The sequence below is a fragment of the Cryobacterium sp. MDB1-18-1 genome, assembly GCF_004402735.1.
Lineage (GTDB): Bacteria > Actinomycetota > Actinomycetes > Actinomycetales > Microbacteriaceae > Cryobacterium > Cryobacterium glucosi.
In genome coordinates this window covers 1-57,671 of record NZ_SOFR01000065.1, presented here as the reverse complement: position 1 = coordinate 57,671, position 57,671 = coordinate 1, and the positions used below count along the sequence as shown (strand labels likewise).

Sequence of the window (57,671 nt, the reverse complement as noted above, 5' to 3'; positions counted from 1 at the left end):
AGGTCCGCCGGGTCGGCAACCCGGCGCATCCACGCGGTCACGGCGAAGGGCGCCGACACGACGGCACGGTCCCTCGACGTGCCGACGATGACGGTCTTCTCCACCCGGACCGGGCGTCCAGGCTCGAGGTGCAGCTCGAACTCGTGCGCGACGGAGCCGGGTTCGCTCAGGAATCGTCGGGCCAACGTGATCTCCCGGGGTGGGCCTGGCCGATCCGCGCCCGCAGGGTCGGCCTCGAAGACCCGGGTGCGCGCGGCCATCGCTATGTGCACGCCCGAGACGGTGGTTTCCATTTCGAGCAGCACGGTGCGGTCATCGACCTCGGTGCGGGCACGTGGCATCAGGTGCCTGTTCGTGAGCGCGGCATCGGCCGCCACATTGCGGTTCGCGACGCGGCCGTCGACGGCCGAGCGCACCGTCACAGGGCCGGACCAGCCCTCAGCCTCAAAGGTCGTCTCGAGCACGGCGACGTGCGGGTCGGACTGGGACACGAAACGCCGCGAGGTGACCGTTGTCGTGTGCCGGTCGGCGTCCCAAAAGCGGATGACCCTGGTCAGCAGGCCGCGCCTGAGGTCGAGTTCCTGCCGGTAGTCCAGGACTCCGGGATCCTCTGGCCGGAACCAGTCCGCGGTGCCGATGCGGAACGACAGGGCGAGCCAATTGGGGGCGTTGACCATGTGCTCATCGTCGCGGGAATGGCTGCCGAGCTCGGTGTGAACCGGGTTGTAGACGCCGGCGAGGTAGGTGCCCGGGTAGTGCACGGCATCCGCCGAAGCCTCTGGGGCAGCGCCCCGGGTGCCCCAGTAGCCGTTGCCGAGGGCGCAGAGTGCTTCGCGGACGCCCTCGGTGGCCGGGTCGAAGCCCTCGAAGCGCAGCACCCAGGCGTCGGCAGCCGCGTCGCCGCCCGCGACGGCATCCGCGACGGTGCTCGGCGGGCGCCTCGGAATGGTGCTCGCATCGGCGGTGTTGCTCGGCCGGACGGTCGGGACCATGGCGCACCCTTCTGCGGTCATCCGTCCGGCGAAAGCCCTCGTGCATGCCCGTCGCCGGCCGGTGCTTGGATAGGGGGATGACCTTTGCACCGGATTCGCACCCAGAGTACATCGACGACCTCGCCGGCTTCATCGCAGCGTCGCCGTCCTCGTACCACGCCGCCGCGGAACTCGAACGAAGGCTCGAGGCCGGTGGATTCACCCGGCTCGACGAGCGCGATGAGTGGCCGGGCAGCGCGGGCAGCACGGTCGGCGCGAACGCGGCCGTGGCCAGGCGGCACTTCATCGTGCGCGACGGCGCGGTCGTCGCCTGGGTGCAGCCGGCAGGGGTCGGCCCGGTGTCGCCGTTCCGCATCCTCGGTGCGCACACCGATTCGCCCGGCTTCAAGCTCAAGCCGAAGCCGACCATCGGCAACCGGGGCTGGCTGCAGGCCGGCGTCGAGGTCTACGGCGGCCCGCTGCTCAATTCCTGGCTCGACCGCGAGCTCGAACTCGCCGGGCGCCTCGTCACCCGAGACGGCACGGAGCACCTCGTGCGCACCGGCCCGTTCCTGCGCATCCCGCAGCTCGCCATCCACCTCGACCGTGACGCCAACAACGGCCTCACCCTCGACCGCCAGCGCCACCTGAACCCGGTCTACGGGGTCGGCGACCTCGATGCCGCGGACCTGCTCGCCCACCTCGCCGGCCTGGCGGGGCTCGAGGCGGCGGATGTGGCCGGTTACGACCTCCTGACCGCCGACTCCGCGGCCCCCGCGCGCTTCGGCCTCGGCAACGTGCTTTTCGCCGCCGGACGCCTCGACAACCTGTCGTCCGTGCACGCGGGACTCGTCGCGCTCCTCGCGGTCACGGACGACGACACGGCCGGTCTCGACGCCGCCGCGGGCGTGGTCCAGAGCACGAGTGTCCTCGCCGCCTTCGACCACGAGGAACTCGGTTCCCAGACCCGTTCCGGCGCGAGCGGACCGCTCCTCGACGATGTCCTGACCCGGATCGGGGCCGGACTCGGCGCATCCGCCTCGGACAAGCTGCGTGCGTACGCCGCCTCGTGGTGCCTCTCGGCCGACGCCGGACACCTCGTGCACCCGAACTACCCAGAGAAGCACGACCCGGTGAACCTGCCGGTCCCCGGCGCGGGCCCGCTGCTCAAGATCAACGCGACGCAGCGCTACGCCACGGATGCCGCCGGTGCCGCCCTCTGGGCCCGCACCTGCGCGCAGGCGGGCGTTGCCTACCAGGAGTTCGTCTCGAACAACACGGTCCCGTGCGGCTCGACGATCGGCCCGCTGACCGCGACCCGGCTCGGCATCCACACGGTGGACGTCGGCATCGGGCTCCTGTCGATGCACTCGGCCCGCGAACTCTGCCACGTGGCCGACCCGGTCGCACTGAGCGCGGCGATCGGCGCCTTCTTCGCTCCCGGGGAGTGACGGCGGCCCGACGAGGGGGTAGCGGATACTTCCACTATCGGATATTCTCACTATCAGATAGTTCATGTATCTGATCGGATGGTCGTGTGCCGTCCCGAAGGAGAATCCCATGGCCACCCAGCTTGTCGTCGGCGCCGGTTATCTCGGCAGTGCCCTTGCCCGTGCCCTCGTCGAGCGCGGAGACACCGTCGCTGTCGCCACCCGTTCCGGCACCGCCGTTGCCGGCGCCACCGCCCGCATCCTGGACGCCGCGGACGCCGAGGCCTTCGCCGCGGCGGCCGAGGGCGCGGCCACGATCTTCCTCACGACCGGACCGCGTCAGTACAACCGTTGGCCGGAGCTCTGGCCGCCGATGTTCCGGGCCGCCATCTTTGCCGCGCGCCGATCCGGGGCCCGGCTCGTGCTGATGGGCAACCTCTACGGCTACGGAGAGGGCAGCCCGATGCCGATGACCGAGGCGACGCCGCAGCATCCGACCGAGCCGAAGGGCCGGGTGCGCACCGAGGGCTGGGAACTCGCCCTCGCCGCCGCGAAGCACGGGGAGATCCAGGTCGTGGAGGTGCGCGCGAGCGACTACTTCGGCCCGGGCGCTGGCACGACGTCCCAGCTCGGGAGCGCCTTCTTCGGTCCGCTGATCGCCGGAAAGACCGCGCGCGTCTTCGGAAGCCCCGACGCGCCGCACAGCTGGTGTTATCTGGCCGATATCGTCGCAACCCTCCTCGCGGCGGCGGACTACCAGGGGTCGTGGGGTCGCGCCTGGCACGTGCCTGCCGCCGAACCGCTCTCTCGCACAGAGCTCGCCGCCCGCGTCAACGCACTCACAGGCAACCGCGGGAGCCTGGCCAGGCTCAGCCCAGCGCTGCTGCGCGTTCTGGGGATGTTCGTGCCGTTCATCCGCGCCGCCAACGACTCCGACTACCAGTTCACCGCCCCCTTCGTCGTCGACGCCGCAGAGACCGAACGACTGCTCGGTGTGGCTGCGACACCCTGGGAGGAGTCCCTTCCCGAGGTCATCGCGAGCTACCGTGCCCTCGAGGCCGCCGGACTGCAGGCCCAGGACGAGCGATGAGAATGGCAGAGCTGAGCACCCGGAGCGGGACCGCCGTCGCGACGATCAAGTATTACCAGCGTGAGAACCTCCTCGCCGGCGGGGAGCGTTCCGGACCGAACCAGGCGCTGTACGCGGAGTCGCACCTCGAGCGCATCCGCCTCATTCGCGGCCTCACCGAGGTCGGCGGGCTGAGCGTCGCGGCCGTCCGGCGGGTGCTCGAGGCCATCGACTCCGAGCTGTCGCTGCCGGAGACCTTCGAGATCGCCCAGCACTCGGTGTCGGCGACGATCGATGAGTCCGCGGTGAGCGCGAAAGCCCTGGCTCGGGTGGACGCCCTCACCGCCGGCTGGCATGTCTCGGCGGCGAACCCCGGCCGACTGGCCGCGGCCCGGGTCGTCGACACCTTCGCCGAGGTCGGCCAGACCGACGCTCGCGGCTGGTTCGACCGGTACGCCGCCGCCGCCCTGCTGGCCGCCGAGGCCGACATCGACGAACTGGATGCGCGGGTCGACCGGGCCGCGAAGGGCGAGACCGTCGTGGTCGGCACCGTTCTCGGCGACAAGCTCTTCTCCGGCCTGCGCCGCGCCGCGCAGGAACACATCGCCGCCCTTCGCTACGGCATGCCTCCCGAAGCGGCGCCCGAGCCCGCGCCGGGGTCCCCACCCGAGGCGGCACCCGACCACACCCCCTGAACATCGCACGAGAGCACGAGAGCACGAGAGCACGAGCTACCGCACCGCCACGCCCGACCGACAAAACAGGGAGCGCCCCATGAACACCCCCGAGTTTCCAGAGACCCCGGCGCCAGGCACCACGGCACCGCCGGCATCCGCCGACAACCGGCGAGCGGTCACCGCGTGGCCCGCGCTGCGCACCCTGGCCTGGCATCGACCGCTGCTCGCGGCGACCGCGGCCATGGCGGTGCTCGTGGTGGTCTGCCTGGTCGGCCTCCTGGTCGATCTGCGCAGCCTCACCGGCGCGCCGGTCTGGGCCAAGCCGCTCAAGTTCTCGATCAGCGTGCTCGTCTACGCGGCGAGCCTCGCCTGGCTGCTCGGGATCCTTTCGGCGCGTCGTCGCCGACTGGCCTGGTGGATCGGCACGGTGTCGACGATCGCACTTGTCATCGAAATGGTGATCATCGTCGGCGACGCCGCCCTCGGCATCACGAGCCACTTCAATGTGTCCACCCCGGTGTCCGGGACGCTCTGGTCGGTGATGGCATTCTCGATCGTGCTCGTCTGGATGGCCGCCCTCGTCACGGCGCTGCTGCTGTTCCGTACGGACCTCGGCGATCCGGCCCGGGCGCTCGCGATCCGGGCCGGCACCGTGATCGCCGTGCTCGGGATGGGCCTCGCCTTCCTGATGACCGGGCCGACCGCCGCGCAACTCGACCACTTCCAGGGCATCGCCGGCGCCCACACCGTCGGCGTCCCTGACGGTGGCCCGGGGCTGCCGCTCCTCGGCTGGAGCACCGTCGCGGGTGACCTGCGGATTCCGCACTTCGTCGGCATGCACGCCCTCCAGGTGATCCCCCTCACGGCACTGCTCCTCGAGGTGCTCGCCCGACGGGTGGCGCTCGTGCGCCCGCCGACCGTGCGGTTCCGGCTGCTCTCTGTCGTCATCGCGCTCTACGTCGGGGTTCTCGCGATCCTCACCGGCCAGGCGCTCGCGGGCCAGTCGATCGTGCGCCCCGATGCGCTCGTGACGACCCTCACCATCGCGCTCGTCGCTGCCGTCGCCGTGGCGGCGACGCTCGTGCTGTCCGCAGCCTCCCGCGCCGCGATTCCGCCCACGGATGCCGCCGCGCCGTGAGGTGTCGCAGATCGAGGTTAACTGGGCCCGGGAACGTCGATCTGCGACACCTCAGCGTCGGGCTCTGGCGCGACGCGAGCACGGGCGATGCGGTCGATGCGGGTCCGGGCCGCGTCCTCCGACGTCGACGACGCGCCGAGCAGCATCCGCACGATCCCGAGAACCGCCCCGGTCGCCCACACGACGGGGAACACCGAGCGGCGCAGCCCGAGCAGCCGCCGGTACTCGCGGGGGAGCGATGCGACCGCACCGGCGAACATCACCCGGTAGAACGGCAGCATCCCGCGCCGCAGCGGCGGATTGCGGATGAAACGCACCGCCTCGGCGACGCGCTCGTCGCTCTTCAGTACCCCGGCATCCGTGAAGGCGGCCAACTGGGCGGCGAGCTCCGCCGCCGACCGCGGCGGGTGCTGCACTCCCACCAGCTCGCCGGCCTTCGCCCACTCGCGCACGTACCCGTCAGCGCCACCCGGGATGCTGCCTCCCCACAGCTTGTGGGACTCGAGGAAGGCATCCGTGAAGACGATGTGCACCCAGGAGAGCAGCTCGGCGTCCCCGGCGGCGTAGGGCCGCGAAACTCCCGCCGCATCGAGGTAGGTGCCCGTCACCCGGTCGTGGAAACGCCCGACCCGCGTCGACTCGTCGGTCGCGACGGTCGTGTCGGCGAAGGTGACCGTCACAAGCCACTGGATCGTCCCGGAGAGGCGCCCGAGCGGGTCCTCCCGGTACCGCGACCAGTCGTGCACCCCGGCCATCGCGCCCGGGTGCAGGGTCTGCATCAGCAGCGCGCGGATCCCGGCGACCATCGTCGCCATCCCGCCGTGCACCGCCCACGCGGCCGACCCCGGTCCGAAGAAACCGGCGTCCTCGCCGAGTTCCATCTTCTCCACCCACGAGGGCCGTCCCTCGGAGTTTCCGGACAGCGTCGAGAGGAGATGCGACCGCCAGCTGTCCGTGAACCTGCCCATACCCGAGGTTAACCGGCGCCGGCTGGGCATCCGCCCCGAACGGCACGACCGGCGGAATCTGATGCGCTTGCCCGGCTCTAGAATCACGACCATGCCGGTGACCCGATTCCTGTTCGCCGACCAGCTCGGACCGCATTTCGATGACGGCGGACCGATCGTCCTGGTCGAGGCCGTCGGGGTCCTTGGCCGCCGGCCGTACCACCGGGCGAAGGCGCACCTGATCCTCAGCGCACTGCGGCACCGGGCGCGGGAACTCGGCGATCGGGTGGAATTCCTGCGCGCGGAGCACTATCGCGACGTGCTCTCCGGACGCCCGCTCGAGGTGATCGATCCCACCAGCTGGGGGGCGCGGGCGCTCGTGGCCGAACTCGGGGCCGACGTGCTGCCCAGCAGGGGTTTCGTCACGAGCGAGGCCGACTTCGCGGACTGGGCGGCGGGCCGACCGGCCTCCCGGCTGGTGCTCGAGCAGTTCTACCGCTCGGTGCGCGCCCGGACCGGCGTCCTGATGCGCGGCCCAGACCCCGAAGGCGGCCGGTTCAACTTCGACCACGACAACCGCCGCCCGCCGCCCCGTGGGGCCGTCGGCCTCGGCCTGCCCGACCCGTGGACCCCGGTCGAAGACGAGATCGACGCCGAGGTGCGCCGCGACCTCGACCGGCTCCAGGCGGATGGCCGGATCACCCTGATCGGCCGGGACGGACCGCGACGCTTCGCCGCGACCCGGGCCGAAGCCCTGGCCGCCCTCGACGACTTCATCGAGACCCGGCTGAACGACTTCGGTCCCTTCGAGGACGCGTCGCTGCGCGGAGACGATGCGATGGCGCACTCCCGGTTGAGCGTTCCGCTGAACCTGGGGCTGTTGCACCCGCGGGAGGTGATCGATGCGGTCGTCTCGGCCCATGCGAGCGGCGCGGCGCCGCTGCAGAGCGTCGAGGCGGTCGTCCGCCAGCTGATGGGCTGGCGGGACTGGGTATGGCACCTCTACTGGCACCTCGGACCCGACTACGTCGGCGACAGCAATTTCCTGGGCGCCCACGAGCCGTTGCCCCGGTCGTTCCGTGAGCTCGACGGCTCCGGCGTGCGCGCGGCGTGCGTCAGCCACGTGCTGAACGCCGTTGCCGACACCGGCTGGGCCCATCACATCCAGCGCCTGATGATCCTGGGCAACCAGGCCATGCAGCGCGGCTATCACCCGGGCGAGCTGAACGACTGGTTCATTGCGGCGTTCGTGGACGGCACACCGTGGGTGATGCCGGCCAACGTCGTCGGGATGTCCCAGCATGCCGACGGCGGCATAGTCGCGACCAAGCCATACGCGTCGGGCGGCGCATACATCTCGACGATGAGCGATTTCTGCGGCGGCTGCCCGTTCAACCCGAAGAAACGACTCGGCGAGGATGCCTGCCCATTCACGGCCGGCTACTGGGCCTTCCTCGACAGGGTCGAGCCGCGCATCCGCGGCAACCACCGGATGAGCCAGCCGCTGGCCGGACTGCGACGTCTCGCCGACCGTGAGGCCGTCGTCGCGCAGGAGCGCTCTCGCACGGTGTGGTGAGCTCCCGGGTTCTTTCGAAGCGTTAGATTCAGGGGGAGGGCGCTCGTGGCCGGGGCGCGAGACGGAGGAAACTGGGATGAAGATCGAGAACATCGAACTGCGTCGGGTGCGCCTCCCGCTCGTCAGCCCGTTCCGTACCTCCTTCGGCTCGGTGTCCGAGCGCGAGGCCCTCCTCGTGCACGTGACAACGGCGGATTCCGAGGGCTGGGCCGAATGCGCCGCGGAGGCCGAGCCCCTCTACAGTTCGGAGTTCCTCGACGGCTGCGAACTCGTGATCCGCGACCACCTCGCCCCGCGGCTGAACGCGGCCGGCGAACGCCTCACCGCCGAGCGGGTCGCACCGGCGCTCGCCGCGGTCAAAGGGCACCGGATGTCGAAGGCCGCCCTCGAGACCGCGATCCTCGACGCCCAGCTCCGCACCTCGGGAGTCTCGTTCGGGGGCTACCTCGGAGCGGTGAGCGACCTCGTCCCCGCCGGGGTCTCCGTCGGGATCATGGACTCGATCGACCGGCTCCTCGCCGCCGTCGAGGGCTACCTCGACGAGGGGTACCTCCGGATCAAGCTCAAGATCGAGCCGGGCTGGGATCTCGCCCCCGTGCGTGCCGTGCGCGAGCGCTTCGGGCCCGACGTGCTGCTCCAGGTCGACGCGAACACCGCATACACACTCGCTGACGCCCGCCACCTCGCCAGGCTCGACCCCTTCGACCTGCTCCTGATCGAACAGCCGCTCGCAGAAGACGACATGCTCGGGCACGCCGCCCTCGCGACCCTCATCCAGACCCCGGTCTGCCTCGATGAATCGATCGAGTCGGCCAGGGACGCCGCCGCAGCGATCACCCTCGGCGCGTGCAGCATCATCAACGTCAAGCCCTCCCGGGTCGGCGGCTACCTCGAGGCCAGGCGGATCCACGACGTCGCGGCCGCCCACGGCGTTCCGGTCTGGTGCGGCGGCATGCTCGAGACCGGCATCGGCCGGGCGGCGAACGTGGCGCTCGCCGGGCTGCCCAACTTCGTTCTTCCGGGGGACACCTCCGCCTCGAGCCGCTACTACGCCCAGGACCTGACGAAGCCGTTCGTGCTCGAGGACGGCCACCTCCGGGTTCCGACCGGGCCGGGCATCGGCGTGGAGGTGCTGCCCGACGTGCTCCACGACCTCACCGTGTCGAGTTCGGACATCCGTTTCTGATCCAGCGGCACGAGAAGTCCTCGACCTGCGCGGTCAGGCGGAGTAGCGTGAAATCGGTGGCGGGTCCACTGCCCCAGAAGCCGGAGTCGCCATGTCCTCGCTCTCGAACTACGGGCAGGTGATCGCGGCCACGACTGTGGCGCTCCAGTCGATGCTCGCCGGGTCGCCCTTCGGACTGAACGTGACGGCGCGCAGCCTCGACGTCGCACGCACCGGGGTCACCGGGTCGTCGATCAACCTGTTCCTCTACAGCGACAGCCTGATCAGCTATCGCGAGGCGAGCGCACAGCATGGGCCCAGCCGGGTCATCGCGGAGTTGCGCTATCTCGTGAGCGCCTTCGCGGCCGACATCGAGGACACCGACGCGGCAAGCCACCGCGACTTCGGCACCGCACAGGCCGCGATCGAACGGCATCCGGTACTCACGGTTCCCGTGACGTCGAGCGAGAAACTCCAGGTCTGGCTCACCCCCTCTCCGCTCACGACCGAGGTGCTCACCTCGCTCTGGCAGGCATCCGCCGCCCCCCTGCGCGTTTCGTTCGCGGTGATGGCGTCATTCACACTCGACACGACGGAACGGGTCACGAAGCTCGGGACGATCCGGGACGTCGTGAAGCTCGCGGGCGCCGGGGCGATCGCCGTGTTCAGCGGCACGGATGCCGGTGCGAAGGCCGCGGCGGCGGCATCCGCTGCGAGCGAGCTCGGCAAGGCCCTCGTCACCGTCGGGCTCGACAGTGTCGTCGCGTCGTCCCCCGAGGAGACCGATGCGACGCTCGATCGGCTGTTCGAACGGGTGAAAGAAGAGGGCGCCGTACTCCTGGTCGACGACGCCGACGCCGTCTTCGGCGTGCGCCCCGAGGAACTCGACCCCGACGACCCGTACGCCGCGATCGACGTGGGAGCGGTGCTCGACCGGCTCGGGAACGCCCCGAGCGTCGTGATCATCGCGCTCACGGATCTCTCCGGCGACGAGCTCGCCGATCGCGCCCGGGTCGAGGTGCGGTTCCCCGCTCGCTGAAGCCCCGCTTACGCTGAGGGAATGCCCTCGTTCCGGATCACCATGACCATCGGCAGCCTGCAACCCGGGGTCGCCCCCGACTCCGTCCTGCCGGCTGCTGCGGCCGCCGCGGCCGAGCTCACGACCGTCGAGGCGTCCGACCTGGCCGTCGTGGCCGGTTCGGCGCGCGCGACCGTGCGCTTCACCGCGGACGATGCGGCCTCAGCGGTCCGAATCGGCGCGCACACCCTCGCGGGCACCCGCGTCCGCGCGGGAGTGATCACGTGGCAGGTCACCGAGCGCGTCCACGGCCGCTGGCTGCCCGTCCACTGACCCCGCTAGATCAGGGTGCGGAGCGCGTCCTCAACCGTCAGCCCGAGGCGCGCTGCGTGTGCGGTGAGGCGGGCATGCTGCTCGGCGGTGAGCGTGAGGGAGACCTCATGTGCGGCGGCGGGGTCTGCGGCGTCGTCGAACGAGAACAACTCCGGATGCGCCGCGCGCGCGGGCGGAGCGGAAACGGCCCGGCGCACGGCCGGCTTCTGCTCTCGCGAGGCGGCACCGGCTGCAGGGCCGACCGCAGGAACCGCAGGGGCCGTCTGGGCCGCCGGTGCCGCTGGGGTGCCCGCCCGCACGAACCCGGGACCCTTCGGGATCGGCCCACCGCGCTGGTACGCCTCGGAGACGGCCCTGGCCCGGGCATCCGCTGCCTCGTTGAGCGGATGGTTCGCGTGTCCCTTGACCCATTCGAACCGGTAGCGACGGCCGGCGAGCGCCGCGTCGATCTCCTGGAGCAACTCGAGGTTCAGCACCGGCTTGCCGTCGGCCTTGCGCCAGCCCTTGGCCTTCCAGCCGCGCATCCACTTGGTCACCGAGTTGATCACGTACTGGCTGTCGCACAGCACGAGGAGGTCCTCGTCGAGGTGCGCGGTCGCGCGGAAGAGCTCGAGGACGGCCTTGAGCTCGCCCTGGTTGTTGGTGGCGTGCTTCCAGCCGCCGGCGTCCCAGCAGGAGTCGTCGACGTACCAGGCCCAGCCGGCCGGTCCCGGGTTGCCGAGGGCCGAACCGTCGGCGGCAGCGGTGATGGTCATGGTGGCCTCTCCTCGGGGAGCGGTCTCGCTCCCCGGTGTTCTTCCCTATTTTCGCATTGACCGGGTGGAGCTAGCCGACGACGCAGTGCCCGGGCTCGACGGAGTCTGTGAGCGATGCGGCCTCTGCGGCGACGGGGGTGACGGACTCCATCGCGAGGGCGTAGCCGATGTTGGCGGTGACCGTCGACTTCGCGAAGACGACGCCGACGACCTTGCCGTCCTGATTGAGCAGCGGCCCGCCGGACTCGCCGTGCTGGATGTCCGCCGCGAGCGTGTAGATCGACCGGGAGGTCGGATTGTCGCCGTAGATGTCACCGACGACAGCCGGTGCGACCGCGACGACCTCCGCGGGTCCGGTTTCGAACGGTCCGCCGTACGGATAGCCGTCGCTCACGGCCAGGCTTCCTGTCGCGAGGTCCGCACCGAGGCCGAGAGGTTCGGCATCGAGCCCAGCGACGGCGATGACGGCGAGGTCGGCCGCCGGGTCGAAGTACACGACGTTTCCCGCGCGGGCCGTGCCGTCAGCCGACTCGACGACGGGCTCTGAGACGCCCGCGACGACGTGCGCGTTGGTCAGCACCCGGCCCGGCGCGATGACGAAGCCGCTCCCGGACTGGTTCTGCCCGCAGGCATATGCCGTCCCGACGATCTTGAGCACGGAATCCTGCGCGGCGAGCAGTTCGGCGCTCGTGCCGGTGACGACGGGAACCGTGGGCACCGGCCCGTTGAAGGCCTCGATGACCCGAGGGATGCCCTCGGTGACGACCATCGCACGCAGCTGGGCGAGGAAGGCCTTGACCGGATCGGGCGTGAGCGAGTCGATCGACCGCACCACCGTCGACGAGGCGATCGCGGGCGACAGGACCGGCACCCCGAGCGACCCGATGCTGAAGGCGAGCATCGACACGATGCTCGCTGCGACGACGACGGCGATGCCGGCGCCGAACACCCGGTCGACGACGAGCAGCCGTCTTCGGGCCGCTCGGGGACGGAGCACCCTGCCGAGGGTTCCGCCGATCGACAGGCCGCCGAGCAGGAGGACGGCGGCGGTGGCGAGGGTCGCTGCGGTGCGCCACTCCGCTGCAGGCACCCAGGCTCCGACGAGCGGAACGAGGAAGTATGCGGCGATACCGCCGGCGACGAGGCCGGCGATGCCGCTCAGGCTGCCGATCAGGCCGCTGCGGTAGCCGGAGACGACATAGCCCAGCAGGAGCAGGACGAGGAGGACGTCCACGATGGTCGAAATGGGCATAGCTCCAAGACTACGTGGGGAGTTATGCACAGGTTGCGTTCCTTGCGCGAGTTATGCACCGATCCCCAGCGAGCGCACCCGGGGAGGGAACGCCCCGGGAGAGTGTCCGCATGACACCGACCATCGTGAAGACCAAGGAAGCCCACGACTTCCTCGCCCTCGTGCCACAGCTCGCCGGGTTCCAGCCCGAGCGCAGCGTGGTCCTCGTCGCCTTCCGCGGCAACCGCACCTGCGGAGCCCTGCGCTTCAACCTGCCGGAACCCGACCTCGCACGCACGGTCCTCCGCCGCGTCGCGACCACTCTCGTCGGCACGCTGTGCAAGATCGAGGGGGTGGACGCCGTCGTACCCGTCCTCTACACCGACGAACGGTTCGCGGACGTGCCGGGCATCCCCGGTGAGCGCTTCGCGGAAATCCTGGGCCGCCGGGCCGAACTGTCCGGCTTCCTCGTCCGGGATTCCCTGTGCGTCGCCGCAGACGGCTGGGGTTCCTATCTCGACCCCGCCTGCCCGGCGGGCGGGCGGCCGCTGTCCGAGATCGCGGAGTCCCCGGTGAACCGCGACCTGCCGCCGGAGGCCCGGCGTGAACTCGGGCACCTCGTGAGCCGGGCCGACCTGCCGAAGGTCGACCTCGCGCTCCGGGACCGCTGCGCCAGGAGGCTGACCCGGTACGAATGCCTCGGGTCCCAGGTTCCCGACGCGCCCGACCTGCCCGAACTCGTGGCCATGGTCGGGGACATCCTCGACCCGGTGTCGACAACGGAGGCCGCGCTCGAACTGGACCCCTCCGCTCTCGACGCCGAACAGGCAGCAACCCTGCTGTTCCTGCTGAAGAGCCCGGCCCGGCGCGACCAGGTCATGCTGCAGATCGCGTTCGGCGAGGAGATCGGGCGGGTGACGCACGAACTGAACGAACGGTATGCCGCGATCCAGCGCGAGACCGGCCGCAGCATGGACGACATCGTCGCAGAGGAGCAGGCCGGATCCGGCGCAATGGGGGACCTCGCGCAGACCGGCGACCTCATGCTCGGATCCGTCTCGCAACGTCCTGACCCTGAACGGATCGAACGCGGTATCGACCTCCTGAAGACACTGGTCGCGCTAGCTCCGAAACGAGTGCGCCCCGCGCCACTGTGCATGCTCGCCTGGCTGTCGTGGGCGCTCGGGCGCAGCTCGGTCGCCGGGATCTTCATCGACCAGGCCCTGGCGATCGACCCGGAATACGGCATGGCCAGGCTGCTGCTCACCGTCGTCTCCGCCGGGCACCTGCCCGAGTGGGCGTTCGCGGTGCCGGCGGATGACGCCGGTGACACCTGATCGACCACGCGAGCGGCACTGCGGGGTCGAACGCGGGTGCTCCGCCGTTCCGCCGGTGGTGCACCACAAGCGAAACGGCGGAACCCCAGCGCTCGGTGTCCTGCCCGCGACTCCTACAGGTACTTCGGGGCCTCCGCGAGCACACCGTAGAGGATGTCGCCGATCTCGCGGAACTCGGACGGACCGATGGTCAGCGGGGGAGCGAGCTGCACGACGGGGTCGCCGCGGTCGTCGGCGCGGCAGTACAGCCCGGCGGAGTAGAGCGCCTTGGACAGGTAGCCGCGAAGCAGGCGTTCGGATTCCTCGTCGCTGAACGTCTCCTTCGTGCCCTTGTCCTTGACGAGTTCGATCCCGAAGAAGTAGCCCTCGCCGCGCACGTCGCCGACGATCGGCAGCGCGAGCAGCTTCTCGAGCTCGGCGCGGAAGATCGGCGAGTTCGTGCGGACGTTCTCGTTGAGCCCTTCTTCCTCGAAGATGTCGAGGTTAGCGAGCGCGACCGCGGAGGAGACCGGGTGCCCGCCGAAGGTATAGCCGTGATAGAACGTCGTGTCGCCGTGCTTGAACGGCTCGTAGATGCGGTCGGAGACGATCGTCGCGCCGATCGGCGAGTAACCGCTCGTCATGCCCTTCGCGCAGGTGATCATGTCCGGTTCGATGCCGAAGGTCGTCGAGGCGAACATGTTCCCGATCCGGCCGAACGCGGTGATGACCTCGTCGGCGACGAGGAGCACGTCGTACTTGTCGCAGATCTCGCGCACGCGCTTGAAGTAGCCGGGGGGCGGCGGGAAGCATCCGCCGGAGTTCTGCACGGGCTCGAGGAACACGGCCGCGACCGTCTCAGGCCCCTCGAACTGGATCATCTCCTCGATCCGTTTCGCTGCCCAGAGGCCGAACTTCTCGATGTCGTCGCCGAAGCCGGAGCCCATCTCGTCCGCCCGGTAGAAGTTCGTGTTGGGCACCCGGAGGCCACCGGGGGTGACCGGTTCGAACATTTCCTTCATCGCGGGGATACCCGTGATCGCGAGGGCTCCCTGCGGCGTGCCGTGATAGGCGACATTGCGGGAGATGACCTTGTGCTTGGTCGGGCGGCCCTGAAGCTTCCAGTAGTACTTGGCGAGCTTGAACGCGGTCTCGACGGCCTCGCCGCCACCTGTCGAATAGAAGACGCGGTTGAGGTCGCCGGGAGCGAACGAGGCGAGCCGGTCGGCCAGCTCGATCGCGTTCGGGTGCGCGTACGACCAGATCGGGAAGAACGCGAGTTCCTCCGCCTGCTTGGCGGCCGCCTGGGCGAGGCGCTTGCGCCCGTGCCCGGCATTGACCGTGAAGAGGCCGCTCAGGCCGTCGATGTACTTCTTTCCGTTCGAGTCCCAGATGTGGTGTCCGAGGCCCTTCGTGATGATCGGAACGCCCGTGCCGGATTCGACGACCGACTGGCGTGAGAAATGCATCCAGAGGTGGTCCTTGGCCTTCTGCTGCATGGCCGCGTTCTCGGCGTCCGTGTAGACGGTGGGCCCGGCATCCTCCGGCGTAGCGGCGGCATCCGCACCGGTCGCGTCAGCGCTGACGACCGCGGGCGAAGCGGGAACGGATTCGAGCAAGGGTTCTGAGAGTGTCATTTTTTACCGTGTTCCCCAGTTGTAGAACTGTTTGTGGAGTTTGAGATAGACGAATGTTTCAGTGGACCTGACCCCGTCGAGGTTGCGGATCTGGGAGTTGAGCAGGTCGAGGAGCTCATCGTCGTCCTCGCAGACGACCTCGACGAGGATGTCGAAGGAGCCTGCTGTCAGCACGACGTAGTCAACGGCCGGCATCGCGGCGAGCAGTTCCGCCAGTATCCGGGTGTCTCCCGAGGCACGGATGCCGATCATGGCCTGGCGGAAGAAACCGAGCTGCATCGGGTCGGTGACGGCCACGACCTGCATGACCCCGCCATCCGTGAGCTTCTGCACCCGCTGGCGCACGGCGGCCTCGCTGAGTCCGACGGCCTTGCCGATCTCCGCGTACGACCTGCGCCCGTCGACCTGCAGCTGCTCGATGATTTTCTTCGAGACGTCATCGAGGGGTACCGGCTTGCCCGGCGTGGTACGTCCGTTTGCGACCATCCAGCGATTATGCCAGCGAGACCCTCCCCCGGCAAGCGATTCCGCAGCTTTTTACGGCAAATGCTGCGGATTCCATACCTCGGAGGGTTTTGCCGGTGCGTGGGGTCTCCCCGCGCCGCACGGCGGATCCGCGTACTCGGGATACGGTGAAGATCCTAGGAGGACGAAGGGAGTCCCATGGACCCAGAGTGGATGTTCGTGGCCGGCCGCTCCTTCGTCGCCGCGGTCCCGACCGACGCGCCCCGTGGCCTCGTCACGGCGCTCTCGAGCAGGGCCGGAGACGCCAGCGTCTCGGCAGAGGCCCTCGTCGGACTGTTGCCGCTCGGTGGCTCCGATGCACTCGAGTCCTTCGCGCTCGTGATCCGTGCAGCAGCGGATGAGTCCGCCGTGACCGTCGTCGTGCGCGGACAGATCGCCGTCGACGTGTTTTCGGTCGGCGGATCACGACGCTTCACCGACCAGGGCATCCGGCCCTGGAACCTCGCCGATTTCTCCGCAGTGACCGTCGTCGTGATCGGTTCCCCGGACACGGCGGCGCCCGCCGCCGTACCCGCTGGAAGCGGAACCGGGAACGAACAGGGCACAGTGGTCGGCCGGACGGCGCGCTGGTCGCCAGGCGGCCTGGCGGCCGAAACGGACGACACCGCGATGCGCCTGCCGAATGACACGGTGATCCGCAGGCCGGACGACACGGTGATCCGCGGGGCGGACGACACGGTGATCCGCGGGGCGGACGACACGGTGATCCGCAGGGCGGGTGACACCGTGATCCGCGGGGCGGGTGACACCGTGATCCGCCAGCTCGAGGACACCGAGGACACCGAGGACACCGCGACCGGCGCAGCCCTCCGTCCGCCACTCGCCCGGTTCCGGCTGTCCGACGGCCGTGAGTTCCCTCTCGACCGTCCATATCGGCTGGGCAGGCGCCCCGCACAGCCGCGCATCCCCGTCGGGCCGGGCATCACTCTCGTGGCCGTCGTCTCTGCCGGCTCGCTCGTGTCCGCGACCCACGTCGACATCCGACAGGTGGGGGACGTCATCGTCGTCACTGACGCGGGCTCCCGGAACGGCACCATCGTGGTCTCCGCGGACGGGCGCAGGGAGCGGCTCCGTCCCGGCGATTCCCGAACTGTGCCTCCGGGTACGAGAATAGACATCGGGGACGATAACATCATCGAGATCATCCCGGCGAGCGGCACCGAGTCGGCTCCGTATTTCCCAGCACATCGTGGAAGGCACCACCCGTGACCCAGATTGGTCAAGGCTCAGGCGGATTCGAGGTCGCTTTCCCCTCGGTGAAGAAGACGGTCTCGCTCGCGTGGGCCGCACTCACCGACACCGGGCATCGCCGCGAAGTCAATGAAGACAGCCTGATATCCGCGCCGCCCATATTCGCGGTCGCGGACGGCATGGGCGGGCATTCCGCTGGCGACGTCGCGAGCGCGGCCGTCGTGCACCGGCTCGCCGAACTTGCCGGGCGGGACTCGCCGCAGAATGCGGCCATCAACGCGGCGCTCGGCCTCGCGGTCACGGACATGGCGTCCGGAGTCGGCGTGACCGACCTCGGCACCGGGACCACGGTGACGGGAGCCGCACTCACCCTCGTGTCCGGCGCTCCCCAGTGGGTCGTGTTCAACATCGGCGACTCCCGGGTCTACCTGCTCACCTCCGGTGTGCTCGAACAGATCACCATCGACCATTCCGTCGTGCAGGAACTCGTCGACGCGGGCCGGATCACCCGCGACGAAGCGGATGTCCATCCGCACGGCAATATCATCACCCGCGCCGTCGGGTTCCACGAGGCGCCGATCCCCGATTACCGTGTGCTGCCTGTGCACCCGGGGATGCGCCTCCTGATCTGCTCCGACGGGTTGACCAAGGAACTCACCGCATACGGCATCCGGCATTTCCTGATCTCGAACCCGGACCCGGACGACGCCGCGAAGGCGCTCGTCGAGGCCGCGCTCGAGAACGGCGGTCGTGACAACGTGACGGTGATCGTCCTCGACGTCCTCGATATCGAAGACAGCGAAGACAGCGAAGACCGTGAAGAGGACCTGGGAACCGGCGGCCCGTCCGCCTCGCAGGACGCCGACACCGGCCCGCTCGACATCGGCCATCTCGACACGCACTGATTTCGACACCCCCTGAGTTGGGGGAGCAGCATCCCGGACACGTGCGGGGCAACTGCCTAAACTTGAGTGACGCCAGTCGTGATACCCGTTCGATGCGCGTTCACGGACCAGTCCAGGGACCATTGGCGAGAGCGAGACGGGGAGGCCGCGATGCAGCGACGATTACCGTCGACGCCCCCGAACCTGCCGGGGTTCTCCTACCTCCGGGTGCTCGGCTCCGGAGGCTTCGCCGACGTCTTCCTCTACCAGCAGGACCTTCCGCGCCGACAGGTCGCGGTCAAGGTGCTCCTCGCCGAGGTCGTCAACGACCAGGTCCGGCAGCTGTTCCAGGCCGAGGCCAACCTGATGGCCTCGCTGAGCTCGCACCCGTCGATCCTGACCGTTTTCCAGGCCGGCGTCTCGGCCGACGGACGCCCATACCTCGTGATGGAACAGTGCTCTCCGGCGCTCAGCCAGCGCTACCGCACAGAGCCTCTCGGCGTCCCTGAAGTGCTCCAGGTCGGCATCACCATCGCGAACGCCGTCCAGGCCGCGCACCAGGCCGGCATGCTGCACCGGGACCTCAAGCCCTCGAACATCCTCGTCACCCGCTACGGGCATGCCGTTCTCGGCGACTTCGGCATCGCGGCCACGGTGAGCGAGGCCAGAAACGTCGAAGCGGTCGGGCTGTCCATCCCCTGGTCCGCTCCGGAAGTCCTCCTCGACGAGGTCTCCGGCTCCGTCGCCTCCGAGGTCTGGTCCCTCGGCGCCACCCTGTACTCCTTCCTCGCCGGTCATTCGCCGTTCGAGATTCCCGGCGCCGAGAACAGCTCGGCCCAGCTCATCTCCCGCATCAACAAGGCCAGGGTCCCGGCGATCGGCCGCTCGGATGTCCCGGGCAGGCTCGAGCTCATCCTCCAGCGCGCGATGTCCCGGCGTCCGGAGTCGCGCCAGGGCAGCATGCTCGAGCTCATCAGGGAGCTGCAGTCCGTCGAGGCCGAACTGGGCCTCCTCCCCACCCGGCTCGAGGTCGCCGACGAGGACTGGGCCGCTGAGAACGGCGTCGACGACGACGACCGCACCCGCATCTCCGCCGTGAATTCGATCAATGCGTACCAGGAGCCGCGCCGCCGCCGGGTGCATCAGGCGCCACGAGGGCGCCGTTCGGCGGCCGGCGCGCTCGCCGACACCTCCGGCGCGCGCAGCCCCTCTGGGTTCGACGGTTCGGCGGGGACTGCGGGCAGCGCGGGCACGGCCAGGGGCAGGTCCCGCGGCACAGCCAGGGGCTCGGCGCCGGGGGTCTGGCGGCGTTCGGTGCTCGTCTGGGCGCTCGTTGCGGCATCCGTCGTCATCGTCGTTCTCGCCGTCGTTACGGCGTCGGCGCTCTCGCACCAGGCGACGCCAGGGCTGCCGACCGTGAGCAATGTCTCCGGGGAGCTGCGGGACGGCATGGTCGTGTTCGGCTGGGCTGACCCGGGCATCGCCCGGGGGGACAGCTACGTGATCACCCTCCGCACCGGTGAGAGCAGCATCCAGAAGGGCACTGAGTTCAGCGTCGACCCGCACGGACAGGCCAGGGTCTGCGCAAGTGTCGCCGTGAACCGGGACGGGCGCACCGGGGGCGCGAGCGGCGAGAAGTGCGTCGACGCCGGCGGGTCCGTGACCGGAAGCACGCGCGGTGACCTGACCAGAGGCGGCGACGCTTCGTGATCCGTCTCTGGGTCTCCCGCCAGTTCGCTGCGCACCGCTCGGCGTGGGCGACGGCCCTCGGCGGAACGCTCGTCCTGGCCCTCGTCGTGACGACCGCTGTCGTGTCCGGCGGGTACACCGCCCAGCGTCTTGACCTCGGCGATGCCGCCGTCTGGGTCACGAACGAGGCCCGCCAGGCTGTCGGCCGGGCGAACACGGCGGTGATGGAACTAAACACGGTCGTGACGAGCGAGAGTTCCAATCTCGACGTGCTCCAGTCCGGAGCGACGGTCCTCGTGCTCGACACCGGCAACAGCTCCCTCGACATCCTCGACCCGGCCACGGCAACGATCGTGCGCAGCGTTGCACTGCCGCCCCGGGCGCCCGCCGTGTTCCTCGCAGGAACCCGCACCCTGATCGCCTCGAACGGCGAGGTCTGGGAGACCCCGACGAGCCGGCTCGCGAGCTTCGACACGGCGACCGCGCCGACCCTCTCCCTCGGCGCCGGCTCGGTCGTGAGCGTTGACGACACCGGAACCCTGGTCTCATTCACTCCCGCGACGGGCGCCCTCGCCCAGGCGCCCTCCGGAAGCGGAACGGTCACCTCGAGCCAGACGCTCAGCGCGGGGTCGCCGGGCGACGATTATCAGCTGACGAGCGTGAACGGCGCCTGGGCGCTCCTCAACGCGACCTCGCGGCACCTGTTCCTCGATGGCAGGGACGTCGACCTGTCCGGGTTGATCGTCGACGGCGGCGCCCCCGCCCTGCAGCAGCCGAGTCTCTCCGGCTCCCGCGTGCTGATCGCCCACGAGCAGGGGCTCGTCGCCGTCCCGCTCTCCGGCGGCGCCCCGACCGTGCTCGTCAGCGGCCGGAACGGCACAGCGGCGGCCCCGGACACCGCCGGACAGTGCGCCTATGCCGCCTGGTCGGATGGCACGGCCTGGCGCGACTGCGGCGACGCCGGGTCCGGCGGCTCGGCGTCGGGAGCGTCCGGAGGCTCCCGTGGAACGCAGTCCGGCACGACGACGACCCTCACCGGGCTCAACGACAACGCCAGGCTCGCCTTCCGGCGCAACGGCACCGGGCTCGTGCTGAACGATGCGCACAACGGTTCGACGTGGGCGGTCCAGCGTGACAACCAGCTGATCGACAACTGGGCCGACCTGATCGACACGACCCCGGACACCCAGCGCATCGAGACCAACGGCGACGACACCCCTCCGGTCTACGACAAGGTGCAGGCCCCGCCCGTCGCCGTGGACGACTCCTTCGGAGCCCGGCCCGGCCGGATCGTGACCCTCCCCGTGCTTCTCAACGACTCCGATCCGAACGGGGACGTGCTCGTGATCGAATCGGTCACACCGATCGACGCGACCGACGGCCGGCTCGACCTCGTCGGCAACAACCAGCAGGTGCAGCTCACCGTCGCGGAGGCGGCAACCGGTCAGCTTCGCTTCGGCTACACGATCAACGACGGCCGTGGCGGGAGCGCATCCGCAACCGTCACCGTCACTCTCAGGGCGCCGGGGGAGAACTCCGCTCCCCAGCAGGTGCGAACCACCCACGCGACCGTGCGTGCCGGCGGCCGGGTGACAAGCCAGGTGCTCGGCGACTGGATCGACCCCGACGGCGACCCGGTCTACCTCGCCTCAGCGTCCGCCGCGGGCCCCGACCTGCTGAGCTTCACCCCCGCGGGCGCCGTCGTGTTCACGGATGCCGGCACGAACGCCGATGACAAACGGGTCGGCCTGAGCGTCTCCGACGGCCGCCTGCTCGGCACGGGCTCGCTGACCGTCTCCGTGCGCGCGAGCGGCGCCGTGCCGATCGTCGCTGACTCCTTCATCGTGCTCGCGACTGCGGGGGCCGAAGTCTCGGTGTCCCCGCTCGACCACGCCCGCGGCGGGTCGGCGCCGCTGCGGCTTTCGAGCGTCCCCGCCAAGCCGGATGCCACGATCACCCCCGACTTCGCCTCCGGTGCGTTCCGGTTCCTGAGCAGCACCCCGGGGGTCCACGAGATCGAGTACTCGGTCACCGACGGGCAGCTCACCGCGACGGGAAGGGTGCGCGTCGACGTCGCTCCCGCCGCCGACGCCAACAGCACCCCCGTCACCGTTCCCCACACGGCCTTCATCCGAGGCCAGCAGGCCACCCTCGTCGACGTGCTCGCGAGCGACTTCGACCCTGCGAACGGAGTGCTGCTGATCACCGGGACGATGAACGTGCCGGCGTCCAGCGGCATGCGGATCGAGATCCTCGACCAGCGGATCCTCCGGGTCACCCTGACCCGTCCGCTGCCGGACGGCGGGCTCAGTTTCGGGTACCGGATCAGCAACGGGCTCGCCGATGCCGAGGGCACCGTCACTGTCGTCGAAATCCCCGCGCTCGGTCAGAAACAGGCCCCGATCGCCGTTGCGGACACCGCGACCGTCCGGGTCGGCGACACCATCGACATCCCGGTCCTCGCGAACGACGAACAGCCGGACGGTGACTCGCTGACCCTGGACCCCGTCCTCGCCTCCGGCCTGCCCCCGGGCGCAGGCCTGCTCTTCGCCGCGGGAACCGTGCTGCGTTACCTCGCGCCGGCCACCCCCGGCACGTATACCGCGGTGTACCGGGTGAACGCCCCCGACGGCCAGTATGCCAACGCGGAGGTGCGCATCTCGGTGCGCGAAGCCGACCCGAGCACCAACAATCCGCCCGTCCCGAAGACGGTGACCGCGCGGGTGCTCTCCGGCGGCACCGTCGAAGTGTCGATCCCGCTCACCGGGATCGACCCTGACGGCGACTCGGTCCAGCTCGTCGGCCAGGAGACCAACCCGGAGAAGGGATCCGTCACCGCGGACGGGACGGACACGTTCCGGTACCAGGCCGGGGAATACTCCGCAGGAACCGACACGTTCAGCTACGCCGTCGTCGACGCCCTCGGCGCTCGGGCGATCGGCACCGTGCGGATCGGGATCAGCCCGCGCCTCGACGGCGCCCGCAACCCTGTCGCGGCCCCCGACGACGTCGTGGTGCGTCCGGGAAGCACCGTCTCCGTTCACGTGCTCGCCAACGACTCGGACCCCGACGGCGGCCGGCTCACGATCAGCGCCGTCGAACCGAGCGGCACCCCTGCCGACCTCGCGGCCGACCACGGCACGGCCATGATCGCCGGGGACACCATCGCGGTCACGGCTCCCGCGACACCCGGCCGGTTCGGCTTCATCTACGAGATCAGCAACGAGCGCGGCGGCACCAGCTCGACATTCCTCACCGTCGTCGTGCGTGCGGATGCCCCGCGTGCCAGGCCAGAGGCCAGGGACACCCACCTGACCCTCTCCGACGTGCTCGCGGGCGGCACCGTCGACGTCGACGTTCTCGCCAACGTGACCTTCGCCGACGGGCCGGCCCGGGGCCTGGCGCTGAGCGTCCCCGAGTCCTGGGCCGACTCCGCGAGGGTCACAGACGCCAAGCGCGTCCGGGTGACCGTGCACGCCACGAGCCAGATCATCCCGTTCCAGGTCGCGAACCCCGACGACGCGAGCATCACCGCCCTCGCGTTCATCTGGGTGCCGGGGTACACCGACGCCCTGCCGCAACTGCGGAAGGGCGTTCCCGCGCTCACCGTCGCGAGCGGCGCCAACCTCACCATCCCGATCAACGACTACGTCGTCGCCGTCGGCGGCAAGCAGGTGCGCCTCACCGACCGGAGCCTCGTGCACGCCACCCGGTCCAACGGTGCAGACCTCGCCACCTCGGACACGAGCATCGCCTTCACGAGCGCGGACCAGTACTACGGTCCGGCCTCGGTGTCGTTCGTCGTCACGGACGGCACCGGCGCAGGAGACCCGGATGGCCACACGGCCACGATCGTTCTCCCGATCACGGTGACGCCGCAGGCGAACCAGCCGCCGGCCTTCGACGGCGCCGTACTCGACTTCGAACCCGACCAGACCAAGGTCATCGACCTGTCCAAACTGACGTCCTACCCGTACCCGAACGACCAGGCCTCCCTCGTGTACTCGGTGCTCGACCCGAAACCGGTCGGATTCGACTACTCGCTCGATGGCCAGCAGCTGACACTGCACGCCAGGACCACGACGCTGCCGGCCTCGGGTGGGCAGGGCGGCCACGGGTCCATCACGATCGGCGTCTCGGCCGGCGGTACGCCCGGTCGGGCCGGGCGCATCGAGATGAGTGTCGTCGCGTCCACCCGGCCGCTCGCCATCCCGGCGGCGGATGTCGCGATCGCCCCCCGCGGCCAGACGACCGTCGTCGACGTGCTCGCCAACGACGGCGCGGCCAACCCGTTCCCACAGGTCCCGCTCCGGGTCGTCGCCGTGCGCGGACTCGGCGGTGCCGGCATCCCTGCCGGGGTCAGGATCACCCCGAGCGCCGACAACAGCACACTCAGCGTGCAGGTCGCAGCGAACGCCGCTGCGGCGGACACGAACCTCGAGTACGAGGTCGCCGACGCGACGAACGACCCGAACCGGTACGCCTGGGGCACCGTGCGGATCTCGGTTCAGGACCGGCCGGACCCGGTGACGAGCCTCTCCGTGACCGGGTTCTCGGACACCCGTCTCGCGGTCGCCTTCAACCCCGGCGCCGCCAACAACTCCGCCGTCACCGGCTACGAGATCACCCTCGTGAATGCCGTGACGGGCGCAGCGATCAGCACCACCACCTGCCAGGCGACCTCGTGCACGGTCCCGACCGGCGGCAACGGGCGGGCCAACGCTGTCCGCGTCTCTGTCGCAGCGCGCAACGGCCTCGGCCTCGGCGCGACGACCGCGCTCGCCGACACCGTCTGGTCCGATGTCGTGCCGTCGGCGCCCGGAAATCTCGCGGCCGCGCCGCTCAACGGCGGCTTGACGATCAGCTGGGCACCCGTTCCGAACGGTGCGGGTTCCCCGATTACGGACTACCTGGTCACCGTCAACGGCACGGCCCAGCCCGCCGTGAACGCGACGGGTCCTGGCTGCGGGGCCACCCGGTGCTCGCTCACGGTGAACGGCCTCGCCAACGGCGCGTTCGTTCCGGTGAGCGTGAGCGCCCGCAACGAGTCATATCCCGCCCTCTCAGCGTGGACATCCGCTTCGACCCAGGGCACGCCTTACGGTGCGCCGACGGCCGGCGCGGTCTCCGCATCGGCCGGTGCCGCCGGCACCGTCCACGTCGCGTGGGATGCCTTCTCCGGTTCCGGCGACCCCGTCGGCGGATACTTCGTGCAACGCCTCACGAACGGAACGGTGCCGACGGGGAACCAGGCGTGCACGGTCACCTCCCCGGCCCCCGGCACCGTCGTCGTTCCCCACACCGGCGCGAACGTCGCCGAGCTCAGGAACCTCGGAGCAGGCGCCACGAGCGTCGACTTCACCGGACTCACCTCGGACACCGCGTCGTACTCCTTCGTGGTCTGGGCATACAACAGGGCCGGCTGCACCAACAGCCAGGTCACCACCGTTCAGGTGCAGTCGACTCCCGGCGCGGTCACCGACCCGGGAGCCTCGATGGGGATGCACGACACGGCATACGACCTGCAGATCACGCCGGTCAGCCCGGGCGCCGGCGTCACGGGCTATGAAGTCCGGGCCGTCGACGCCGCGACGGGGACCCCCGGCGCGAGCGCGACCTTCACCGCGACCGCCCTGCCACGCCAGCTGCTGACCCCGACGGTCTTCGGCGCACCGTTCAGCTACCAGGTGCGCGCGTGCGACACCTCGGCCACCTGGGGCACGTGTGGGGCCTGGTCCGCGACGATGACGGCACCGGCGGCATCCGTCAGCCTCGCCGTGACCGGCCTGGCCTACGACCCGGCAACCGGCGTCTTCGGCTGGACGAACGGCCCGGACAACGGCGCATACACGACCGGATACAGCTGTTCGGTGCCGACGGACCCGGGTACGGCGCCCGTGGCAGGTGGCCCCACCAGCTGCACTCTCGCCGCTCCCGCAGCAGCAGGCACGGCCCGCCTCGCTGTTTCCGTCGACCTCGGGCTCGGCACGGGCAACCCGGTGTACAACTACGACCGATGAGATCGATGAAACTGTTGAGACTGTTCCCATGAAGACCCGAAAGACACTGAGATGACTATCCCAAGGACCGGCCCGATGAATGCCCCGACGAACTCGACCGAGCAGGCGGCCGCCGCCACGATGACCGCAGGGGAGGCCGCGCAATTCGCCGAGGTCTTCGAACGGCTCGTCTCCGGGGTCGAACGGGTGCTGCTCGGCAAGCACCACGTCATCCGGATGGCTTTCACCGCGCTGCTCAGCGGCGGTCACCTGCTGCTCGAAGACGTGCCTGGCACCGGCAAGACGAGCCTCGCCAGGGCGATCGCGCAGAGCGTCCAGGGCACCAGCAACCGGATCCAGTTCACCCCGGACCTGCTCCCCGGCGACATCACCGGTGTCAGCATCTACGACCAGCGCAACGGCGCCTTCGAATTCCACCGCGGTCCCGTGTTCGCGAACATCGTGCTCGCCGACGAGATCAACCGCGCGAGCCCGAAGACCCAGGCGGCGCTGCTCGAGGTGATGGAGGAGGAGCAGATCACCGCGGACGGTGTGACGCACCCCGTTGCCGAACCGTTCATGGTGATCGCCACCCAGAACCCGATCGAGCAGGCGGGCACCTACCGGCTGCCAGAAGCCCAGCTCGACCGGTTCATCATGAAGGCCTCGATCGGCTATCCCGACCACGCCTCGACGATCCGGATCCTCGAGGGTGCCGGACGGCGTGCGCACGCGGTCGTCATCCCCGCCGTCGTCTCTGCCGCGACGGTCGTCGAACTCGCCGCGCTCGCCAGGACGGTCCACGTCGACCCCTCGATCAACGACTACGTCTCCCGCCTGGTCGACGCGACGCGCACGACCACCGAGGTGCGCCTCGGCGCGAGCGTGCGCGGGGCGCTTGCCCTCATCCGCACAGCGAAGACCCTCGCCGCGGCCAACGGGCGGCACTACGTCATTCCCGACGACGTGAAGCAGCTCGCAGAGGCGGTCCTCGCGCACCGGCTCCTGCTCGATCCGGAGGCCGAGTTCGACGGTGTCACACCCTCGAGCATCGTTGCGCGCATCCTGATCGAGACGCCTCCGCCGGGAGACCGGCAGGCCGCGTGAGCGATCTGGGCGGCGCACGTCCGAACGGCCTCGGCGAGGACACCGCCGACGGTCGTCTCGCCGTGCTGCTCGTGCACTCGGTCCGTGCCGTCCTGGCGACCGGTGCGCTGCTGACGACGACCTGGCGGCTCGCCACTGCCGTCGTCACGGTCCTCGGCTGGAGCGTGCTCGCATCCGCCGCCGTCGCCCTCGCGACCGGCTACCTGCTCGGCTGGACCGAACTCGTGGTGCTCGGCTGGGCTGGACTCGCGCTCGTCCTGGCTTCCTTCGGCTTCCTGTTCGGGCGGACCGCGTACCAGATCCGGCTCAGGGTTCCCGTGGACCGGGTCGTCGTGGGGGAACGGGTTCCCGGTGAACTGATCGTGCGCAACCCGACCGGCCGCCGGCTGCCTGGCGTCGGGGTCGAGGTTCCCGTCGGCCTCGGCCTCGCCGAGTTCGCCATGCCCGGGCTCTCCAGGGGCGCAAGCTTCGAGGACGTCTTCATCGTCCCGACCGTGCGGCGCGGGATCATCCCGATCGGGCCGGTGCGGACGGTGCGCGCGGACCCGGTCGGCCTCGTGCGCCGGGAACTCGTCTGGGCGGAACGTGTCGATCTCTTCGTGCACCCGCGCACCCTCCCGATTCCGAGCATGAGCACAGGGTTCATCCGTGACCTCGAGGGAAACCCCACCCGTGACCTCACCAACCTCGACATGTCCTTCCATGCCCTGCGCGAATACGTGCCGGGGGATGAACGGCGCAGCATCCACTGGAAGAGCACCGCGAAGACCGGCCGCCTCATGGTGCGCCAGTACGAGGAGTCCCGGCGCAGTCACCTTCTGGTCGCACTGAGCCTCGCCGCAGACGACTACGCCGACGACGAGGAATTCGAACTCGCCGTGAGCGTCGCCGGTTCGCTCGGGGTGCGGGCGATCCGCGACGCACGCACGGTGTCCGTCGTCACGAGCACCGTTGCACCCGCCGCAGCCCGCACGGGTGCGGCCGGCCGGGACCAGGTGCAGCACCGGCCGAACCGGGCAGGCACGAAGCGGCGTCCCGCCGCCGAAAGGCTCAGCACCCTGACGATCACCCGCCTGCTCGACGACCTGTGCCGAGTGGATCGCACGGCGGACGCGTTGCCGCTCGGCGCGCTCGCCCAGTCCGCAGCGGATGCCGTCGCCGGTGTTTCCGTCGCCTTCCTCGTGTACGGCTCAACGGTGAGCCTCGCCGAGCTGCGCGCAGCGGCGACGCATTTCCCCGGCGGGGTCGAAGTCGTGGCCGTCGTCTGCGCGACAGAGTCCGTGCCGAGCCTCCGGCGCGTCGCCGAGCTCAGCGTTCTCACCATCGGCTTCCTCGAAGACCTGCAGCAGAGCCTCGCCAAGGGGGTTGCCGCGTGACCGGGAGAGTGCAGCCCCGCGCATCCGCCGCCTTCATCGTCGGGAACACGGCCGCGCTGCTGCTCGCGACGATGGTCGCGGCCGTGACTCTCTGGCCGGTCTACGGGAACCGCGAATTCGTGGTGCTCGTCGTCGTCACCGCGTTGCTCGGTTCCGGCATCGCGATCCTCGGTACGGTGTTCCGCTGGCGGGCGTGGCTGGTCTCGCTCGTCACGATCGCGGTGTATTTCCTGGTCGGCGTGCCGCTTGCGATCCCCGGCGAGGCGACCGGGGGCGTCCTGCCGACCCTCGCCGGGCTCGGGGACCTCGCCGCGGCGACCGCACTGAGCTGGAAGGAGCTCGTCACGATCGTGCTCCCGGTCGGCTCGTACCAGGCCCTGTTGGTTCCGGCCCTCATCCTCGTCCTGTCGAGCACCGTCGCCGGACTCTCGATCGCCCTCAGGGCACGGGTCGGCGAGCTCGGCGCGTTCGGTCCGATCGCGCTCTATGTCGCCGGGATCGGCCTCGGACCGACCGTCGGATTAGCGCCGATCGAGACCGGTCTCGCTCTCTTCGTCGTGCTGCTGTTCTGGCTGCTCTGGCAACGCGCGGCACGCCGGCGGGCGCTCCTCGCCCTCTCCGGTGCCCGGCAGTCCGCGCGCACCCGCGAATCGCGGGCCGGTCGCCGGCTCACCGCGGCCCGCGGGGTGCTCTCGGCCGCGCTGATCGCCGCCCTCGCGATCGGGGTCGGCACCGCGGCGGCCGTGGCCTTCCCTGTGCAGGTGCCCCGGGATGTCGTGCGGGCCCGCGTGCAGCAGCCCTTCGACCCGAATGATTACCCGAGCCCGCTGAGCGAATTCCGCAGTTACCTGCAGCCCGGGCGGTCCGATGCCGTGATGCTGTCGGTGACCGGCCTGCCGGCCGGGGGACGGCTGCGACTCGCGGCCCTCGATTCCTACAACGGAATCGTCTATTCCCTCGACGGCGCAGCGAACTTCTTCACCCGCCTGCCCGACCGGCTCGACCAGAGCGGGGTCTCCGGCGACCCCTCGTCGATCGACGTGACCATCGACGATTACGCGGGCGTCTGGGTCCCGGGTACCGGGCAACTCGAACGCATCCGCTTCAGCGGGGAGACCGGGACGGCCCGGGCCGATGCGTTCTACTACAACGACGGCACGGGGACCGCTGCCGTCCTCGGGGGACTCGCCTCCGGCGACACCTACACGGCCACCGCGGTCGTGCCACGGGTTCCCGGGTCGCTCGCGACGCTGACGCCGGGCACGGCCGCCCTCCCGGCCCTAGAAGCGCTACCCGACTCCGTCGAAGGGGCGCTCGCGGGATACGTTCGCGCCGGGGACCCGCCCGGCGTGCAATTGCAGGCCATGCTGGACGGGCTGAAGGCGAATGGTTACGTGAGTCACGGCATCGGTGAGGACGAGCCGGTGAGCCGGTCTGGCCACGGTCTGGACCGGATCAGTCAGCTTTTCACCGATGAGCCCATGCTCGGGGACGCCGAACAGTACGCCGTCGCGGCCGCGCTGTTGGCGCGGCGGCTGGGGTTCCCGGCCAGGGTCGTCATGGGATTCGCCCCCCAGGCGCTCGGAGCCGCCGACGCGTCGGAAACGCCGGTGATAGTGCACGGGGCCGACGTCTCCGCCTGGATCGAGGTCCAGACGGCAACGGAGGGCTGGGTGACGATCGACCCCACTCCCGCCGTGCGCGACGTGCCGGAGAAGCAGCCGGACCGGCCCCAGATCGTCTCGCGACCGCAGACCGTCGTGCCGCCGCTCGTCCCGAGTGTGACGGAGCAGCGGGATCCCGCCGCTCCGGAGAATGCCGCGGAGACGCCGCCGGCACCGCTGTCGCCGTTGCTGGCGCTGCTCGTCACCGTGCTGACGATCACCGGTTGGACGCTGCTCGCCGCCCTCGTCATCGCCGGCCCGTTCCTCGTCGTGATCCTCGCGAAGGCCCGTCGGCGCAGGCTCCGCCGCGGGAGGGGCTCAACGCTCGACCGGGTGCGCGGCGGCTGGCGCGAATTCGCGGACACCGCGGCGGACTTCGGCATCGATGTGCCGGTCGGCGCGACCCGCCTCGAACTGGCCGAGGCGGTCGGCGGGGAGCCGCCTGTTGCGGCGGCGGTCGCGGTGGACCGGGCTGTTTTCGCGCCCGGACGGCCGAGCGACGGCGTCGCTGACCAGATCTGGAGAATGGTCGAAGACCTGCGGTCCGCGCTCGCCGCGGGACGCACCCGCAGGGACCGGTTCCGAGCCCTCATTTCGCTGCGCTCGTTCGCTCGCTACGCTGGAAGGGCATCCGTTCCACCTGCGAATCGGGGCACGCCGAGCGGGCACCGGGTTTCCACACCCGACCGGGACCGGCGAAAGGAAGGAGTCGTTTCGTGAATTGCCTGATCTGCGGGGCACCGCTGAGCGCGGGCGCCATGTTCTGCGGTGAGTGCGGCAGTTCTACGAAGGCGACCCCGAAGACCCGCAAGCGTCACGACCCGCGTCCGAACGACACGACGATCATCCAGCCGCTGCGACCCCGCCCGACCGTTGTCTCGATTCCGGTGACCACCGCTGCGGCCGGTCCCGGCGTGCTCGGTGAGCCTGGGGCGTCCGGCCCGCCCGTCGCCGTGCCGGCACCCGAAGCCGAAGCCGAAGCCGAAGCCGAAGCCGAAGCCGAAGCGGAAGCCGAGATCGAATCGTCGTCGCCGTTCGCGCCGGGCCGTCGCCTGCACCCCGTTACCCCCACGCGTCCGTCCCGACAGGGCGCGCACACCCACGGTTCCCACGTCGCCCTCACCGGCGGTGGCGCCCCGACAACGGGCGGTGCCTTCGTGCTGCAGTTCAGCACAGGGGAGGACCTCGAAGTGCGCGGCACCGGCCTGATCGGACGCCGGCCGATGCCGCAACCGAGCGAGCACTTCGACCGTCTTGTGCAGATCATCGATCCGGGCATGTCGGTGTCGAAGACCCACCTCGAGTTCGGCCAACATGACGGCGAGCTCTGGGTCAGCGACCGCTTCTCCGGCAACGGCACCATCATCCGCCGCCCCGACGCGACGATGGTGCGGTGCGAGCCCGGCCGCCGCTATCTCGTGCCGCGCGGATCGCGCGTCGAGATCGGTGACCAGTACTTCCAGGTCAGCTGAGACGTCCGGCCAGTCCGGCCTCTCCGGCCTCTCCGGCCTGTCCTCGACGCTCCTCACCACCCGGGCCATCCGGTCCCCGGTGCACGGATGCGGTCGGCCGCCTGTCCTGATCTCGTTCCGGTGCTCTGCTACCCGGGTGACCAACTTCTTCCTCGCCGACGAAACGCTGTCCCTGCCCGCGTCCCCGACGGAACCCGTTCCCGCCGCGTTTCCCCTGATCGCCTCGCTGGCACCCCTCGTGGCGGCCGGCGTGATCTGGCTCGTGACCGGTTCAGCGTTCGTGCTGGTGTTCGCCGTGCTCGGCCCGGTGATCGCCGTGGCGAGCGTGGTCGACGGGCGCCGAGCCGCACGCCGCACCCGCCGCCGCGATGCCGCCGCGCACTCCGCGGCTCTCGCCGAGCTGCGGAACGCGGTCACCGAGCGCCACATCGAGCTGCGGCTGCGGCGCTGGCAGGAGACCTCGTCGGCGGCGCAGCTCCTCGAGACGCCGGACCGGGCATCCCGCTGGAGATCCCGGGCCGGGGGCGCAGTACCCGTGGTGCTGGGATCGGGTAGCACGGCGAGCGGTATCCGTCTCGAGGGAACCGGCTCGGAGCGGGAGCTGCGAGCCTGGGCCGCCACGCTCCTGGACGCACCCGTCACAGCGGATGCCTCTGGCGGCGTCGCGCTCGTCGGGCCCACCGCCCTCGTGCGCGCGTTCGCCCGGGCGCTGCTCGTGCAGCTCGCATTCGCCCTGGCACCCGACCGTTTCGCCCTGGAACCGGTCGTTTCGGATCAACCGGACGACGACTGGGCGTGGACAGGGGCCCTGCCGCACACGACCCGGGCGGGCGGCGTGGCAGACGCGGGTCCCGCGGAGACCGTTGGGCCCGCGGACCGCAGAGGCCCCGGGGAGGCAGCCCGGAAGGTCGTGCTGCTTCGGTTCACCGACATGCCGGTCGCAGGCAACCACGCTCCCACCGTCGAACCGCGACAGGGACACCGGCGGGTGCCGTGGCTGCTGCTGGCCACGGACCTCGTCGACGTGCCGCCCGGTTGCGCGACGGTCGTGCGTCTTCACAGTGCAACCAAGGCCGAGGTGCTCTTCCTTGCGGAATCCGAGCACCCGGGGATCCCCGGGAGCCCGGGGAGCTCCGCGGGTCAGGGGTCTCGTCGGGGGTCGTCCCAGCGCCCGGACTTCCGGCCGGAGTTCGTCACGAGGGAACAGGCGATCGGCTTCGCCCGGCTGCTCCGAGAGCGTGCGGCAACGGCGGGTCTTCTCGGTGGGCATCGTTCGCTGCCCGCCCGGGTGACGCGCGCCGAGCTGGCCGCGATCACCGGGCATCCGCTCGCCGCGGTGGCGGCGGACCGGGGCGGTCTCGCGTGCGCGATCGGTATCGGCGCCGACGGGCCGGTCACGCTCGACCTCGTCGGCCAGGGTCCGCACGCCGTTGTCGGCGGCACCACCGGGAGCGGCAAGAGCGAACTGCTGGTTAGCTGGGTCAGCCAGATCGCCGCGGATCGCTCGCCGGACGAGGTCACCTTCCTGCTCATCGACTTCAAGGGCGGTGCCGCGTTCCGCCCGCTCGCTGTTCTCCCGCACTGTGTCGGGCTGGTCACCGACTTCGACGGGCACCGGGCGGAGCGCGCCCTCGCGAGCCTCGCAGCGGAGCTTCGTCACCGCGAGCGGGTGCTCGCCGCGGCGGGGGCGAGGGACCTCGCCGAATGGCGTTCGCTCGGCGGGCCGGCGTCGCCGGAGAGGCCCGCGTTGCCGCGGCTCGTGATCGTCGTCGACGAGTTCGCGACCATGCTCGCGTCGTTTCCGGAACTGCACGCGCTCTTCGTCGATATTGCGGCCAGGGGACGCTCGCTCGGTGTGCACCTCGTGCTGTGCACGCAGCGCCCCGCCGGAGTTGTGCGGGACGCGCTGCTCGCCAACTGCACGCTCCGGATCTCCCTGCGCGTCAACAACGCGGCGGACAGCCAGGCGGTGCTCGGGACGGATGCCGCGGCCGCCATCGCCGCCGCCGTTCCCGGTCGCTGCCTGATCGCGCTGGGGGATGGCGGCCCAGAGGCCTGCCAGGTCGCCGTCACCTCGGGCGCGGAGATCGAGGCCCTGGCTGCGGTCGCGGGCTCAGCCAGGGACGGAGGAGTCGTGCTGCCCCGGCACCCTCGCCGACCGTGGCTCGATCCGCTCCCCGCCGTGGTGGCCCTCGCCGACCTCGAGGGGCTTCCGGACCTCGGCAGGCCCGATTCGGAGGTCCATGCGCCGGACAGGACCCCGGGCGGCGAACCGGAATTCCGCTTCGGACTGGTCGACGAGCCGGACCGGCAACGGTACGGCGTGGCCCGGTATGGTCCAGGGGACGGCAACATGTTCGTCCTCGGCGGAGCGCGCAGCGGCAAGACCTCGGTGCTCGCCGTTTTCGCGTCCCAGGCACGCGCCGCGCACTCGTGGGTCGGTTGGCCGAATCCCGACGTCGAAGCGGTCTGGGACGCCCTCACCGAGGCGCGCCGCTGGATCGACCGGGGAGGCGCGGGCCGGGTTCGCACCGCTCAGGCCGGTGCAGGCCCGGACCGCCGCGCCCGCTCGAGGCTCCTGTTCCTCGACGATTTCGATTCGGTCTGCGCCCGCTGGGAGCCCGACCACCGGCAGGCGGCGCTCGAATGCCTCGCGAGCCTGCTTCGCGACGGACTGCCGGTCGGACTGCGCGTCGTGGTCACGGCGCAACGCCTCACCGGGCCGCTTCAGAACCTGGCGGCGCTGTGCCAGGAACACCTGTTGCTGCGCCTGCCCGACCGGGCCGAACACCTCGCCGCAGGGGGACAGGCGGCCCAGTTCGACCCAACCCTCCCTCCCGGCGGCGGACACTGGCGTGGCCGGCGCATCCAGGTGCTCGCTCCACAATCTCCTGTCCCGCACACGGCTGCATCCCCGGTCGCCGGCAGACCGGACCGCGCAGTCCCCGGCCCTGACGCGCGCCCGACCGCGACCGTACTCGCTCTCGCAGCGGGCACATCGATCATCCACGTGAGCGGGTCCCCGGCCCGCTCCGCCGCTCACCTTCGAGCGGATGCCGCGCACCCGGACGTTGTGGAGCTGACCGCCGGTGCCGGTGCCGCGAAACCGGAGGCAGTCCTGGCCCGGCATGGCGCGGCGACCGTCTTCATCGGGGATCCCGAGACCTGGCAGGCCAACTGGTCGCTCCTGGCCGCGCTTCGGGTTCATTCACCCATCGTCTTCGACGGCTGCACCCTCGCCGATTACCGCATGCTGACCCGCAGGCGGGATCTCCCGCCACCCCTGGCACCCGGCCGCGGCCATCTCTGGTCCCTGTCGCCCGAAGGCGACCTCAGCAGGGTGGCCTTCGGTGCGGCGTGATTCCGGTCGGGCCTCGGGCGCCACCCGACCAGCGCAAGCGCCCATTTCGAGTGTCAAACGACGCCGAGACCACTGATTTCGTGACAAGTGCGTTACGTAATCGATGATTTGGTCACTCAGCCGTGACTAACGGCCCGCGCTGTGCGAGTATCTAGCAACTCACCCGTCGTCGTGTGGGTGTTCGCTCGCTGAAACGCAAGGAGACCCCAGACATGATGCCGAGGCCGTTGCCCGCCGACCCGATGATCCGCCAGCTCGTCCGCCAGGCCCAGCAGGCCACCCTGGGTCGTCGCACCCTGCTCGCCGGAGCGGGCGCCGGGGCCGCGGCCCTCGCCCTTGCGGCGTGCTCCACCGGTGGAGCGGCCAAGCCCTCCGCGGCCGCCGACGTCTCCGATTCGGACAAAACCATCCGCTGGGACAACTGGGCGCTCTACATCGATGTAGACGACGCCGGCAGCTACCCCACGCTTGCGGCGTTCACCGCCGAAACCGGCATCAAGGTCGCGTACACGGAAGCCGTCGACGACAACAACACCTACTACGGCAAGGTCAAGGACCAACTCGCCCTCGGCAAAGACATCGGCGCCGATGTCGCGTGCCTCACCGACTGGATGGTGGGCCGGCTGATCCGCTTCGGTTACACCCAGGGCCTCGACCACGCGAACATCCCCAACCTGAGCAACCTGCTCCCGTCCCTCAAGGACGTCGACTTCGACCCGGGTCGCGCGATGAGCGTGCCGTGGCAGGGCGGCTTCGCCGGGATCGCCTGGAACAAGGAAAAGCTCCCCAACGGCTTCACCTCGGTCTCCGAGCTGTGGGACCCGAGCCTCAAGGGCCGCATCGGCGTCCTCTCCGAGATGCGGGACACGATGGGCCTGATCATGCTCGACCAGGGCGTCGATATCTCCGGGAAGTGGGGCGACTCCGAATTCGGCGCCGCGATCGACGAGTTCAAGAAGCAGGTCGCCAACGGCCAGGTCCGCAACATCAAGGGCAACTCCTACAAGGAAGACCTCGTCAACGAGGACACCCTCGCCGCCATCGTCTGGTCGGGCGACATCGTGCAGCTCAACGCCGAAAACGGCGACAAGTGGGGCTTCGCCGTGCCCGAGAAGGGCGGAACGCTCTGGAACGACAACTTCATCGTTCCGATCGGGTCCCCGCGCAAGAAGAACGTCGAAAAGCTGATCAACTACTACTACGAGCCAGAGGTCGCCGCAGAGGTCGCCGCGTACGTGAACTACATCACCCCCGTCGCCGGTGCGAAGGAAGCCGCGATGGCGATCGACCCCGAGCTCGCGAACAACCAGCTGATCTTCCCTGACGCCTCGACCCTCGCGAAGGCGCACGTGTTCCGCACCCTCGACGGGACAGAGGAACAGAAGTACGGCGCCGACTTCCAGTCGATCCTGCTGGGAGCCTAGGGTGGCATCCGGCACCTTCGCCGATTCGGGTGCCGACCTCGAACTGGTCGGAATCCAGAAGCGTTTCCCCGGCTTCACGGCCATCGAACACCTCGATCTCTCGATCCCGGCCGGCTCCTTCTTCGCCCTGCTCGGCCCGTCCGGCTGTGGCAAGACCACGACGCTCCGGCTCGTCGCCGGCCTCGAGGAGCCGACCGCCGGCAGCATCCTGATCGGCGGGGCGGATGTCACGCAGCAGAAGGCCTTCCAGCGCCCGGTCAACACGGTGTTCCAGAGCTATGCGCTCTTCCCGCACATGACGGTCCTCGAAAACGTCGCCTTCGGACTCCGCCGCCGGAAGATCGCCGACCCGGTCGGCAAGGCGCACGAGGCGCTCCGGCTCGTCGAGCTCGACCACCTCGCCGCGCGCAAGCCACAGCAGCTGTCCGGCGGGCAGCAGCAGCGGGTCGCCCTCGCCAGGGCGATCGTGAACAAGCCGGCACTCCTGTTGCTCGACGAACCGCTCGGGGCCCTCGACCTCAAGCTGCGCCGCCAGATGCAGCTCGAACTCAAAACCATCCAGGAGGAAGTCGGCCTCACCTTCCTGCATGTCACCCACGACCAGGAGGAGGCCATGACCATGGCCGACACCATCGCGGTGATGAACAAGGGCCGGATCGAACAGATGGGTGCGCCCGAGCTGCTCTACGAGCTGCCGAAGACGGCGTTCGTCGCGAACTTCCTCGGCCAGTCGAACCTCTTCACCGGGCCCGTCATCGGCAGCACGAGCACCTCGATCACCGTCGACATCGCCGGGCACCGGGTACTGGTCCCCGCCGACCGGGCGCACCGCCACGCCGGCGAGGTCACGATCGGCGTCCGGCCGGAGAAGATGTGGCTGCATCGCAAGGCGCCCGTCGAGGCCGCCGACCGCAATGTCATGGGTCCCGGCCGGGTGATCGACGTGTCATTCAGCGGCGTGAGCACCCAGTATCTCGTCGCCGTGCCGTACATCGGCACCCTGATCGTCTTCGCCCAGAACATGGCCTTCGGCCCGGTGGCGGATGTCGGCGACGAGGTCTGGCTCGACTGGCACGTCGAGCACGGCTTCGGCCTCGAAGACGAACCCGTTCCGGGAGCCGGGCCCCGGTTCGCCGCGGACACCGACACCCGGAGCATCGCGGCGCAGCGCCGCGAGTCCCTCGTCACGGAGCTCGAGGAGGCCTAGTGGCGTTCGCGGCCTTCGCCACCACGACTGCGCAGGCAGACCCGGCCCCGCGGCGACGCAGCCGGGTCGCCATCCTGTTGCTGTTGCCCGGCATCCTCTATCTCGTTCTGTTCTTCCTGACCCCGCTCGTCTCGCTCCTGATCACCTCGTTCCAGGCCCCTGCGGAATTCGGGGACATCGGCCAGTACACCTACGCGTTCAACTGGCAGAACTACGTAGACGTCGTCACCGATTACTGGCCGCACATCGTGCGGTCCTTCGCCTTCGCCCTCGCCGCGACGGTGCTCGCCCTGCTGTTCAGCTACCCGCTCGCGTACTTCATCGGTGTGACCGCGCGGCGCTGGCCGCTGCTGCAGAGCCTGATGCTCGTGCTCGTGATCGCCCCGTTCTTCATCAGCTTCCTGCTGCGCACCCTGGCCTGGAAGCAGCTCCTCTCCGACGAGTCCTTCGTCGTGACAAGCCTCAAGGCCGTCTCGCTGCTGGCACCGGATGCCCACCTCACCGGGACCCCGATCGCCGTCATCTTCGGGTTGACCTACAATTTCATCCCGTTCATGACACTTCCGCTCTACACGACTCTGGAGCGGCTCGACCTGCGCTACCTCGAGGCGGCGAGCGACCTGTACGCGCACCCGTTCGAGGTGTTCCGCAAGGTGACGATTCCATTGTCGATGCCAGGGATCGTCGCGGGCACCCTGCTGACCTTCATCCCCGCCGCCGGCGACTATGTCAACGCGAGTCGCGACTTCCTGGGCGGACCGGACAGCCAGATGATCGGCAACGTGATCGAGGCCAACTTCCTGGTCCTGTTGAACTACCCGGCGGCCGCGGCGCTCTCGATCATCCTGATGAGCGTGATTCTCGTGATCGTCGGAATCTACGTCAAGCGCGCGGGCACGGAGGAACTGCTGTGAAGATCTCCCTCGGCAGATGGCTGCTGCCGGTCTACTCCGCCCTCGCCCTGCTGTTCCTGATGGTTCCGATCGCCTACACGTTCGTCTTCTCGTTCAACGATTCGCTGAAGTCGAACATCACCTGGCGCGGGTTCACCTTCGACAAGTGGCTCAACGTCTGCGCCGTGCAGAACGGCGCGGTCTGCGAGGCGTTCGGAAACAGCCTCGTGATCGGCTCGGTCGCGACCGTGCTTGCGACCGTGATGGGCACCATGATCGCGATCGCCATCGTGCGCTACCGGTTCCGGTTCCGCTCGGCGACGAGTCTCCTGCTGTTCCTGCCGATGGCCACCCCCGAGGTCGTGCTCGGCGCGGGACTCGCCGCGCAGTTCCTGTCGCTCGGCGTAGCCAAGGACATGACCACGATCATCCTCGCGCACACGATGTTCTGCATCAGCTTCGTCGTCGTGACCGTCAAGGCCCGCGTCGCGAGCCTCGACCCCGCGCTCGAGGAGGCCGGGCGGGACCTCTACGGCTCGTCGACCCAGGTCTTCCTCAGGGTGACGCTCCCGCTGCTGGTCCCCGGCATCCTCGCCGCCGCCCTGCTGTCCTTTGCGCTGAGCTTCGACGACTTCATCATCACGAACTTCAACTCGGGCGCGGTGACGACCTTCCCGAAGTACATCTACATCTCAGCGGCCCGCGGCATCCCGGCCGAGGCGAACGTGATCGCCTCCGCCGTCTTCATCTTCGCGCTCGTCGTCGTCGTCACCGCGCAGGTGTCCTCCGCGGCACGGGCGAAACGGCTCGCCCGGCAGGGGTAGTGGGTGAGTCGTCAGCGGTAGCTCGCGTGAATGCGCCCGACCGGGTGGCCGCCGCCGTACACGGCGAGGCCGAGGTCGGGAAGCAGCGCCTCGACATCCGTGTGTGCGATCGCGCCGGCGTCGGCGAGCAGGTTGAGAGCCACGAGCGTCGCCGCGCGCAGGCTGCCGTCCAGGATCTTGAGGGCGACCGTCGTTCCGTTCGGGGCGGCCGCGACCATGATGCCTTCAGCGCCGCCCTTCACGAACAGGCCGAGCCGATCGATCACGAGGGTGTCCGACTTGCCGGGGCCCGCGACGACCCAGCCGTTCTGGCGAACGGCCTCGGAGAGGAAGCCGGCTTCGCGGTAGATCGCGAACGGCGAGTTCGACTTGGACGAGGCGATCCGGCCGATACCGCGCGCCAGCCCGGCGAGGGAGAGCGCGTGCACGGGCGCGCCGCAGCCGTCGACACCCGAGGCGGCCGGGCGTTCGCCGGTGAAGCGTTCGACGACATCGAGAATGCGTTTCTGCAGCGGATGCTCCGGCTCGAGATAGCCGGTCAGCGGCCACTCGTTCTGCACGCACGCCACGAGCATCGCCGCGTGCTTGCCCGAGCACTCCATGTAGATGGGGGCCTGGCCGGCGCCGAGGCGCACGAGCGCGTCGCGGGTGGCGTGGTCGATCGGCCAGGCCGGCGGGCAGGCGAGCGCGGTCTCCGGGATTCCGGCCCGGGAGAGCAGGCCGCGCACGAGGTCGGCGTGCCGCTGGGTGCCGGTGTGGCTCGCCGTCGCGATCGCGGCGTCCTCGCCGCGCAGGGTGACGCCGCTCGCCATCACGGCGACGGCCTGGAACGGCTTCATCGATGAGCGAGGGAAGACCGGACTCGTCACGTCGCCGAGGGAGCGGAGCACGGCGCCCTCAGCCGTGAGCACGACGGCGGAACCGGCGTGCCTCGATTCGACGAAGCCGCTGCGTTCGACGACGGCGAGTTCGACGGCATCCGTCACGGCGAAGGTCTGCACGGGGTGCGGGAGCTGGGTGTGCCCGATTGTGTCCGCGAACGACACTAGAGCGCGGCGATCGCGTCGTCGATGACCGAGAGGGCATCGAGGAGCAGGACGTCGGTGACGGCGAGACTCGGCAGGAAGCGGAGCACGTTGCCGTAGGTGCCTGCTGTCAGCAGCAGAACGCCGTGCTGGGCGGCGTATGCGGAGATCGAGTTGACCGCGGCGGCGTTGGCGACCTTGGTCGTCGCCCCGGTGCCCGGCTGCACGAGCTCGATCGCGATCATCGCGCCACGACCACGGATGTCCCCGATGATGTCGTACTTGTCCTGCAGCTTCCCGAGGCCCGCACGAAGGGTCTTCTCGATCCGCTGTCCCTCCGCGAGGAGGTTGTTCGCTTCGATGGCCTGGAAGACGGCGATCGCGGCCGCGCAGGAGACCGGGTTGCCGCCGAAGGTGCCGCCGAGGCCGCCGGTCTGGGAAGCGTCCATGATCTCGGCGCGTCCCGTGACCGCCGCGAGGGGGAAGCCGCCGGCGATGCCCTTGGCCGTCAGTACGAGGTCGGGGACCCAGCCGAAGTGCTCGCTCGCGTAGTATGCGCCGGTGCGGGCCATGCCGCTCTGGATCTCGTCGGCGATCATGACGACGCCGTTGGCGGTGCACCACTCCTGCAGGGCGGTGAAGTACCCCTCTGCGGCGACCATGAAGCCGCCTTCGCCCTGGATCGGTTCGACCACGAGGCAGGCCAGGTCGGACGCGCCGATGACCTTGTCGAGGTAGGCGATCGTGCGTGCCGCGGCATCCGCCCCGCTGAGGCCGTCGTGATAGGGGTAGGAGCTCGGCACGTGGTAGACGTCGCTCGCGAGCGGGCCGTAGCCGGTCGCATACGGCATGGCCTTGTAGTTCATCGCCATCGTGAGCACGGTGCGGCCGTGGTACGCGTGGTCGAGCACGGCGACGGCGCGGCGGCCGGTGAACTTGCGGGCGATCTTCACGCCGTTCTCCACGGCTTCTGCACCCGAGTTGATCAGCACCGACTTCTTGGCGAAATCACCAGGGGTGTGCTCGGCGAGGAGCTCGCAGACGCGCACGTATTCCTCGTACGGCGTGACCGTGAAGAGGGTGTGGATGAAGTCCTCTGCCTGCCCGACCGCGGCGGCGACGACGCTCGCCTCGGTGTGGCCGATCGTCGTGACGCCGATGCCGGCGCCGAGGTCGATGAACTGGTTGCCGTCGACGTCGACGACGATGGCACCGTGGGCCTTCACGATGTACACCGGGAGAGCGGAGCCGACGCCGCCGGACACCGTCGCGAGGCGGCGCTTCTGCAGTTCGACCGAAAGCGGGCCCGGGACGGCCGTGACGATGCGTCGCTCCTGCGTGACCGAGGGAGCAGTGGACGTGGGGGTCGAGGGCGTCAGCGTGTCAGTCATGATGCGTCCAGTTTACCCAGTGTCGTTTCCCGGTTGGGGTAGCGCCCTGAGAGAATCGGGGAATGAAAATCGAGCACCACTACGACGTGCGGGTGGCCTGGACGGGCAACCGCGGAACGGGAACGAGCGACTACCGGGCGTACGGTCGCGACCATGTGGTTTCGGCGGAGGGCAAGCATCCGCTCGAGGGGTCGTCTGACCGAACGTTCCACGGTGATGCCGACCGCTGGAACCCCGAGGAACTACTGCTCGCGGCCCTGAGCCAGTGCCACATGCTGTCCTACCTGCACGTGGCCGCGCGGAACGGTGTCGTCGTGGTCGGCTACACCGACGACGCGACCGGCACGATGGTACAGACGAGGGATGGCGGCGGTCACTTCACCGAGGCTATGCTGCGTCCGCGGGTCACGGTGGCCGATCCCGGCCAGGTGGAGCTCGCTCACTCGCTGCACGCCGAGGCGGCCCGGGAGTGCTTCATCGCAGCTTCCGTGAACTTCCCGGTGCGCCACGAACCCGAAACCGTCGCCGTTCCCTGACCCTCGGGCCAGGGAACGGGCGAGGTTCACACGCCGGAGAGGGCGCGGAGGGTTTCCTCGATGACGGATGCCGCGTCGTCGATGAGTTCCTCGGAGATGACGACGGAGGGCATGATCCGCAGCACGGAGTCCCAGCTGCCGGCATCGAGCACGATCACGCCGTGCGAGGTCGCGTGCTTGAGGATCGCGGTGAGCGCCTCGGGGTACGGCGTGGTCGTTCCGGGGTGCACCAGCTCGACGCCGAACATGGCGCCCTTGCCGCGCACCTCGCCGACGACGGAGAACTTCTCGGCCCAGTCGCCGATGCGGGCCCAGAGGGCCTTCTCGACGCGCCTGGCTTCGCCGAGCAGGTCGTCGCGTTCGATGATCTCGAGCACCTTGAGCGCTGCCGCGGTCGAAACCGGGTTGCCGCCGAAGGTCCCGCCGATGCCGCCGGGCTGGACGGCATCCATGATGTCGGCGCGACCGGTGACGGCGGCGAGCGGGAAGCCGCCCGCGATGCCCTTTGCCGTGGTGACGAGGTCAGGGACGACGCCGTGGTGCTCGATCGCGTACCAGACGCCGGTGCGGGCGATGCCGGCCTGGATCTCGTCGGAGACGAAGACGATGCCGTTCTCGGTGCAGAACTCGCTGATCCGCTTGAAGTAGCCGGGGGCGGGGATGACGATGCCGCCATCGCCCTGGATCGGCTCGACGAAGAACGCCGCGATCTCGGTGGCGCCGATGTGGGTCGTGATGTAGTCGATCGTCTTCTCGGCGGCTTCCTCGCCGGTCAGGCCGTCGCGGTACGGGTAGCTCGTCGGGACGCTGTAGATCTCGCCGGGGAACGGGCCCATGCCGGCGCGTTCCGGCCAGGGCCGGTACGTCATCGTCATGGTCAGGTTGGTGCGGCCGTGGAAGGCATGGTCGAGCGCGACGATGGCGCGGCGCCCGGTGAACTTGCGGGCGATCTTGACCGCGTTCTCGACGGCCTCGGCACCGGTGTTGACCAGGATCGACTTCTTCGGGAAGTCACCGGGGGTGATCTCCGCGAGCTTCTCGGCGACGGCGACGTAGTTCTCGTACGGCGTGACGGTGAAGAGGGTGTGGGTCAGCTTCGCGGCCTGCGCGGCAGCGGCCTCTGCGACCTCGGCGTTCGCGTGCCCGATCGTGGTGACTCCGATGCCGCAGCCCATGTCGATGATCTGGTTGCCGTCGACGTCGACGAGGATCGCGCCGGCTCCGTGGTCCATGTAGATGTTGACGAGCGTGCCGGCTCCGCGGGACACCGAGTTGACCCGGCGTTCCTGCAGTTCAATGGACTTGGGGCCCGGCAGGGCGGTGACGAGTTTACGTTTTTGGGGGACCGAGTACGAAGCAGACATGGGTCCAGCTTAGTTTGCGGCGATTTCCCCGGTGTTTCCGCGCGCCGGTAGCTGCTGAACCCGGCTAGACGCGTTCTCGCGGGAAGACCTTGTCTGCGAGCCCGTGCAGCCCGGGGCGGGGTGATTCGTTGTACCGCCCGGCGAGCTCCTGGCCGGAGAGCTGGTGGATCGCGGCCATGATCTCGTCGGTGGCCTGGCGCCTGGCCCGGCCTGAGGTCGCGGGCCCGTGGCGGCTCACGTCGATCGGTTCGCCGAAGTTCACGGTGATCTTCCGCACCCGCGGGATCCGGGTGCCGACGGGCTGGATCTCCTGGGTGCCGATCAGGCCGACCGGCACGACGACGGCACCCGTCGTGAGGGCGAGCCAGGCGACGCCGGTGCGCCCCTTGTAGAGCCGTCCGTCGAGGGAGCGGGTGCCCTCTGGGTAGATGGCGAAGGCGCTGTCCGACTCGAGGATGCTGCGGCCCGCGTCGAGCGCGTCCTGTGCGGCCTGGCCCGCGCCGCGTTCGATCCCGACAGCACCGATCGACTCGAACCAGGTTCGGGTGAGATAGCCCTTGATTCCCGTCCCGGTGAAGTACGTCGACTTCGCAAGGTACTGCACCCGACGCGGCGTCACGAGCGGGATGACCATGCTGTCGATGAAGGAGAGGTGGTTGCTCGCGATGATGACCCGGCCGGAGCGGGGGATGTTCTCGGTCCCCGTGATGACGGGCCGGAAGATGATCCGGGCGATCGGCGCCATGACGCCGTAACTCAGGTAGTAGACGAATCCGGGACGACGGGTCCTGGGGAGATCCGAGGCGGTCTCCGCGACCTCGTCGGGCTCCTGGATAAGGGGTTCCTGGGGTTCGTCCTTGGCTCCGGTCACTGCTCGACCCTACCGCCGTGACACCCGGTACCACGAAAGCTAGCATGAGGGAATGCGCAGACGAGTAGTAATTCTCGGGTCCACCGGCTCGATCGGAACCCAGGCCCTCGATGTGATCCGGGCGAATCCCACCCGGTTCGAAGTGGTCGGACTCTCGGCAGGCGCCAACCGGGAGATGCTCGCGCAACAGGCCGAGGAATTCCAGGTCGACGACACCGCGCTCGGCGCCGACGAATCCGAACAGCTCGTGACGGATGTCGACGCCGACGTCGTGCTCAACGGCATCACGGGCTCCGTGGGGCTCGGTCCGACCCTCGCGGCGCTCAGGGCCGGGCGCACCCTCGCCCTCGCGAACAAGGAATCCCTCATCGTGGGCGGCGACCTCGTCACGGCGCTCGCCGCACCCGGGCAGATCGTGCCGGTCGACTCTGAGCATTCCGCGATCGCGCAGGCGTTGCGCTCGGGGACGGCACGTGAGGTGTCCCGGCTCGTGCTGACGGCATCCGGTGGCCCGTTCCGGGGCCGCACCCGCGAGGAGATGCGGGCCGTCACCCCCGCCCAGGCGCTCGCGCACCCGACCTGGGACATGGGGCTCGTCGTCACGACGAACTCGTCGACCCTCGTGAACAAGGGCCTCGAGATCATCGAGGCTCACCTGCTTTTCGATGTCGCCTACGAAGACATTGACGTCGCCGTGCACCCGCAGTCGATCGTGCACTCGATGGTCGAGTTCATCGACGGCTCGACGATCGCCCAGGCCTCGCCGCCCGACATGCGCCTGCCGATCTCGCTCGGCCTCGACTGGCCGAACCGGGTCGCCGCCGTCGGTGTTCCCCTCGATTGGACGAAGCCGCAGACCTGGACCTTCGAACCGCTCGACACCGTTGCGTTCCCGGCCGTCGCGCTCGCGAAGCAGGTCGGCCGTGCCGGTGGCACATACCCGGCCGTGTTCAACGCGGCCAATGAGCAGGCCGTCGCCGCGTTCCACGCCGGCAGGATCGGATTCCTCGACATCGTGGACACCATCCAGCGGGTCGTCGAGACCCACGAGCAGGACGGCCCGCTCACCCGGGAGTCCCTCGCGGCAGCAGAGACCTGGGCGCGCGCCGCCGCAGACAAGCTCCTCGCCCGATCTGCATAACCCCCGGCGGCCCGGGGTCAGGCGCGGTAGCTGTCCGCCGTCGTGGTGAGCGCGTCGAGCCACGGGGTGGCGACGACGCCGAGCTCGCGTTCGGTCTCCGCAGAGTCGATGATGAACGGCGACGTGAACTGGTAGCTCGAGGCGTAGACCTCACGCATCAGGGGGTTGGCCAGGCCGATGCTGCGCAGCACCCACTGTGGGTAGCCGGAGACCGAGCCCGCGCAGTCGTAGCGTTCGTTCAGCTCGGCCGCGATCTCCACGCGGCTGGCCGACGCACTCGGCACGTGCCAGATCCGGCCCCAGTCCCCGGCGTAGTCCGCGGCGGCGATCAGGGTCGAAACGATGTCGGGCAGGTAGCTCCAGCTGTGCGGGAGCTCGGGCCTGCCCACGACGCGCGCGGTCTTCGAAGCCAGGATCGCGGTGAAGAAGTCCGTGCCGAGGTGCGCGGTACCGGTCGCTCCCGGCCCGAAGTAGTCGCTCGCGCGCACCTCGACCGCCCGGATCTGCCCGGCCTCGTGCGCCGCACGCACCCGGCGCCACCCCTCCCTGCGAACCAGGCCCTTGCGCTCGGTCGTCGTCTCCGGCGTGTGCTCGGTCATCGCGCCGCGCGGTGTGCCGTAGGGGTAGAGGTTCCCCATCACAACGAGGGAGGCGCCACTCGCCGCGGCGGCTGTGATCGCCGCGCCGATGATCGGCGGCCACTGCGCGGCCCAGTCCGTGTATGGCGGGTTCGTGCAGAGGAAGATCGTCGAGGCCCCTGCCGCCGCGGCGGAGAAAGCGTCCGGGTCGCTCGCGTCGAGTACCAGCGGGGTCGCGCCGGCCGCTGCTGAGCCTGAGCGCGTCGCGATCGTGACGGTGTCCCCGCGCGCCGCGAGCCGTTCGGCGACGGGACGGCCGATCAGGCCGGCCCCGACTACAAGATGGTGAGTCATATGTCCTTCCGGCCCATGACGAGGGTCACCCGTCGCAGTTGTCCTTTTTCGGATTGCACTTGTCCTTCTTACCGTTGCCCTTGTCGTTGCCGCTGTCAACGGAAGGAGCCGGGACCGGGACGGCGGACGGAGGAGCGGAACTGAGCCTGGCCGCCTCCTCGAGCGCGGCGAGGTCTGCGGTCACACTGTCGATCGCAGCCTGGATCTCTGTCGCGCGGGTCCCCGTGACCTGGCCGGTCGCGGCCGCCGTGAGCAGGTCGGCCTGCACGGCGTCGAGGGCGGCAGAGGCGCCCGGGTAGTCGCCTGCCGCAGCGGCCTCCGTCACCGAGAGCACGCCGGACTGCAACTGGGTCGCCGTCGACGGCTGAACGGGGGAGCTGTCGGAGGCGCACCCCGTGAGGGCGGCGGCCACGAGCAGTGCGCCGCCCACGAGCGCGGCGAGGCGGCCGCGGATGCCGTTGGCGCCGGTGCCGGTCCTGGTGCGCATGCCGATGCTCACGGTGCCACGCTTTCCTGGAGCTGTCGCAGGTGGTCGCCGAGGGTTCCGGCGACGTCGGGGTATGCCGTGGTGCTCGTGGACGGACCGGCCGGGGCATCCGCCTGCGCAGCGGGGCGCAGCGTGAAGCCGAGCACGACGATCGTGATCAGGGCGACCGCAGCGACGGCGAGCACGGCGAGACCGGTCCTGCCTGTGAGCACGCGAGGCCAGGCCGTCGACCGGGGTGGGCGAGCGGATGCGGCCGGCGCCCCGGCCGCCTGTCGTGGCTCCCCAGCACCGAAGGAAACCGTCTCGGCAGTGAACCCGGCACTGGCGAAGACGGTGGACTCGCCGGGAAGGACCCGGGTCGGGGTATCCGCCGGCGCGAAGGCGCGTGTCGCCGCATAGGCCGCCGTCGGGTCCAGCGCCTGCGTCGGGGCATCCGCCGCCGGGAGGACGCTCGCCGGGGTGTACGCCTCCGTCGTCGCGCCGGCATCGGGTGACACTGTCGCCTCCGTCGTTCCCGCGATGGTTTCCGCCGCCGCCTCGGACTGCGCCAGCAGTCGCAGCCGCACCGCGGCATCCGCCGGTCTGAGCCGCTCGTCCGGTTCGCGGCGGGTCATGCCGCCGAGCACGTCTGCCCAGGCCCGACCGAAGGTCGGGGAGATCTCCGGGTCGCGCTGCAACCGCGCCATCGCGGACTCGATCGCCGTTCCCGGGTATGCCCGCTCGCCGGTGAGGCATTCGAGCAGCACGAGACCGAGCGAGTAGACGTCGCTCGGCGCTCCGATCGTCGTGCCGAGCGCCTGTTCGGGGCTGAGATAGCCGGCCGTGCCGAGGAAGGTGCCGGTCGCCGTGAGGCGGGTCGCGTCGACGAGGCGGGCGATGCCGAAGTCGGCGAGCTTGGCGTGCGACGCGCGTCCGGGGAACCCGGAGGCGGCGAGCAGCACGTTCGCCGGCTTGATGTCGCGGTGGATGATCCCGCGTTCGTGCACGTAGTGCAGCGCTTCGGCGAGGTCTGCGCCGAGCGTTGCGACCTCCGAGCGCGGCATCGGGCCGGCGGCGATCCTCGTTCGGAGGTCGGTTCCGTCGACGAGCTCCATCACGATGAAGGTGCGCGCGGTCCCGTCGACGACCGCGGTGCCTGCGTCGAAGAGCGTGACGAGGGCGAAGTGGTTGAGGCTCGCCAGCACGGCGACTTCGCCGCTCTGCCGTTCCGAACCCGCGTCGTCCGTCGTGTCGAGCCGGAAGAGCTTGACCGCGACGGTGCGTCCGAGGGCGAGGTCGGTCGCCTCATAGACGACGGCCATCCCGCCGACGCCGATCAGGCGGTCGATCCGGAAGCGGTCAGCGAGGCTGACGCCGATGAGGCCGTCAACGGGGCGGGGACCGCCGGAGGAAAGCGAAGGCAGGGGAAACTCCATTCGGGTTCGGTACCCCCCAAGCAAACCACACCCCGCATAGCGAACCGCCAGCGGCCTGTCAGCTTCGGGTGGGTAATCTACGACTGTGGAAACCGTGCTGCTGTACATATTGGGCGTCGTGATCGTCGTCGTCGGACTCGCCCTGTCCATCGGCCTGCACGAAATCGGCCACCTGCTGCCGGCGAAGGCGTTCGGCGTCAAGGTCACCCAGTACATGATCGGCTTCGGCCCCACGCTCTGGTCGCGCCGCAAGGGCGAGACGGAATACGGCGTGAAGGCCATTCCCCTCGGTGGCTATATCTCGATGATCGGCATGTTCCCGCCCGCGAAACCCGGGGAGAAGCCGCACCCGAACAGCACGGGCTTCTTCAACCAGCTTGTGCAGGAAGGCGCTCCTGCCCAGGACCCGACAGCCCAGGACCCGAGCGCGAAGAAGCCGGGGGCCCTGACGAGCCTTGTCGAAGATGCCCGGCAGTCGAGCGCCGACACGATCGGCGCCGGCGAGGAACACCGCGCCTTCTACCGCCTGGCGGTGTGGAAGCGCATCATCATCATGCTCGGCGGGCCCACCATGAACCTGCTGATCGCGGTCGTGCTCTTCGCGGTCCTCCTGATGGGCTTCGGCACCGCGCAGGCGAGCACAACGGTCGGCAGTGTGTCCGCGTGCGTGCTCCCCGCGACGAGCACCCAGACGACCTGTGCCGCGACCGACGAGAAGTCCCCGGGCGCGGCGGCGGGCCTGCAGCCCGGCGATCGCCTCGTGAGCATCGGTGGCACCGCGATCACGAGCTGGGACCAGTCGACCGGGATCATCCGCAGCTCGCCCGGCACCCCGCTCGCCGTCGTCGTCGACCGCGCCGGAACCGACGTGACTCTCACGATCACCCCCAAACTGACCGAACGGTACGTTCTCGACGCCGCGGGGAAGGTCACCACGGATGCCGACGGTAAGGCCATCACGCAGGAAGTCGGCTTCGTCGGCATCGGCCCGGCAGGCGAACTCGTCCAGCAGCCCGCCACGGCCGTGCTGCCCGCCGTCGGCGACAACGTCGGCGCCGTCGTGCACATGATCCTGAACCTCCCGCAGCGGATGGTCGACATCGTCAACGCCGCGTTCGGTCCCGGCGAGCGCGACCCGAACGGTCCGATCAGCGTCGTCGGGGTCGGCCGCGTCGCCGGCGAGATCGCGAGCATCAACACCATCCCCGTCGCGAGCAAGGCCGCGAGCCTGATCGGCCTGCTCGCCTCCCTCAACGTTGCCCTCTTCGTGTTCAACCTGATCCCGCTGATGCCGCTCGACGGAGGCCACGTCGCCGGCGCACTCTGGGAGGGCCTGCGCCGCCGGGTCGCGAAGCTCTTCAAGCGCAAGGATCCCGGCCCCGTCGACATGGCCAGGCTGATGCCGATCACCTTCGCGGTCGTCATCCTGCTCGGCGGCATGAGCCTCCTGCTCATCTACGCCGACATCGTCAAGCCGATCAACCTCTTCGGCTGAGCCCGGCACCTTTCCGGTCGAGAGTGACCTTTCCGCGGGTCACTCCCGACCGGAACGGTCACACACAGGGGCCGCCCAGGGCCTGAACGCGCACGGGCACGTACTCCCGGGGGCGGATGCCGCGGGTCGTTCCGGCACGTAGCATCGGAATATGCCGCCACACTGGGATACCGACGCGCCGTGGTTCGACCATGAGCGCTCTCTTCCCGGCGGCCCAGGCAGCCGGATGCCCCGCGCGGGCCGCGTGCTCTTCCCCGCGATCTTCTCGTTCCTGGTCCAGGTGCCCGCCACCGTGCTGCTCGCCCGCTACGGCCGCGACTTCGGCCATGCCGGCCACGACCTCGGTGGTGAGCTCGGCGCGCCCCGGCCCGGCTGGTTCCTCGCGGTCGCCCTCGCCCTGATCGGCCCGATCGCCCTCCTCGGCGCACGCCGTTTCCCTGGCCCTGTCGCAGCCGTGTGCGCTGCGGCGGCCGGCGCGCTCATCCTGCTCCGCCCGGACGTCGGCCTGCCCTACGTCGCCCTGGGTTTCGCGATCGTGCTCGGGATCGTGCGCGGCGCGCGGGTCTGGGTCTACGCATCCGTCGCCCTGGCCTGGACGGCGACGATCGCGCTCGCCGGGACGCTCGGAGTGCCGCTTCAGCCCGCCCGTGTCGCGCTCACGACCGTCGCCCTCGCCGTGCTCTGCGCGATCGGAGAGACGGTACGCACCCGGCGCGAGCAGATGCGCGAGCTGCGCCGCCGAGCGGATGCCCGCCGCCAGTCCGCGGAACAGCGCGAGCGGGTGCGCATCGCGCGCGAACTCCACGACGTGCTCGCACATTCGCTGTCCCTGATCAACGTGCAGGCCGGAGTCGGGCTGCACCTCATCGACAGCCAGCCCGCCAAGGCGGCAGAGGCCCTCGCGAACATCAAGCTCACGAGCAAGAACGCGCTCGACGAGGTGCGCACGGTGCTCGGCATCCTGCGCGCGGACGCCGAGGGGGAGACCGGTGAGCGTGCCGGGGGAGCCGTGCCGCTCACCCCCGAGCCCGACCTGTCCCGGCTTCCCGCCCTGATCGACTCGTACAGCGCCCAGGGGCTGCACGTCTGGCTGGTCGGGCAACTGGCGCCCGTGACGGAGGCCACGACCGCCGCCACCCAGCTCGCGCTCTACCGGATCTGCCAGGAGGCACTCACCAACGTGCTGAGGCACTCGCAGACGCTCTCCGCGACCGTCCGGCTCGAGCTCGACGACGGTGACGCCGTGCTCACCGTGACCGACGAGGGCTCGACAGAGCCGCTCGACCCGGCCATCGTTCCCGGCGGCGGCCTGCTCGGTATGCGCGAACGTGCGGAACTCCTCGGCGGGAGCCTGCGGGTCGAACGACCCTCGCCGGGCGGGTTCCTCGTCGAGGCGCGCCTGCCCCTGCGGAGGAGCCGGTGATCCGCGTCGTGATCGCAGACGACCAGCAGCTGATCCGGGCCGGCTTCCGTTCGCTGCTCGAGTCCGAACCGGATCTCGAGGTCGTCGCAGACGCCGCGACGGGGACGGAAGCCGTCGAGCAGGTCACCCGGCTCCGGCCAGACGTCGTGCTGATGGACATCCGGATGCCCGGCGGCGACGGCCTCTGGGCGACAGAGCAGATCGTCGGCAACCCCGAGCTCGGGGGAACGCACATCGTGATCGTGACGACCTTCGAGCTTGACGAGTACGTCGTCCAGGCGATCCGGGCGGGCGCGAGCGGCTTCCTCGTCAAGGACACCGAACCGACCGAACTGATCCGGGCCGTGCGCGTCGCGGCGGCGGGGGACGCGCTGCTTTCGCCCGGCGTGACCCGGCGACTGCTCACCCGGCTCGAGACCGGGCTGCGGCGCCCGAGCGATCCGGCGGCGCTGGCCGTGCTCACGGACCGGGAGCGCGAGGTGCTCGCGCTCGTCGGCCGGGGGCTCACGAACACCGAAATCGGCGTTCGGCTATTCCTGAGCCCGCTCACCGCGAAGACGCACGTGTCGCCGATCATGTCGAAGCTCGCCGCGCGCGACCGTGTGCAACTCGTGATCCTTGCCTACGAGACGGGCCTCGTCAGCGACGGCTGGTGACCTGCACCCCGGGGAGTAGTCCAAGTGCCTCCTCCGGGCCGATGCCCCGGCGAGCGGGGCCGGAAAGAATCGGATCATCGGTTCTTCCCCACCGAGGCCCCGCAGGGGGTCCTCACACAGATTGGACTCACCATGCTTTCGACAGCGGTTCTCACCGGGTTCGCCACCCATATGGGCTACGGCCCCGGCTGGGGCGGCGGGCCGGTCTGGTTGTTCTTCCTGATCCCCTTCTTCGGCCTGCTCCTCGTGGTCGCCCTGTTCGCGATCCTCGGCAGGCGCTGGCGTCGTCACGGCGGACCCGGATTCTCCGGCCACCCCGGCTGGCAGGCGTGGCAGGCGGCCCAGGCCGGGCAGGCCGACGGCACCCGCAGCGCCGAGAAGACCCTCGCCGAGCGCTTCGCCCAGGGCGACATCGACGAGGTCGAGTATCGGGCCCGCCTCGAGGTGCTCCGCGCCAACCGCGCGGACCCCACTCCCGGCGCCCCACTCCCGCCCCAGTAGCGGCGCGACCGGTTCCCGGCTCCTCCGGGCGAGCGCGCCACTTGCGCCGCTTTGCTGCAGGCACGCCTGTCGCGTAGCGGCGGAGCCGGCGCGCAACGGCCGGCCCGGTGCGGAAATCGCCTGGGCCGGGCATCCGCCCAGTCAGGGCACCTAAGATATTCGCGTGGCTGCAATCAATTTGGGAATGCCCAAAGTACCTGAAATCCTCGCTCCCCGGCGCAAGAGCCGGCAGATCAAGGTCGGCAAGGTCCTCGTCGGCGGTGACGCCCGTGTGAGCGTCCAGTCGATGACGACGACCCCGACCACCAACATCAACGGCACCCTGCAGCAGATCGCCGAACTCACGGCGAGCGGATGCGATATCGTGCGTGTCGCCGTCCCGAGCCGTGACGACGCAGAGGCCCTGCCGATCATCGCGAAGAAGAGCCAGATCCCCGTGATCGCGGACATCCACTTCCAGCCGAGTTACGTGTTCGCGGCGATCGACGCGGGCTGCGCCGGCGTGCGGGTCAACCCGGGCAACATCCGCAAGTTCGACGACCAGGTCGGCAAGATCGCGGCGGCGGCCAAGGCCGCCGGCGTCTCGATCCGGATCGGCGTCAACGCCGGCTCCCTCGAGCCGAGCATCATGCAGAAGTACGGCAAGGCCACCCCTGAGGCGCTCGTCGAGAGCGCCGTCTGGGAGGCGAGCCTCTTCGAGGAACACGACTTCCACGACTTCAAGATCTCGGTCAAGCACAACGACCCCGTGATCATGGTCAAGGCGTACCGCCTCCTCGCCGAGCGCGGCGACTGGCCCCTGCACCTGGGTGTCACCGAGGCCGGCCCCTCCTTCCAGGGCACCATCAAGAGCGCGACGGCCTTCGGCATCCTGCTCGGCGAGGGCATCGGCGACACCATCCGCGTGTCGCTCAGCGCCCCTCCCGCCGAAGAGGTCAAGGTCGGCCTGCAGATCCTCCAGTCGCTCAACCTCCGCGAACGCAAGCTCGAGATCGTCTCCTGCCCGAGTTGCGGCCGCGCCCAGGTGGATGTCTACAAGCTCGCGAACGACGTCACCGACGGCCTCGAGGGCATGACCGTTCCTTTGCGCGTCGCCGTGATGGGCTGCGTCGTCAACGGACCGGGCGAGGCCCGCGACGCCGACCTCGGCGTCGCATCCGGCAACGGCAAGGGCCAGATCTTCGTGCGCGGCGAGGTCATCAAGACCGTGCCGGAGTCCGAGATCGTCGCGACCCTGATCGAGGAGGCCAACCGCCTCGCCGCAGAGATGCCGCCGTCCGAGGACTCCCTCGGCGCCCCCGTGGTCACCATCTCGCGGTAGCGCGACCCGCCGCAACCGCCGCATTCCCGCGGAAACTGTTGCCGTTGCGGACAACTGAGCCTGCTCTGCCGGCCACGGTTGTCCGCAACGGCAACAGTCGTGTCCGGCGCGCGCCGTAAAGTAGGGGGGTGCCTACACGTCTGTCGTCTTATTTCCTCCGTACCCTTCGCGAAGACCCCTCGGATGCCGAGGTCACCAGTCACCGACTCCTCGTCCGGGCCGGTTACATCCGCCGCCAGGCCCCCGGCATCTTCGCCTGGCTCCCGATCGGCCTCCGCGTCAAGAACAAGATCGAGACCATCGTCCGCGAGGAGATGGCCGAGGCCGGCGCCTTCGAGGTGCACTTCCCCGCCCTGCTCCCGCGCGAACCCTACGAGGTCACCGGCCGCTGGGACGAGTACGGCGAGGGCCTCTTCCGCCTCCAGGACCGCAAGGGAAGCGACCTCCTGCTCGCGCCGACCCACGAGGAGGTCTTCACGCTGCTCGTCAAGGACCTCTACAACAGCTACAAGGACCTGCCCCTGTCGATCTACCAGATCCAGGACAAGTACCGCGACGAGGCCCGTCCCCGCGCCGGCCTCCTCCGCGGCCGCGAGTTCACGATGAAGGACGCGTACTCCTTCGACTACACCGACGCCGGCCTCGACCTGAGCTACCAGGCCCAGCGCGACGCCTACGAGCGCATCTTCACCCGTCTCGGCCTCGAGTACGTCATGGTCAAGGCGGATGCCGGCGCGATGGGCGGATCCCGGAGCGAAGAGTTCCTGCACCCCACCCCCATCGGCGAAGACACCTTCGTGCGTTCGGCCGGCGGGTACGCAGCCAACGTCGAGGCATTCACGACCCTGGTCCCTCCCGTCATCGACTGGACGGCGCTTCCGGCCGCCGAGGTGCACGACACCCCGGACACCCCTACCATCCAGACCCTCGTCGACAGCGCGAACGCGAACCACCCGCGCACCGACGGCAGGGAGTGGACCGCAGCGGACACCCTCAAGAACATCGTGCTCGCCCTGACCAACCTCGACGGCACCCGCGACCTCGTCATCGTCGGCGTTCCGGGTGACCGCGACGTCGACCTCAAGCGCGCCGAGGTCGCCTTCGCCCCCGCAGAGGTCGAAGCGGCGAACGCAGGCGACCTCGCCAAGCACCCGGGTCTCGTCACGGGCTACATCGGACCGTGGGCCCTGGCCGGTGCAGTGCTCGGCGAGAAATCGGCCACCGGCATCCGTTATCTCGTCGACCCCCGCGTCGTCGACGGCACCGCGTGGATCACCGGAGCGAACGAGAACGGTCGTCACGTCTTCGGCCTCGTCGCCGGGCGCGACTTCGCCGCCGACGGAACCGCGGAGGTCGCGAACGTTCGCGCCGGCGACCCGGCGCCCGACGGCTCCGGCCCTGTCGAGCTTGCCCGCGGCGTCGAGATCGGCCACGTCTTCCAGCTCGGCCGGAAGTACGCCGAAGCGCTCGGACTCAAGGTTCTCGACGAGAACGGAAAGCTCGTCACGGTCACGATGGGTTCGTACGGGATCGGGGTCACCCGCATCCTCGCCCTCCTCGCGGAGCTCAACAACGATCCGAAGGGCCTGATCTGGCCGGTGTCGGTCGCCCCGTTCGACGTGCACGTGATCGCGGCAGGGCGCGACGAGATCGTCTTCGAGACCGCGGCCGCGGTGGCCGCGACCCTCGAGGCGACCGGGCGGGAGGTCATCTACGACGACCGCCGCAAGGTCTCGCCCGGCGTCAAGTTCGGCGACGCCGAACTGATCGGGGTCCCGCAGATCGTGATCGTCGGACGCGGAGCCGTCGACGGCATCGTCGAGCTCTGGGACCGCAGCTCGGGAGAGCGCATCCAGTGCGCTGTGGACAACCTCGGGGCGCACTTCGCCTGAGAACCGCCCAGAAAGTCCGTCTGGAACAGGCGCCCGTCCCCTTCGGGGTGACGGGCGCCTGTTCCGTCGGGTACCGTAGATACCAGCCCGCTGCGCAGTTTCGCGGCGGCAGAATCTGAATAGAGGAGGCCGGCCATGGACATCGACCTCAGCGTGTTGCGGCAGTTGGAGCGCGAGAAAGAGATTCCCTTCGAGGAACTCGTGCAGATCATCGAGCAGGCGATCTTGACGGCATACGTCAAGCACACCCACCAGGGTGAGACAACGAAGCAGGCCGTCGAAGAAGAGCCGGAAGCGCGTGTCGTCCTCGACCGCAAGTCCGGCCATGTCGACATTTTTGTACCAGAGCTCGACGACGACGGCAACGTCATCGGCGAAGCGATCAACAACCCGACCGACTTCGGCCGGATCGCGGCCTTCGCCGCGAAGCAGGTCATCAACCAGCGTCTCCGCGACCTGGCCGATGACGCGGTGCTCGGAGAATTCAAGGGACGCGAGGGCGAGATCGTCGCCGGCGTCATCCAGCAGGGCCCGAACCCGCGGATGATCCACGTCGACCTCGGCACGATCGAAGCGATCCTTCCGCCGGAAGAACAGGTCCCCGGCGAGACCTACGTGCACGGAGCCCGGATCCGGGTCTACGTCACGGCCGTCGGCAAGGGCCTCAAGGGGCCGCAGATCACCGTGTCGCGCACCCACCCGTCCCTCGTCCGGCGCCTGTTCGCCCTCGAGGTCCCCGAGATCGCGAGCGGTGTCGTCGAGATCGTCTCCCTCGCCCGCGAGGCCGGCCACCGCACCAAGATGGCCGTGCGCGCGACCGAGCCCGGCGTCAACGCCAAGGGCGCCTGCATCGGCGAACTGGGCCAGCGCGTCCGGGCCGTGACGGCTGAGCTCAACAACGAGAAGATCGACATCGTCGACTACTCGCCGGACCTCGCGACGTTCGTCGCGAGCGCCCTGTCGCCGGCTAAGGTGACGAGCGCCTACGTGATCGACCAGTCGATCAAGGCCGTTCGCGCCCTCGTTCCCGACTACCAGCTCTCGCTCGCGATCGGCAAGGAGGGCCAGAATGCCCGTCTGGCCGCCAAGCTGACGGGTGCCAAAATCGACATCCAGCCGGACAGCATCCTGGAGGACACGGAATAGGGGGTACGATGGAACCCGTTAGAACGTGCATTGGATGCCGTTCGCGCGGTCCGCGTGCCTCTTTACAGAGGTTCGTAGCCCGAGACTCGGAACTCGTGGTGGATCAAACCGCCACTCTGCCCGGTCGAGGCGCGTGGCTGCATCCCAGCATCGAATGCTTCCAAGACGCACTGCGGCGACGCGCTTTCGGGCGTGCCCTTCGCGTGACCAGTCCTCTGGACGCGAAACAACTAGAGAACAGGCTGAACTGGCTAATGGACAACTAATGAGCGGCTCGAAATGAGACCCGTCCGTTACTAACGGTCTGCCCCTTTCCGGGTGCAGACCCGGAATTGGAGAATTGTGGCTGCGAAACCACGCGTACATGAGATCGCTAGCGAGCTCAATGTCGACAGCAAGGTAGCCCTTGCGAAACTGAAAGAGATGGGCGAGTTCGTCAAGGGCCCGTCCAGCAGTGTTGAACCCCCGGTAGCCCGTCGTCTGCGCGCGGCTCTGCTGGCCGACGCCGCTTCCGGCGCCGGAACCACTGCCCCGTCAACCACCCCGGGTGCCGGCGCAACGCCGGGTGCCCCCACAGGCGTCAAGCCCGGCGCGCGGCCCTCACCGGCCCGCCTCGCGGTCAAGCCGGGTGCACGCCCGAGTGCGGCTCCTGCCGCGCCCGTCGAGGCCCCCGCAGCGGATGCCGCACCGCATCCCGTCGCGCCCCTCACCGTCGCAGAGCGCCAGACGGTCGCCGTCGAAAAGGCCGCAGCCGCTGAGAAGTCCGCGAGCATCGAGAAGGCTGCCGAACAGGCTGCCGCAGCAGACCCGACCGCCCCGAAGACGGCCACCCCGGCGGCCAAGTCCGACCGTGGTCCGTCCACGGGCGCCAAGCCCGGCGCGAGCGTTCCGCGCCCGCCGTCGGCACGTCCGGGCAACAACCCCTTCGCCAGCAACCAGGGCATGGGCAAGACCCCCACGCCGCGTCCGGGCAACAACCCGTTCGCGAGCGCACAGGGCATGGGCCAGCGCCCGCCGTCCTCGACGGCCCCGAGCAACATCCCCCGTCCCGCCGCACCCCGCCCCGGCGCACCGCGTCCGGGCGGACCCGGCCAGGCTCCGCGCCCGACCGGTTTCGGCCAGCGTCCCGGCGCGTTCCAGCGTCCGGGCGGCGCCGGAGCCGGCGGAGCACGTCCCGCCTTCCAGCGCCCCGGTGG

45 protein-coding genes and 1 pseudogene (1 of these 46 running past the window's edge) are annotated in these 57,671 nt (G+C 69.8%); 33 read left to right on the top strand and 13 right to left on the bottom strand.

All coding sequences use genetic code 11. From position 1 onward, the window contains the following. On the bottom strand, positions 1–992 hold the 5' portion of the coding sequence (locus tag E3O50_RS15710; protein ID WP_241975399.1) for a glycosyl hydrolase family 65 protein. Its footprint begins 1,537 nt before the window's first position; 992 of the gene's 2,529 nt are visible here — the first part of the coding sequence; it begins with the start codon at positions 990–992; its stop codon lies beyond the left edge, outside the window. A 77-nt stretch (positions 993–1,069) separates the two neighbouring features. Between E3O50_RS15710 and E3O50_RS15705 the strand changes: the two genes are divergently transcribed. From E3O50_RS15705 to E3O50_RS15690, 4 genes are all read left to right on the top strand, one after another. Beyond that, positions 1,070–2,422 carry a M18 family aminopeptidase gene (locus E3O50_RS15705; protein WP_134559538.1) on the top strand — a complete coding sequence of 451 codons (1,353 nt, stop codon included), beginning with the start codon at positions 1,070–1,072 and terminating at the stop codon, positions 2,420–2,422. A gap of 109 nt (positions 2,423–2,531) precedes the next feature. After that, the gene (locus E3O50_RS15700) at positions 2,532–3,491 is read left to right on the top strand and encodes an NAD-dependent epimerase/dehydratase family protein (protein ID WP_166790669.1); all 960 of its coding nucleotides are present in this window, start codon (positions 2,532–2,534) and stop codon (positions 3,489–3,491) included. After that, a complete protein-coding gene (locus E3O50_RS19735) occupies positions 3,488–4,165 on the top strand; it encodes a MerR family transcriptional regulator (RefSeq protein WP_134559534.1) in 678 nt (225 codons plus the stop codon). The genes E3O50_RS15700 and E3O50_RS19735 overlap by 4 nt, the downstream gene beginning before the upstream one ends. Positions 4,166–4,244: 79 nt before the next feature. Next, positions 4,245–5,285, top strand: a complete 1,041-nt coding sequence (locus E3O50_RS15690; protein WP_198413643.1) for a hypothetical protein — start codon at positions 4,245–4,247, stop codon at positions 5,283–5,285. A 17-nt stretch (positions 5,286–5,302) separates the two neighbouring features. Here E3O50_RS15690 and E3O50_RS15685 read toward each other — a convergent pair whose 3' ends face one another. Then, complete coding sequence (locus tag E3O50_RS15685; protein ID WP_134445891.1) at positions 5,303–6,253, bottom strand: oxygenase MpaB family protein; 951 nt, start codon at positions 6,251–6,253, stop codon at positions 5,303–5,305. A gap of 91 nt (positions 6,254–6,344) precedes the next feature. Here E3O50_RS15685 and E3O50_RS15680 point away from each other — a divergent pair, with 91 nt between their 5' ends. The 4 genes from E3O50_RS15680 to E3O50_RS15665 all read left to right on the top strand — a co-directional run bounded on the left by E3O50_RS15680 (position 6,345) and on the right by E3O50_RS15665 (position 10,324). Continuing rightward, positions 6,345–7,808: a cryptochrome/photolyase family protein gene (locus E3O50_RS15680; protein ID WP_134559532.1), complete on the top strand. Its 1,464-nt coding sequence runs from the start codon at positions 6,345–6,347 to the stop codon at positions 7,806–7,808. A 76-nt stretch (positions 7,809–7,884) separates the two neighbouring features. Then, positions 7,885–8,994, top strand: coding sequence for an o-succinylbenzoate synthase (gene menC, locus E3O50_RS15675; RefSeq protein ID WP_134445890.1), 1,110 nt, complete (start codon positions 7,885–7,887; stop codon positions 8,992–8,994). Between the two features lie 91 nt (positions 8,995–9,085). Next, a complete protein-coding gene (locus E3O50_RS15670) occupies positions 9,086–10,012 on the top strand; it encodes a Pvc16 family protein (RefSeq protein WP_134445889.1) in 927 nt (308 codons plus the stop codon). 21 nt (positions 10,013–10,033) lie between these two features. Further along, entirely contained in the window at positions 10,034–10,324 is a 291-nt protein-coding gene (locus E3O50_RS15665; RefSeq protein ID WP_134445888.1) for a hypothetical protein, read from the top strand. Between the two features lie 326 nt (positions 10,325–10,650). On the opposite strand, the pseudogene E3O50_RS19930 reads toward E3O50_RS15665, so the two are convergent. Beyond that, positions 10,651–11,079 (bottom strand): annotated as a pseudogene (locus E3O50_RS19930) (RNase H family protein); the annotation flags it as partial. A gap of 70 nt (positions 11,080–11,149) precedes the next feature. Next, on the bottom strand, positions 11,150–12,331 hold the full coding sequence (locus tag E3O50_RS15655) for a MarP family serine protease (protein WP_134559530.1): 1,182 nt from the start codon (positions 12,329–12,331) through the stop codon (positions 11,150–11,152). Between the two features lie 110 nt (positions 12,332–12,441). Here E3O50_RS15655 and E3O50_RS15650 point away from each other — a divergent pair, with 110 nt between their 5' ends. Further along, the gene (locus tag E3O50_RS15650; RefSeq protein WP_166790668.1) at positions 12,442–13,647 is read left to right on the top strand and encodes a DUF4192 domain-containing protein; all 1,206 of its coding nucleotides are present in this window, start codon (positions 12,442–12,444) and stop codon (positions 13,645–13,647) included. 113 nt (positions 13,648–13,760) lie between these two features. Here E3O50_RS15650 and E3O50_RS15645 read toward each other — a convergent pair whose 3' ends face one another. Then, complete coding sequence (locus tag E3O50_RS15645) at positions 13,761–15,263, bottom strand: aspartate aminotransferase family protein (RefSeq protein WP_277870854.1); 1,503 nt, start codon at positions 15,261–15,263, stop codon at positions 13,761–13,763. A 3-nt stretch (positions 15,264–15,266) separates the two neighbouring features. Continuing rightward, the gene (locus tag E3O50_RS15640; protein WP_134445884.1) at positions 15,267–15,749 is read right to left on the bottom strand and encodes an Lrp/AsnC family transcriptional regulator; all 483 of its coding nucleotides are present in this window, start codon (positions 15,747–15,749) and stop codon (positions 15,267–15,269) included. Between the two features lie 177 nt (positions 15,750–15,926). Here E3O50_RS15640 and E3O50_RS15635 point away from each other — a divergent pair, with 177 nt between their 5' ends. The 13 genes from E3O50_RS15635 to E3O50_RS15570 all read left to right on the top strand — a co-directional run bounded on the left by E3O50_RS15635 (position 15,927) and on the right by E3O50_RS15570 (position 38,879). Then, positions 15,927–16,997, top strand: coding sequence for an FHA domain-containing protein (locus E3O50_RS15635; protein WP_134559526.1), 1,071 nt, complete (start codon positions 15,927–15,929; stop codon positions 16,995–16,997). Beyond that, positions 16,994–17,884 carry a protein phosphatase 2C domain-containing protein gene (locus E3O50_RS15630; RefSeq protein WP_322188211.1) on the top strand — a complete coding sequence of 297 codons (891 nt, stop codon included), beginning with the start codon at positions 16,994–16,996 and terminating at the stop codon, positions 17,882–17,884. The genes E3O50_RS15635 and E3O50_RS15630 overlap by 4 nt, the downstream gene beginning before the upstream one ends. Before the next feature lie 150 nt (positions 17,885–18,034). Continuing rightward, complete coding sequence (locus E3O50_RS15625; protein ID WP_134559524.1) at positions 18,035–19,573, top strand: serine/threonine-protein kinase; 1,539 nt, start codon at positions 18,035–18,037, stop codon at positions 19,571–19,573. Further along, the gene (locus E3O50_RS15620; RefSeq protein ID WP_134559522.1) at positions 19,570–25,572 is read left to right on the top strand and encodes an Ig-like domain-containing protein; all 6,003 of its coding nucleotides are present in this window, start codon (positions 19,570–19,572) and stop codon (positions 25,570–25,572) included. Before E3O50_RS15625 ends, E3O50_RS15620 begins: the two co-directional genes overlap by 4 nt. 75 nt (positions 25,573–25,647) lie before the next feature. Continuing rightward, the gene (locus tag E3O50_RS15615; protein ID WP_241975398.1) at positions 25,648–26,658 is read left to right on the top strand and encodes a MoxR family ATPase; all 1,011 of its coding nucleotides are present in this window, start codon (positions 25,648–25,650) and stop codon (positions 26,656–26,658) included. After that, complete coding sequence (locus E3O50_RS15610; RefSeq protein ID WP_134559520.1) at positions 26,655–28,034, top strand: DUF58 domain-containing protein; 1,380 nt, start codon at positions 26,655–26,657, stop codon at positions 28,032–28,034. Before E3O50_RS15615 ends, E3O50_RS15610 begins: the two co-directional genes overlap by 4 nt. Beyond that, on the top strand, positions 28,031–30,418 hold the full coding sequence (locus E3O50_RS15605) for a transglutaminase domain-containing protein (RefSeq protein ID WP_134559518.1): 2,388 nt from the start codon (positions 28,031–28,033) through the stop codon (positions 30,416–30,418). Before E3O50_RS15610 ends, E3O50_RS15605 begins: the two co-directional genes overlap by 4 nt. After that, positions 30,415–31,170, top strand: coding sequence for an FHA domain-containing protein (locus E3O50_RS19205; RefSeq protein ID WP_166790667.1), 756 nt, complete (start codon positions 30,415–30,417; stop codon positions 31,168–31,170). Before E3O50_RS15605 ends, E3O50_RS19205 begins: the two co-directional genes overlap by 4 nt. Then, a complete protein-coding gene (locus E3O50_RS15590) occupies positions 31,145–34,531 on the top strand; it encodes an FtsK/SpoIIIE domain-containing protein (protein WP_134559512.1) in 3,387 nt (1,128 codons plus the stop codon). Before E3O50_RS19205 ends, E3O50_RS15590 begins: the two co-directional genes overlap by 26 nt. Before the next feature lie 212 nt (positions 34,532–34,743). Continuing rightward, positions 34,744–35,955 (top strand): spermidine/putrescine ABC transporter substrate-binding protein, encoded by a 1,212-nt coding sequence (locus E3O50_RS15585; RefSeq protein ID WP_134559510.1) that lies wholly within the window; start codon positions 34,744–34,746, stop codon positions 35,953–35,955. Between the two features lies 1 nt (position 35,956). Beyond that, a complete protein-coding gene (locus E3O50_RS15580; protein ID WP_134445875.1) occupies positions 35,957–37,162 on the top strand; it encodes an ABC transporter ATP-binding protein in 1,206 nt (401 codons plus the stop codon). Next, a complete protein-coding gene (locus E3O50_RS15575) occupies positions 37,162–38,076 on the top strand; it encodes an ABC transporter permease (protein ID WP_134445874.1) in 915 nt (304 codons plus the stop codon). Before E3O50_RS15580 ends, E3O50_RS15575 begins: the two co-directional genes overlap by 1 nt. Beyond that, entirely contained in the window at positions 38,073–38,879 is an 807-nt protein-coding gene (locus E3O50_RS15570) for an ABC transporter permease (protein WP_174774623.1), read from the top strand. Before E3O50_RS15575 ends, E3O50_RS15570 begins: the two co-directional genes overlap by 4 nt. A gap of 11 nt (positions 38,880–38,890) precedes the next feature. Here the strand turns inward: E3O50_RS15570 and E3O50_RS15565 are convergent, their stop codons facing one another. Together E3O50_RS15565 and gabT are read right to left on the bottom strand one after the other, a co-directional pair. Continuing rightward, a complete protein-coding gene (locus E3O50_RS15565; protein WP_241975397.1) occupies positions 38,891–39,925 on the bottom strand; it encodes an asparaginase in 1,035 nt (344 codons plus the stop codon). Continuing rightward, positions 39,925–41,295 carry a 4-aminobutyrate--2-oxoglutarate transaminase gene (gene gabT / locus E3O50_RS15560; RefSeq protein WP_134559508.1) on the bottom strand — a complete coding sequence of 457 codons (1,371 nt, stop codon included), beginning with the start codon at positions 41,293–41,295 and terminating at the stop codon, positions 39,925–39,927. The genes E3O50_RS15565 and gabT overlap by 1 nt, the downstream gene beginning before the upstream one ends. Before the next feature lie 62 nt (positions 41,296–41,357). Here gabT and E3O50_RS15555 point away from each other — a divergent pair, with 62 nt between their 5' ends. Next, positions 41,358–41,831, top strand: a complete 474-nt coding sequence (locus tag E3O50_RS15555; protein ID WP_134445872.1) for an OsmC family protein — start codon at positions 41,358–41,360, stop codon at positions 41,829–41,831. Positions 41,832–41,857: 26 nt separating this feature from the next. On the opposite strand, the gene E3O50_RS15550 is transcribed toward E3O50_RS15555, so the two are convergent. Both E3O50_RS15550 and E3O50_RS15545 read right to left on the bottom strand, forming a co-directional pair. Next, a complete protein-coding gene (locus E3O50_RS15550) occupies positions 41,858–43,195 on the bottom strand; it encodes an aminotransferase class III-fold pyridoxal phosphate-dependent enzyme (RefSeq protein WP_134445871.1) in 1,338 nt (445 codons plus the stop codon). Positions 43,196–43,259: 64 nt separating this feature from the next. Beyond that, positions 43,260–43,940, bottom strand: a complete 681-nt coding sequence (locus tag E3O50_RS15545; RefSeq protein WP_134445996.1) for a lysophospholipid acyltransferase family protein — start codon at positions 43,938–43,940, stop codon at positions 43,260–43,262. Positions 43,941–44,118: 178 nt separating this feature from the next. Here E3O50_RS15545 and dxr point away from each other — a divergent pair, with 178 nt between their 5' ends. Further along, positions 44,119–45,207 (top strand): 1-deoxy-D-xylulose-5-phosphate reductoisomerase, encoded by a 1,089-nt coding sequence (dxr, locus tag E3O50_RS15540; protein WP_134445870.1) that lies wholly within the window; start codon positions 44,119–44,121, stop codon positions 45,205–45,207. A 17-nt stretch (positions 45,208–45,224) separates the two neighbouring features. On the opposite strand, the gene E3O50_RS15535 is transcribed toward dxr, so the two are convergent. From E3O50_RS15535 to E3O50_RS15525, 3 genes are read right to left on the bottom strand one after another with little or no spacing between them, the layout of a single operon-like run. Further along, positions 45,225–46,139, bottom strand: a complete 915-nt coding sequence (locus E3O50_RS15535; RefSeq protein WP_134445869.1) for an NAD-dependent epimerase/dehydratase family protein — start codon at positions 46,137–46,139, stop codon at positions 45,225–45,227. 25 nt (positions 46,140–46,164) lie between these two features. Continuing rightward, on the bottom strand, positions 46,165–46,638 hold the full coding sequence (locus E3O50_RS15530; protein ID WP_134559506.1) for a hypothetical protein: 474 nt from the start codon (positions 46,636–46,638) through the stop codon (positions 46,165–46,167). Further along, on the bottom strand, positions 46,635–48,041 hold the full coding sequence (locus E3O50_RS15525) for a serine/threonine-protein kinase (RefSeq protein ID WP_134445867.1): 1,407 nt from the start codon (positions 48,039–48,041) through the stop codon (positions 46,635–46,637). Before E3O50_RS15525 ends, E3O50_RS15530 begins: the two co-directional genes overlap by 4 nt. Positions 48,042–48,126: 85 nt before the next feature. On the opposite strand from E3O50_RS15525, the gene E3O50_RS15520 reads away from it, so the two are divergent. The 9 genes from E3O50_RS15520 to E3O50_RS15480 all read left to right on the top strand — a co-directional run. Continuing rightward, positions 48,127–49,536, top strand: a complete 1,410-nt coding sequence (locus E3O50_RS15520; protein ID WP_198413642.1) for an RIP metalloprotease — start codon at positions 48,127–48,129, stop codon at positions 49,534–49,536. Positions 49,537–49,687: 151 nt separating this feature from the next. Further along, positions 49,688–50,959 (top strand): sensor histidine kinase, encoded by a 1,272-nt coding sequence (locus E3O50_RS15515; RefSeq protein ID WP_198413641.1) that lies wholly within the window; start codon positions 49,688–49,690, stop codon positions 50,957–50,959. Then, positions 50,956–51,615, top strand: coding sequence for a response regulator transcription factor (locus E3O50_RS15510; RefSeq protein WP_134559504.1), 660 nt, complete (start codon positions 50,956–50,958; stop codon positions 51,613–51,615). Before E3O50_RS15515 ends, E3O50_RS15510 begins: the two co-directional genes overlap by 4 nt. 132 nt (positions 51,616–51,747) lie before the next feature. Next, positions 51,748–52,116 (top strand): hypothetical protein, encoded by a 369-nt coding sequence (locus tag E3O50_RS15505; RefSeq protein ID WP_241975396.1) that lies wholly within the window; start codon positions 51,748–51,750, stop codon positions 52,114–52,116. 163 nt (positions 52,117–52,279) lie between these two features. Next, positions 52,280–53,437, top strand: a complete 1,158-nt coding sequence (gene ispG / locus E3O50_RS15500) for a flavodoxin-dependent (E)-4-hydroxy-3-methylbut-2-enyl-diphosphate synthase (RefSeq protein ID WP_174774622.1) — start codon at positions 52,280–52,282, stop codon at positions 53,435–53,437. Between the two features lie 128 nt (positions 53,438–53,565). After that, positions 53,566–55,329, top strand: a complete 1,764-nt coding sequence (locus E3O50_RS15495; protein WP_134559502.1) for a proline--tRNA ligase — start codon at positions 53,566–53,568, stop codon at positions 55,327–55,329. 135 nt (positions 55,330–55,464) lie between these two features. Continuing rightward, positions 55,465–56,475: a transcription termination factor NusA gene (gene nusA, locus E3O50_RS15490; RefSeq protein WP_134445864.1), complete on the top strand. Its 1,011-nt coding sequence runs from the start codon at positions 55,465–55,467 to the stop codon at positions 56,473–56,475. Between the two features lie 8 nt (positions 56,476–56,483). Then, positions 56,484–56,741 (top strand): YlxR family protein, encoded by a 258-nt coding sequence (locus E3O50_RS15485; RefSeq protein ID WP_134559500.1) that lies wholly within the window; start codon positions 56,484–56,486, stop codon positions 56,739–56,741. 76 nt (positions 56,742–56,817) lie between these two features. Next, positions 56,818–57,671: translation initiation factor IF-2 N-terminal domain-containing protein (locus E3O50_RS15480; RefSeq protein ID WP_174775396.1), on the top strand; the 854-nt coding region annotated here is incomplete at its 3' end.

What these genes read in the sequence shown, in the direction of transcription:
- E3O50_RS15545 (WP_134445996.1), bottom strand. Translation starts at nt 43,940, where the DNA reads ATGGCGCCGATCGCCCGGATCATCTTCCGGCCCGTCATCACGGGGACC.
- E3O50_RS15690 (WP_198413643.1), top strand. Translation starts at nt 4,245, where the DNA reads ATGAACACCCCCGAGTTTCCAGAGACCCCGGCGCCAGGCACCACGGCA.
- E3O50_RS15515 (WP_198413641.1), top strand. Translation starts at nt 49,688, where the DNA reads ATGCCGCCACACTGGGATACCGACGCGCCGTGGTTCGACCATGAGCGC.
- E3O50_RS15550 (WP_134445871.1), bottom strand. Translation starts at nt 43,195, where the DNA reads ATGTCTGCTTCGTACTCGGTCCCCCAAAAACGTAAACTCGTCACCGCC.
- E3O50_RS15670 (WP_134445889.1), top strand. Translation starts at nt 9,086, where the DNA reads ATGTCCTCGCTCTCGAACTACGGGCAGGTGATCGCGGCCACGACTGTG.
- E3O50_RS15625 (WP_134559524.1), top strand. Translation starts at nt 18,035, where the DNA reads ATGCAGCGACGATTACCGTCGACGCCCCCGAACCTGCCGGGGTTCTCC.
- E3O50_RS15705 (WP_134559538.1), top strand. Translation starts at nt 1,070, where the DNA reads ATGACCTTTGCACCGGATTCGCACCCAGAGTACATCGACGACCTCGCC.
- E3O50_RS15665 (WP_134445888.1), top strand. Translation starts at nt 10,034, where the DNA reads ATGCCCTCGTTCCGGATCACCATGACCATCGGCAGCCTGCAACCCGGG.
- E3O50_RS15535 (WP_134445869.1), bottom strand. Translation starts at nt 46,139, where the DNA reads ATGACTCACCATCTTGTAGTCGGGGCCGGCCTGATCGGCCGTCCCGTC.
- E3O50_RS15700 (WP_166790669.1), top strand. Translation starts at nt 2,532, where the DNA reads ATGGCCACCCAGCTTGTCGTCGGCGCCGGTTATCTCGGCAGTGCCCTT.
- E3O50_RS15640 (WP_134445884.1), bottom strand. Translation starts at nt 15,749, where the DNA reads ATGGTCGCAAACGGACGTACCACGCCGGGCAAGCCGGTACCCCTCGAT.
- E3O50_RS19735 (WP_134559534.1), top strand. Translation starts at nt 3,488, where the DNA reads ATGAGAATGGCAGAGCTGAGCACCCGGAGCGGGACCGCCGTCGCGACG.
- E3O50_RS15680 (WP_134559532.1), top strand. Translation starts at nt 6,345, where the DNA reads ATGCCGGTGACCCGATTCCTGTTCGCCGACCAGCTCGGACCGCATTTC.
- E3O50_RS15650 (WP_166790668.1), top strand. Translation starts at nt 12,442, where the DNA reads ATGACACCGACCATCGTGAAGACCAAGGAAGCCCACGACTTCCTCGCC.
- E3O50_RS15635 (WP_134559526.1), top strand. Translation starts at nt 15,927, where the DNA reads ATGGACCCAGAGTGGATGTTCGTGGCCGGCCGCTCCTTCGTCGCCGCG.
- dxr (WP_134445870.1), top strand. Translation starts at nt 44,119, where the DNA reads ATGCGCAGACGAGTAGTAATTCTCGGGTCCACCGGCTCGATCGGAACC.
- E3O50_RS15685 (WP_134445891.1), bottom strand. Translation starts at nt 6,253, where the DNA reads ATGGGCAGGTTCACGGACAGCTGGCGGTCGCATCTCCTCTCGACGCTG.
- E3O50_RS15505 (WP_241975396.1), top strand. Translation starts at nt 51,748, where the DNA reads ATGCTTTCGACAGCGGTTCTCACCGGGTTCGCCACCCATATGGGCTAC.
- E3O50_RS15525 (WP_134445867.1), bottom strand. Translation starts at nt 48,041, where the DNA reads ATGGAGTTTCCCCTGCCTTCGCTTTCCTCCGGCGGTCCCCGCCCCGTT.
- gabT (WP_134559508.1), bottom strand. Translation starts at nt 41,295, where the DNA reads ATGACTGACACGCTGACGCCCTCGACCCCCACGTCCACTGCTCCCTCG.
- menC (WP_134445890.1), top strand. Translation starts at nt 7,885, where the DNA reads ATGAAGATCGAGAACATCGAACTGCGTCGGGTGCGCCTCCCGCTCGTC.
- E3O50_RS15485 (WP_134559500.1), top strand. Translation starts at nt 56,484, where the DNA reads ATGGAACCCGTTAGAACGTGCATTGGATGCCGTTCGCGCGGTCCGCGT.
- E3O50_RS15585 (WP_134559510.1), top strand. Translation starts at nt 34,744, where the DNA reads ATGATGCCGAGGCCGTTGCCCGCCGACCCGATGATCCGCCAGCTCGTC.
- E3O50_RS15615 (WP_241975398.1), top strand. Translation starts at nt 25,648, where the DNA reads ATGAATGCCCCGACGAACTCGACCGAGCAGGCGGCCGCCGCCACGATG.
- E3O50_RS15555 (WP_134445872.1), top strand. Translation starts at nt 41,358, where the DNA reads ATGAAAATCGAGCACCACTACGACGTGCGGGTGGCCTGGACGGGCAAC.
- E3O50_RS15645 (WP_277870854.1), bottom strand. Translation starts at nt 15,263, where the DNA reads ATGACACTCTCAGAACCCTTGCTCGAATCCGTTCCCGCTTCGCCCGCG.
- E3O50_RS15655 (WP_134559530.1), bottom strand. Translation starts at nt 12,331, where the DNA reads ATGCCCATTTCGACCATCGTGGACGTCCTCCTCGTCCTGCTCCTGCTG.
- nusA (WP_134445864.1), top strand. Translation starts at nt 55,465, where the DNA reads ATGGACATCGACCTCAGCGTGTTGCGGCAGTTGGAGCGCGAGAAAGAG.